Genomic DNA, 55,425 nt, shown 5'->3' with positions numbered 1-55,425 from the left:
GCGAGAGAACAACCTGAGAGCGCTGAAAATGTCGGCAGCGCAGGCGAGACAAGGGTTGTGGGGTCAAAGCGGGTTTGTCACTGTGAGATGTGACAGTGGTGGTCAAAAGGTATTCAGGAGATACTCTTTTGCGTCCGTTTTTGCATGGGGTGGAAACGGGCTATAGCGAGAACTTTTAATCCCGGGTCTTACCCCGGGATTTTTTTGCGTCACCCTTATTCGGTGACCAGCTCGCGGGCTTCGTCATAGGCCCCCTGCAGGGGCTGACCGACGGCACGGGCGAAACGCTCGTCCAGATGGAAGCGGATCCCCACCCCGCGCACGGCGCCCAGATCCACCGCCTGGCGGTGACCGAGCCGCTCGATGGGCAGGCCGAGGCGGCGGAAGATGCGTTCCACCGGCAGGCTGACCACGGCGACCAGCTCACGGATCCCCTTCGCCCTGGCGAAGGCATAGACCTCGCGGAAGATGACGCAGGTCAGCTCGCTGACCCCGTTGCCCAGGCGCGGTGCCCGTTCGGCATCGATGGCGAGGCGGGTCAGTTCCCACACGTCGTTGCTGCGCGGCGGGGCTTCGCCGGCGAGGGCGGTGGGGAAGATGCTGGGCAGCATGTAATCCTGGGCACAACTGAGCAGACGGATGCAGCCGCACAGGCCTGAGTCGTCTTCAATCAGAACCCAATGGGTGTCAGGGGTATCGAAACTGTCCTGCTCCAGACCACGGTGAGATTCCACATCCCAGCCGAGGCGATCGGAGAAGACGCGATTGCGAAAGCGATAAAGCTCGTTTTCTACCTCCCATCTGGGGTGTTCTTTTAATTTTCCTTTGAAAACAAGCATTCAGATGTCTCCATTTCAGTGTTCGGCGCTATAATCGAGGCCCTGGCCAGGGGGGCTAGCCTATGAAACAAGACCAACTGCTTGAGTACCTCGAACATTTCACTTCGGTAACGGACGGGGATCGTCTGGCCGAGTTGATCGGTCGGTTCACGCTCGGTATGGGTTACGACTACTACCGGTTTGCGCTGATCATCCCCATGTCGATGCAAAGACCCAAGGTGGTGCTGTTCAATCAGTGCCCCGACTCCTGGGTGCAGGCCTATACGGCAAACCATATGCTGGCCTGTGATCCCATCATTCAATTGGCCCGCAAGCAGACCTTGCCCATTTACTGGAACCGGCTGGATGAGCGAGCACGTTTTCTGCAAGAGGGCAGTCTGGACGTGATGGGGTTGGCGGCGGAGTTCGGGCTGCGCAACGGCATCTCGTTTCCGTTGCACGGGGCGGCGGGGGAAAACGGCATACTGTCGTTCATCACCGCCGAGCGGGCATCGAGCGATCTGCTGCTGGAGTCCTCGCCCGTCCTCTCCTGGATGTCCAACTACATCTTCGAGGCGGCGATCCGGATTGTGCGGGTCAGTCTGCGGGACGATGACCCTCAGGAGGCCCTGACTGACCGGGAGACCGAATGCCTGTTCTGGGCCAGTGAAGGGAAAACGTCGAGTGAAATCGCCTGCATCCTGGGGATCACGGAGCGAACCGTGAACTACCACCTCAATCAGGTCACCCGTAAAACGGGGTCGATGAATCGCTACCAGGCCATCGCCAAGGGGGTGAGCAGTGGCATCTTGCTGCCCAATCTCGAGCAGGTCATGGTCACCAACTTCCCCAAGCTGATGCAATAAAACCCGATGATTCTCGGGGCAGAGTGACTGGCTAACAATTGTCAGATCCTGCAATTGACAGCCATGAACGGGTCTAGCCCCTTCTACCTCGAAGGGGTTGGGTCGAGCCCTCTGTCATTAGCAAAACAAATTGCTCAGCAGATTAATGAATTTCTCTAAACGTCTGGCCGCCCCTTATAGTGCCGTCCAATCACTCTGCTGGACGGTTCATCCATGTTTGCAACCACCCTGCAAGGCTTCACCCTCGGCCTTGCCATGATCATCCCCATCGGTGCCCAGAATGCCTTCGTGCTGAGCCGGGGCATCCACCGCAACCACCATCTGCTGACGGCGACCCTCTGTTGCCTGTGCGATCTCGTGCTGATCGGCATCGGGGTGTTCGGCGGCGCCAACCTGCTGGCGGCCAGCCCGATCGGCCTGGCCCTGCTGACTTGGGGCGGCGTGCTGTTTCTCGGCTGGTTCGGTATCCGTTCCCTGCGCAGTGCCTGGCGCGGGCAGGGGGCAGCACTTGCTGACTCGCCCCAGCTGATGGGAGTCAAGAGCGTGCTGGCCATGACCCTCGGGGTGACCCTGCTCAACCCCCACGTCTACCTGGACACCCTGATGCTGCTCGGCTCCTTCGGCAGCCAGTTTGCCGAAGAGTTGCGGCCCGCCTTCGCGGCGGGGGCCATGCTGGCCTCGCTGGTCTGGTTCTACAGCCTGGCGTTCGGGGCGGCCGCCCTCTCGCCCTGGCTCGCGCGCGGCAGGGTACAGCAAGCTATTGATACTATTGTTGGTTTCATCATGCTGGGGTTGGCGTTGCAGCTGGCGAGCGGGGCTTTGCTGGCGTCATAAGGCTATTTTTGTGCCGCACCTCATAAAAATTCACCCCGGCTTCATCCGCTGACATATTCGTCTGTTAAATTCCCGTCGCTGGTAAAGCGACACTCTAATAAAAGGGACAAGACAGTGAATAAATCCATGAAGCTGGGTGCTATTGCAGCCATCGTGCTGTTGTCTGCCTGTAGCAATGAAAACGACAGCAAGGCGCAACCGGGCGAGGTTGCCCTGCGTCTGATCCAGACCTCCGATATCCACTCCAACGTGCTGGGGTATGACTACTACCAGAACAAGGAGGATCGTAAGTTCGGCCTCTCCCGCACCGCGTTGCTGATCCGCGCGGCCCGTGCCGAAAACCCCAACAACCTGCTGCTCGACAACGGCGACCTGATCCAGGGCACGCCGCTGGCTGACTACATCTTCGAGCAGTCCGGTGCCGGCTACCTCGACAAGCAGGCCCACCCGGTGTTCAAGGCGATGAACGAGCTCGGCTACGACGCCGGCAACCTGGGCAACCACGAGTTCAACTACGGGCTGGATTACCTCACCAAGACCCTGCAGGGAGCCAAGTTCCCCTATGTGAACGCCAACGTGTTCGAGGCGGGCGCCTTCAAGCGCGATGCCAAGGGGCAGATTGACTGGAGTGGCAACAAGTTCACCCCCTACCTGCTGCTGGAGCGCAAGGTGAAGGATGACAAGGGTCAGCTGCAGACCGTCAAGGTCGGCATCCTGGGGCTGACCCCGCCGCAGGTGCTGCAGTGGGACAAGCGTCATCTGGAAGGCAAGGTGGTGGTGGCCGACATGGTCGAGACCGCCAACCACTATGTGCCCGAGCTGCGCGCCAAGGGCGCCGACGTGGTCGTCGTTGTTGCCCACACCGGCATCAACGCCAGCAGCTACGAGGCCATGATGGAGAACTCCGCCTGGCACCTGGCCAAGGTGAAGGGGGTGGATGCCCTGATGCTGGGCCACGCCCACAAGAACTTCCCGGGTGATTTCCCGGATCTGCCGGAGGTGGACAATAAGGCCGGCACCCTGAGCGGCATTCCGACCGTGATGCCGGGTTACTGGGGCAACCACCTCGGCATCATCGACCTCAAGCTGGAGCAGGTGGACGGCAAGTGGCAGGTGAAACAGAGCCAGGCCAGCCTGCGCAAGATCGACTCCAGCGAGGGTAGTGCGGTGGATCAGCGGGTGGTGGACCTGGTACAGGCCGACCACGACGCCACCAACCAGTGGCTGGACGAGCCGCTCGGCAAGATCACCTCCTCCATCCACAGCTTCTTCGCCCTGGTGCAGGATGATCCCTCGGTACAGCTGGTGAGCGATGCCCAGCGCCGCTACGCCGAGCAGCTGCAAAAAGATGGTCTGCTCAAGGAGTCCTACCCCATCCTGTCGGTGGCGGCGCCGTTCCGTGGCGGTCGCAACGGCATCAACGACTTCACCTACGTGGCCCAGGGCGACATCTCCCTGCGCAACGTCTCCGACCTCTACATCTATCCGAACACCCTGCAGGTGGTCGAGGTGAACGGGGCCACCGTCAAGGAGTGGCTGGAGATGAGTGCCGGCCAGTTCAACCAGATCGACACCGGCAAGACCGAGGTGCAGTGGCTGGTGAACGAGAAGTTCCCCACCTACAACTTCGACGTGATCGACGGGGTCAACTACGAGGTGGATATCACCCAGCCGGCCCGTTACAACAAGGAAGGGGCCAAGGTCAGCGACGGCCAGCGCATCAGCAGCCTCACCTTCAACGGCCAGCCCATCGATCCGGCCCAGAAGTTCTACGTGGTGACCAACAACTACCGCGCCAGCGGCGGCGGCCACTTCCCGGGCATCGACGGCAGCAACATCGTCCATGAAGATCCCTTCGAGACGCGCGAGATCATCGCCCAGTACCTGAAGGCCCAGTCTGCCGACAACCCGGCCGGCTTCAGCCCGGCGGCCAACAACAACTGGCACATGAAGGCTCTGCCGGCCAACGTGGACGTGCGGCTCTACTCCTCGCCCCGCGAGGAGGCCAAACAGCTGGCCGGTGCGGATCTGGAGTACAAGTCCACCCTGCCGATGGATGACGCCCAGCACCCTGGCTACGCTATCTTCCGGCTGATCCGTCAGTAATTCCCGGCCGACATGGCAATAAAAAAAGCCCTCGCATTGCGAGGGCTTTTTCATGGGCGGAGGGTTCCGAGGGCTTAGTTGACCACGGCCACGTTGATGGTGCCGTTGCCCTGGGTCATGCGTACCCGGGCGCCCGGTACGAAGGTGGGGCTGGCCTTTTGCACCACCACGATGGATTCGCCGTTCTCTTTCTTGATCTCGAGCTCGACGCCATCCACCTGGTTGAGCTTGTCACCGGCTGCCTTGCCCGCCGCTGCACCCGCGATGGCGCCACCGGCCGCAGCGATGTCGCTGCCGCGCCCGCCGCCGATGGTGCTGCCGAGCAGGCCGCCGACCACGGCGCCGCCTATGGTGCCGATCAGCGAGTTCTCATCGGCCTGGATCTTGACCGGGCGGGTGGAGAGGATGGTGCCGTAGCTGACGGTCTGTACCTGCTTGGCGCGATCCTTGGTGTAGACGTCGCCGGAGTAGACGTCGCTGTTGGCACAGCCGCTGAGGGTGGTGGCGGTGGTGGTGGCCAACAGGGCGATGAGGGTAATGCGTTTCAACATGATGGGCCTCCTGGGCTGGCATCTAATCTGGTTTGTTCGGTCAGTGATTCAACTCTACGCCAACCGGATTGAGCATGAAACCAGCAAAGTGTAACCAATTATAAGGCCCGGGCCCGGCAAACCCCGTCACCGCCGGCTCAGCCGAGCCGTTTCTCCAGCAGCAGGCGATCCTCGCCCTGGCCGAAATAGTCGCGCTCCTCGGCCAGTTGCTGATAACCGAGTCGAAAGTAGAGGCGCTGGGCCGGATTGGCCGGATCCACCGTCAGTCTGACCCGCTCGATCCCCAGCTTTTCCAGTGACTGCTCCACCTGCAGCATCATGCGTTCGGCCAGACCGAAGCCGCGCGCCTCCGGCAGCACCGCCAGCGACAGCAGCCAGCCCTGCGACCGATCCTGTCCCAGCCCACCCAGGGCATAGCCCAGCAGCCTGCCGTCCAGTTCGGCCACCAGCAGCAGTTCGGGCCACAGATCCATGGCCTGGCGGAAGAAGAAGCCGGGATAGACATCCTCCCCGAACACATTGACGTCGATCTGCCAGATGGCGTGCATGTCGGTGTGAGTGGCGGTGCGCAGCAGGGGCGGGGTGTGGTGCATCAAGACTCCTTCGGTCAATATTGGCGAAAGGTGATGCCCTGGGTCTGTACCTTGCGGTCGCTGCCGCCTCGCCATTGGGCAGGGCGCGCCAGCTCGCGGACATCCAGAGCGGTATAGGCGATATCGTGGTGAAACAGGCTCTCGGCGAGCGACTGGCGCAGTGCGAGCAGGCGCTGATCGTCGAGTTGCCAGCCACTGGCAAGCTCGGGCGCGCTCTCGTGGCGGTAGAGCGCGAAGTAGTAATGGAGCCAGCGGGGCGGCAGTTTATGGATCCTGGCCTGGGTCAGCAACTGCCCCGCACTGTATTGCTCGCGGGCACCATACTCTTTGGCCAGGATAGCCGACATCGCCAGATAGCGACGCAGGGCCCGACGCTCACGAAAACGGGTAAACCAGCCCATCTTATCTCCACTTCTCCACTGTCAGATGCAGACCGCAAGAGGCGGTCTGGACGGGGTGGAGTTTACCGGCTGATTCCTGAATCCAGCATGAGTGATCAGGGGGGAAGCGGGCGGCTGTGGGGGCGTCTGGGGGCCTTGCGGCGGCTGTCCAGCAGGTGGCGCAGGGCCAGCCAGGGGTGATGCCACAGCATGCGCGGGCCGCTCCACTTCATCACCAGCTGGATCTGCTTGCGCATGGCCGGGGCATAGCAGTGGATGTGGCAGTTGGCACAGGTGGGCTTGTGGCCGTGACCATAGCGGCAGCGGCGCAGCCGCTGGTGGGCGAACTCCTGCAACTGCTGGCAGTGCCGGCAGGCGGGATCCTGATGATGGTGGTCGCAGTAGAGGCGGATCATGGCGCTGACCGTCTGCTGCTCACGCTTGAGCCTGGGATGCACGGGCGCCTTGTCGGCACGGGCCGGGCGTGCGGGGTGGGTGTGATGGGTCGTCATGCAAGGCATTGTCCGGACCTGGGGCGACGGGGTCTTGATACAGGTCAAACCGGCGGGCAAAAAAACAGGGCCCGTGGGCCCTGTTTCATCAGACAACTTCGATTGTCTGCGCTTAGATGAGGCTGGTTGCCTGCTCCAGCCAGGCGAGATCCTCGCCCTCAAGCAGCGGGCTCAGGCGGCGGTAGACCTCGGCGTGGTACTCGTTGATCCAGCGGAACTCGGCCGGGCTCAGCAGGCTGCGATCGATGAGGCGGGTATCGAACGGTACATAGGTCAGCCGCTCGAAGCCCAGCATCGGCAGCTCGCCGATCTGCTCCTGTTCGGTAACCACCACCAGGTTCTCGCAGCGGATGCCGAAGGCATCTTCCCGGTAGTAGCCAGGTTCGTTGGAGAGCACCATGCCCGGCTGCAGGGCCACCAGGCTGCCCTTGGGGGCGATGCGCTGCGGGCCTTCGTGCACGCTCAGGAAATGGCCGACGCCGTGGCCGGTGCCGTGGTCGTAGTTGTAACCGGCCTGCCACAGCGGCATGCGGGCCAGAACGTCGAGCTGGATGCCGGCGGTGCCGCGCGGGAAGCGGGCCTGATCCAGCGCGATGTGACCCTGCAACACCCGGGTGAACATCGCCTTGTGCTCGTCGGTCAGCTCACCCACCTTGATGGTGCGCGTGATGTCGGTGGTGCCGTCCAGATACTGGGCGCCGGAGTCCACCAGATAGATGCTGTCCTGGCCGAAGGTACGCGGGGTGCCGTTGGTGTGGCGGTAGTGGCACATGGCGGCGTTGGGGCCGAGCGCCGAGATGGTGTCGAAGCTCGGCTCCACATAGTGATCCTGCTCGCGGCGGAAGGCTTCCAGCTGGTCGGCCAGGGTGCCTTCATCCACGCCGTCGAATTCGCCGCTGGCGATCAGCCGATCCAGCCAGGCCAGGAAGCGGGTGACGGCGACACCGTCGCGCAGATGGGCGGCGCGCATGCCGGCCAGCTCCACTTCGTTCTTGCACGCCTTCGGCAGCATGGTCGGATCCTGACCGGCTACCAGGATGGCGCCCGCCTCTTCCATGACCAGCTGGGTCCAGGCGTTGGCGGTGTTGGGATCGGCCAGCACCTTCTGCTGATCCTCGCCGATGCGTTTGAGCACGTCACCCAGCTTGTCGATGGGGTAGACGGAGACATCTTGCCCCACGTGCTGGCTGAAGGCGAAGCAGTCGATCTTGTCGGTGTCGACGAAGAAATCCATGGTGGCGTTGGCGTAGAGCACCGCAAAGCCCAACACCACCGGCAGCCGCTCCACGTCGCGACCACGCAGGTTGAGCAGCCAGTTGATGGGCTCGGCCTGAGTCAGCAGCACCGCATCCAGCCCGCGCTTGCGCAGATCGCTGGCCAGCAGCTCGCGCTTGGCCTGGCTGGACTGGCCCGCCAGCGCCTCGCTGTAGAGGATGGCCGGATTCTTGGTGGGAGCGGGGCGATCGCTCCAGTGCAGATCGATGGGGTTCTGATCAACACGCACCAGCTCGATGCCGCGCTCGGTCAGGATCTCTTTGGCGTGTCGATACCAGGCCAGGCTGTGCAGGCGGGCATCGAAGCCGACCCGTGAACCGGCAGGCAGCTGCTCGGCCAGCCACTGCACGTGGGGATCTTCGTTCAGATGGAGAAACTCGAAGAGCTCGGCCGGTGCCTGCATGCGGGCCTGCACCGTGTAACGACCGTCGATGAACAGGGCCGCCCGCTGCGCCAGTATGATGGCGAGGCCGGCGGAGCCGTTGAAACCCGTGATCCAGTCCAGTCGCTCGGCGTAGGCGGGAATGTACTCCCCCAGGTGCTCGTCGTCATGGGGGACGATGAAGGCGTCCAGCTCCATCATGGCCAGTTCGGCCCTGACCTGGGCGACGCGGGTTTCAATAATCTCGAAATGATTCATGTCGTTAATGCCAGATTGTAGTGATGTGAGTGTTCAGTGGTTGTGGCCGCTGTCCAGGATCCGCTTGATGGATTGGCCAGCCGCCTCGATATGTTGCTTGAGCAGTACCACCGCCTCGTGCTTGCGGCGGGCGCGGCACAGCTCCAGCAGCTGGGCGTGCTCCCGCTCCGCCTTGTCGACGCCATCGCTGGCGAACAGCAGCTCGAAGCGCACATAGCGGTCACAGCTCAGATTGATCTGGGCGATCAGCTCCAGTGCCTGGGGGCGGCCGGCGGCCTGATAGAGGGTGGCGTGAAAACTGTGGTTCAGTTCGGCCCAGTGTTCGATCTGGGTGCCCGACTCGAGGGCCTGGTCGAACTGGGCGAGGATCGCCTGCGCCTTGGCGAAGGTCTCCTCCGTCATCAGGTCGACGGCGTGGAACAGGGTATCGGCTTCCAGCAGGGCTCGCAAATAAAAGAGCTCCTCGATGGCCGCGGCGTCCAGCATGGTGACCACGGCGCCGCGGTGGGCCTCGAACTTCACCAACCCCTGGGCCTCCAGCTGCATCAGGGCCTCCCGCACCGGAATGCGGCTCACCGCCAGCTCCTTGGCGATGGCGTCCTGGCGCAGGGGGGCGCCGGCGGGAAACTCACCGCGCAGGATCCGGCCACGGAGGTTTTCCATCACCATTTGGGTACGGGTCTTGTAGGGTGGGGTCATGATCGGGTCACAGGGGAATCGTTACAAAATTGTATATTGTATAAAGTTGGGCTGAATCTAACGCGCAAGGGCCCACAAGGCAAGGTTTGGCGGGAGTCAAACGCCGCGCTCTGCTCAAAAAAATACCGGTCAGCTGGGCTGACCGGTATGAGATTGGTTGTGAACGGGGTCGCTGTTACAGCTGCGGACCCGCCGCGACCAGACGCTTGCCTTCGTCGTTGTCGGTGAAGCGCTCGAAGTTCTTGATGAAACGCTGGGCCAGATCCTGCGCCTTGGCATCCCACTCGGCCTTGTTGGCGTAAGTGTCGCGCGGGTCGAGGATCGCCGGATTCACGTCGTGCAGGGCGGTCGGCACTTCCAGATTGAAGATCGGCAGCACCTTGGTCTCGGCCTTCTCGATGGATCCATCCAGGATGGCGTCGATGATGGCGCGGGTATCCTTGATGGAGATGCGCTTGCCGGTGCCGTTCCAGCCGGTGTTGACCAGGTAGGCCTCTGCACCGGCCGCTTCCATCCGCTTCACCAGCTCCTGACCGTACTTGGTCGGGTGCAGGGAGAGGAAGGCCGCGCCGAAGCAGGAGGAGAAGGTCGGGGTCGGCTCTGTGATGCCGCGCTCGGTACCGGCCAGCTTGGCGGTGAAGCCAGACAGGAAGTGGTACTTGGTCTGCTCCTTGGTCAGCTTGGAGACAGGGGGCAGCACGCCGAAGGCGTCGGCGGTCAGGAAGATCACCTTGGTGGCGTGACCCGCCTTGGAGACCGGCTTGACGATGTTCTCGATGTGATAGATGGGGTAGGAGACCCGGGTGTTCTCGGTCTTGGAGCCATCGTCGAAGTCGATGGTGCCGTCGGCCGCCACGGTCACGTTTTCCAGCAGCGCATCGCGACGGATGGCGTTGTAGATGTCCGGCTCGGCTTCCTTGGAGAGCTTGATGGTCTTGGCGTAGCAGCCCCCTTCGAAGTTGAACACGCCGTCGTCGTCCCAGCCGTGCTCGTCATCGCCGATCAACTGACGCTTGGGATCGGTGGAGAGGGTGGTCTTGCCGGTGCCGGAGAGGCCGAAGAAGATGGCCACGTCGCCGTCCTGGCCCACGTTGGCGGAGCAGTGCATGGAGGCGATGCCGCGCAGGGGCAGGAAGTAGTTCATCATGGAGAACATCCCCTTCTTCATCTCGCCACCGTACCAGGTGCCGCCGATGAGCTGGATCTTCTCGGTCAGGTTGAAGGCGACGAAGTTCTCGGAGTTGAGACCCTGCTCCTTCCAGTTCGGGTTGGTGCACTTGGCACCGTTCATCACCACGAAGTCCGGTTTGAAGGTTTTCAGCTCTTCATCGCTCGGGCGAATGAACATGTTTTTCACGAAGTGAGCCTGCCAGGCTACCTCGGTGATGATGCGCACGGCCAGGCGGGTGTCCGGGTTGGCACCGCAGAAGCCGTCCACCACGAACAGGCGCTTGCCGGAGAGCTGCTTGGTCACCAGGGATTTCAGATGTGACCACACTTCCGGGCTGATGGCTTTGTTATCGTTTTTACCCTGGTCAGACCACCACACAGTATTCTGGGTAGTGGCGTCTTTGACGATATATTTATCTTTCGGGGAGCGGCCGGTGAAGATGCCGGTATTGACATTGACGGCCCCCAATTCGGTCACCACGCCGCGCTCGAACCCTTCCAGGTCGGCACGAGTCTCTTCCGCGAACAGCTGGTCGTAGGAAGGGTTGCGCAGGATTTCAGTGGAGTTCTTGATACCGTACTGGTCCAGTCCTAATTGTTGGGCCAGGGTGGGTTCTGCCACGATTGTCATTGTATTCTCCTGGGTTCAGAGGTTGGTAGGGTTCTATCTGGCGTTCATCCTATCACTTAGGTGGTAGAGTTTAGCGATCGCCATCAAACTTTATAAAATAGGGTATTTTTTTGTTATTTAAGTTAAAGGCGGGTTTTGCCCGCCTTCAATTAGTGTAACTTGTTTGCATCATTACCGGGAGCCCCGCTGAACAGGGTTTCGACATCGATCCTGTCAAATTCGTACTGGGCGCCACAATAATCACAGTGCATGCCGATCTTGCCGAGCTCCTGCACCATCTCCATTACCTCTTCCTTCTCGATCTGCAACAGGGCCCCTTCGCAACGCTCGCGGGAGCAGGTGCAGCGGAACTCGACCGCCTGCGGATCGAACACCCGCACCTTGTCCTGGTGGTAGAGACGGTAGAGGATCTCTTCCGCTTCCAGGCCGAACAGCTCTTCATCCTTGATGGTGCTGGTGAGCTGGGTCAGGTGCTCGAAGTCGTCGCCGTGATCCTCGCTCTGGGCGGGCAGCTCCTGTAGCAGGATGCCGGCAGCGCGCGGCGCGCCTTCGTGGTAGCCGGTGCGGATCCAGAGCTTGGTCGCCAGCTGTTCGGACTGGGTAAAGTACTGCTCCAGGCAGCCGGCTAGGGTGTCGGCGTCCAGCGCTATGATGCCCTGATAGCGTTCACCCTGCTCCGGGGTGATGGTGATGACCAGCTGGCCTTCCCCGATCAGGCTCTGCAGCTTGCCGTCGCTCGGCAGTTCACCCTCGTAGCGGGCCACGCCGCGCAGCTGCTGGTTGTTGTCGCCGTTGATGACGGCCAGCCGTACCGGGCCGTTGCCCTGCAGCTGTACCGTGATGGAGCCTTCGAACTTGAGGGTGGCGGTCAGCAGGCTGGTGGCGACCAGCAGTTCACCCAGCAGTTTTTGCACCTGTACCGGGTAGTTCTGAGCCTCCACCACGTGGCGGTAGGTGTGGTCCAGCTGGACCAGCTCGCCCCGGACTTCGTACTCTTCGAACAGATAGCGATACAGGAGATCTTGGTTACTCATCATGCATTCCTGGGTTCTTCGGTGGGGTAAATAGATAAAAACATTAATAAACAGGTGGTTAGGAACTTATTCCGCCATCTGTCGTCATAAAAGGGCCATCTTGGCGGGTCAATATTGCTTGACCTTGATCAGCTGGCGCCGCTCCTGCTTGTCGGGACGACGCTCGGGGCTCGGGGCAAACTGGCTGTTGAAGCGGCGTGCCTCGCTGTTTTCCGCCCGTCGTTTCAGGCTGGCCTCGGTCTCTTCATAGAGCTGCTGGGCCAGCGGGGCGGATTTGCGCTGCTCGCTCACCTCGACCACCCGCACTTCCCGCTCGTCCTGGCCCTGCCAGAAACGAATGAGGGCGCCAACCTCGACATGCTTGCCCGGTTTGCTGCGCTGGCCGTTGTAGTGCACCTTGCCCCCTTCAATCTGGTCGCGGGCCAGGCTGCGGGTCTTGTAAAAACGTGCCGCCCACAACCACTTGTCGAGACGGACCTGGGTTGGGATTTCTGCGGGGTTCGGCATGAATCGACTCCGGAATGGCTGAAAGGGGTGCCTGATTATACCAGAGGCAGGCCCCGGGATAGAAACAGGGGGCCCAAGGGTGTGACGGAATGTCAATTTTCGCAGCTTACTCCCATCCGGTCGGTTGTCTCTGGGTCCATTGCCGTACACAATAGCCAACCGATTTGGATGCCAGAAAATATTGATAAACATGACGCTACCGTTCAGGGATGACTTGTTGAGCTCCCTTCTGGCCCGTTGTAAAACCGTGCCACTCTCCCGTTTCAGCCAGCCTCTGTTCTGGCTTCTGCTGCTGTTGCTGGCCCACCAGTGTGCTGGTCTCACCTGGCGTCTGCTGGATCTCGGCAGCCGCCCCGTCAGTCAGCCCTGGCAGCCGTCGGTGGTAGCCAGTCAGGGCCAGGGTTCAAACCGGCTCGATCTGAGCGGCGTCAGCCGGCTGGCGCTGTTCGGCAAGGCCAAGCAGCAGGCCCAGGCGGCCGATGTTGTCGCAGCCGATGCTCCCAAGACCCAGCTCAACGCCCAGCTCAACGGCGTGCTGGCGAGCTCGGATCCCGCCAAGTCCATCGCCATCATTGCCCACAACGGGCTGCAGAACTCCTATGGCATCGGTGACCTCATCGACGGCACCCAGGCCAAGATCCGCCAGGTATTTGCCGACCGTGTCATCATCGAGCGGGACGGGCGCGACGAGACCCTGATGCTGGACGGCGAGGAGTACGGCAAGCCGCTGCCCCAGCAGGGCAAGCAGGACGACAAGCTCTCCTCGGTGCGCAACGAACTGATGGGCAACCCCGGCAAGATCACCGATTACCTCAATATTTCACCGGTCCGGGTCGATGGTCGCATGGTCGGCTATCGTCTCAATCCGGGTCGCAATCCGGAACTGTTCAATCAACTCGGGCTGGTCGCCAACGACATGGCGGTCAGCATCAACGGGCTGGATCTGCGGGATAACGCTCAGGCCATGCAGGCGATGCAGCAGGTGGCTGGCGCAACGGAAATGACCGTCACCGTCGAGCGGCAAGGACAGCTCTACGACGTTTATGTCGGCTTGTCAGAATAATGAATTGGAGTAGCACCAAGAATGACAAATAAAGGGAAGGGCTGGCGTCTGGCCACCGTGGCCGCGGCGTTGATGATGGCAGGCTCAGCCTGGGCCACCGAATACTCCGCCAGCTTCAAGAATGCCGACATCGAAGAGTTCATCAACACGGTCGGCAAGAACCTGAACAAGACCATCATCATAGAGCCGTCGGTACGGGGCAAGATCAACGTCCGCAGCTATGACCTGCTCAACGAAGACCAGTACTACCAGTTCTTCCTGAGCGTGCTCGACGTCTATGGCTTCGCCGTGGTCCCGATGGACAACGGCGTGCTCAAGGTAGTGCGCTCCAAGGATGCCAAGACCTCCGCCATCCCGGTGGTGGACGAGAGCAACCCCGGCAGCGGCGACGAGATGGTGACCCGGGTCGTGCCGGTGCGCAACGTCTCGGTGCGCGAGCTGGCGCCGCTGCTGCGCCAGCTCAACGACAACGCCGGCGGCGGCAACGTGGTCCACTACGATCCCTCCAACGTGCTGCTGATCACCGGCCGCGCCGCCGTGGTCAACCGGCTGGTGGAAGTGGTACGCCGGGTCGACAAGGCGGGCGACCAGGAAGTGGACATCGTCAAGCTGAAGTACGCCTCCGCCGGTGAAATGGTGCGGCTGGTGACCAACCTCAACAAGGACGGCAACAACCAGGGGGCCAATACCTCCCTGCTGCTGGCCCCCAAGGTGGTGGCCGACGAGCGCACCAACTCCGTGGTGGTGAGCGGCGAGCCCAAGGCGCGCGCCCGCATCATCCAGATGGTGCACCAGCTCGACCGTGACCTGCAGAGTCAGGGCAACACCCGGGTTTTCTATCTGAAATACGGCAAGGCCAAGGATCTGGTGGAGGTGCTCAAGGGCGTCAGCTCCAGCATCGAAGCGGACAAGAAGGGCGGCGCGGCTACCACCACAGGCGGTGGCGGTGCCAGCATCGGCGGCGGCAAGCTGGCCATCTCCGCCGACGAGACCACCAATGCGCTGGTGATCACCGCCCAGCCGGACGTGATGTCCGAGCTGGAGCAGGTGGTGGCCAAGCTCGACATCCGCCGTGCCCAGGTGCTGGTGGAGGCGATCATCGTCGAGATCGCCGATGGCGACGGCCTCAACCTCGGGGTGCAGTGGGCCAACACCAATGGCGGCGGCACCCAGTTCACCAATACCGGTTTGCCGATAGGTTCGGTGGCCATTGCCGCCAAGGATTACAAGGATAACGGGACCACCACCGGCCTGGCCTCGCTGGCCAAAGAGTTCAACGGTATGGCGGCCGGTTTCTATCACGGCAACTGGGCCGCGCTGGTGACGGCCCTGTCGACCAACTCCAAGAGCGATATTCTCTCCACCCCGAGTATCGTCACCATGGACAACAAGGAAGCCTCCTTCAACGTCGGCCAGGAAGTGCCGGTGCAGAGCGGCTCCCAGAGCTCCACCACCAGCGATCAGGTGTTCAACACCATAGAGCGCAAGACGGTGGGCACTAAGCTGGTGGTGACGCCGCAGATCAACGAGGGGGATTCCGTGCTGCTCAATATCGAGCAGGAGGTCTCCAGCGTAGCGAACAAACCTGCCGAGGGAACGGCAACACTTGGCCCGACCTTCGATACCCGCACCATCAAGAATGCGGTGCTGGTGAAGAGCGGCGAGACAGTAGTGCTGGGCGGCTTGATGGATGAGAAAACCAGCGAAACCGTCTCCAAGGTGCCGCTGCTCGGCGATATCCCGGTGCTGGGCTATCTGTTCCGTTCGACCAATAACAGCACCTCCAAGCGCAACCTGATGGTCTTTATCCGGCCCACCATTTTGCGGGATGCCAACATCTACACAGGTGTTTCCAGCAACAAGTACACCGAGTTCCGCTCCGAGCAGCAGGAGGCGGCGGCGCAGGAGGGCTACCTCACCTCGCCCAAGCGCCAGGTGCTGCCCGAGTACAGCCAGGGTGTGACAACATCGCCCGAGGCACAAAAGCAGATTGAACAGATGAAGCAGCACCAGCAGACGACAATCGACTCGGTGCAGCCATTCGTGGGTAACAAGTAATGGCAGCATACCAGCTGGATGGCGTCGACATGCCGGCAGCCCTACCCGAGCTGCCGTTTGCCTTCGCCCGCAACTTCGGCGTGATCCTGACCGAGCGGCAGGGGGCCCCGGTGCTGCTCTGCCGCCAGGGCGTGACGCCGCAAACCCTACTGGAAGTGCGGCGAGTGGCGGGCTGCGCCTTCACGGTGGAGCAGATGGACGGCGAGGCCTTCGAAGAGCTGCTGATGGCCCACTACCAGCGCGACTCCTCCGAGGCGCGCCAGCTGATGGAGGACCTCGGCAACGAGATGGACTTCTTCGCGCTGGCCGAAGAGTTGCCCCAGAGTGAAGACCTGCTGGACGCCGACGACGATGCCCCCATCATTCGCCTCATCAACGCCATGTTGAGTGAGGCGATAAAAGAAGAGGCGTCCGACATCCACATCGAGACCTTCGAGCGGGCCCTGGTGATCCGGTTTCGCATCGATGGGGTGCTGCGGGAGATCCTGCGCCCCCATCGCAAGCTCGCCTCCCTGCTGGTGTCGCGCATCAAGGTGATGTCGCGCATGGACATCGCCGAGAAGCGGGTGCCGCAGGATGGTCGCATCTCGTTGCGTATCGGCGGCCGGGCGGTGGACGTGCGGGTCTCCACCATGCCGTCCAGCTACGGTGAGCGGGTGGTGCTGCGTCTGCTCGACAAGAACAACGTGCGGCTCGAGCTCAAGCAGCTCGGCATGACGCTGGCCAACCGCAACATCATCAGCGAACTCATTCGCAAGCCCCACGGCATCATTCTGGTGACGGGCCCGACCGGTTCGGGCAAGTCGACCACCCTCTACGCGGCCCTCTCCGAGATCAACTCGCGGGATCGCAACATCCTGACCGTCGAAGACCCCATCGAATATGACCTCGAAGGGGTAGGCCAGACCCAGGTCAACAGCAAGGTGGACATGACCTTCGCCCGCGGCCTGCGCGCCATTCTGCGCCAAGACCCGGACGTGGTGATGGTGGGGGAGATCCGTGACCTCGAGACCGCCCAGATCGCGGTGCAGGCGTCGCTGACCGGTCACCTGGTGATGTCGACCCTGCACACCAACACCGCCATCGGCGCCATCACCCGGATGCGGGACATGGGCATCGAGCCCTTCCTGCTTTCCTCATCCTTGCTGGCGGTACTGGCCCAGCGGCTGGTGCGCACCCTCTGCCCGGATTGCCGCGCGCCGCGCCCCATCACCGAGCAGGAGCGCATTGCCATGGGCATTGAACTGGCGCCGGATCAGCAGGTGTGGCGGCCGGTGGGCTGCGAGCAGTGCAACCACACCGGCTATCGCGGCCGGACCGGCATCCACGAGCTGGTGGTGGTGGACGAGGCGGTACGCGAGGCGATCCACAGCGCCAGCGGCGAGCTGGCCATCGAGCGACTGATCCGGGGCCATACCCCCAGCATCCGCCGCGACGGCATCGACAAGGTGCTCAAGGGGCAGACCAGCCTCGAAGAGGTGCTGCGCGTGACCCGGGAAGACTGAGATGGCGGCATTCGAATACAAGGCCCTCGATGGCAAGGGACGCAACAAGAGCGGCGTACTGGAAGGGGATTCCGCCCGTCAGGTACGCCAGCTGTTGCGCGAGCAGGGGCTGACCCCGCTCGAGGTGAACGAGACCACCGAGAAGGCCAAGCGCGAGGCGAACCGCTTCGTGTTGTTCCGCCGTGGTGCCAGCACCGCTGAGCTGGCGATGATCACCCGCCAGCTGGCGACCCTGGTGGGTGCCGGCCTCACCATCGAAGAGGCGCTCAAGGCCGTCGCCGAGCAGTGCGAGAAGGCCCACCTGCGCAGCATGGTGGCCACGGTGCGCAGCAAGGTGGTGGAGGGCTATTCGCTGGCCGATTCGCTGGGGGCTTTCCCCCATGTGTTCGATCAGCTGTTCCGCTCCATGGTGGCGGCCGGCGAGAAGTCCGGTCACCTGGAGAAGGTGCTCAACCGCCTCGCCGACTATACCGAGCAGCGTCAGCACATGCGCACCAAGCTGCTGCAGGCGATGATCTACCCCATCGTCCTCACCTGCGTCGCCATCGGCGTCATCTCCATCCTGCTCACCGCCGTGGTGCCCAAGGTGGTGGCCCAGTTCGAGCACATGGGCCAGCAACTGCCGGCCACCACCCGCTTCCTCATCGGTACCAGCGAGCTGATGCAGCACTACGGCCTCTGGTTCCTGTTGCTGCTGCTGGTGGGCGGCTTTGTCTGGCGCTGGTGGCTGACCGACGACAAGCGTCGCCGTCACTGGCACCAGGTGATCCTGCGCCTGCCGGTGATCGGTCGGGTCAGCCGCGGTCTCAACACTGCCCGTTTCGCCCGCACCTTAAGCATCCTCAACGCCAGCGCCGTGCCGCTGCTGGAGGGGATGAAGATCTCCGGCGAAGTGCTCTCCAACGACTTTGCCCGCATGCGTATCGGTGAGGCCACCGAGCGGGTGCGGGAGGGGACCAGCCTGCGCAAGTCGCTGGCGGAAACCAACATTTTCCCGCCCATGATGCTGCACATGATCGCCTCCGGCGAGCAGAGCGGCGAGCTCGACAACATGCTGGAGCGGGCGGCGGACAACCAGGATCGGGAGTTCGAAACCCAGGTGAACATCGCCCTCGGGGTGTTCGAACCCATGCTGGTGGTCTCCATGGCCGGGGTGGTGCTGTTTATCGTGATGTCGATCCTGCAGCCGATCCTGGAGCTCAACAATATGGTGAATTTGTAAGGTTCGGACGTTCGAATATGCTTCGCTATTCGAACCTACCAGTCCAATCAACTCCGTAGGTTCGATTAGCCGACAGGCGTCATCGAACGATCGTGGTTTAACAGTTAATCGTTGATGGTTCATGCCATCTCATTTCGTGAGGGAGTAAGTCATGCAAAAGCGTCGTCAATCGGGTTTTACCCTGCTGGAAGTGATGGTGGTCATCGTGATCCTGGGGATCCTGGCCAGCCTGGTGGTGCCCAACCTGATGGGCAACAAGGAGAAGGCGGATCAGCAGAAGGCCGTCTCCGACATAGTGGCGCTGGAAAACGCCCTCGACATGTACAAGCTGGACAACAACCGCTACCCGACCACCGAGCAGGGGCTGGACGCACTGGTCAACAAGCCGACCGCCGCCCCTGAGCCGCGCAGCTACCGGGAAGGGGGCTACATCAAGCGCCTGCCGCAGGATCCCTGGGGCAACCCGTACCAGATGCTGAGCCCGGGTCAGTTCGGCAAGATCGACATCTTCTCCATGGGGCTGGATGGCGAAGCCGGTACCGATGACGACATCGGCAACTGGAACCTGAAGGATTTCCAATAAGTGATCTCGCCGCGTCGCGCTCACCGAGTCATCCCGGGGCTGCCTGAATGAAGGTGGCCTCTTCTGCCCGTCGCCAGGCCGGTTTTACCCTGCTGGAAGTGTTGCTGGTGGCCATGCTGATGGGTCTGGTTGCCACTGCCGTCACCCTCAGCATGGGCGGCGCCAGGGGGGATCGGGAGCTCGACAAGCAGGCGCGCCGCTTCATGGCCGTGCTGCAGCAGGCGCAGGAGTACTCGGTGATGGATGGCCGGCTGGTGGGCCTGCGTGTCGAGGACAACGGCTGGCAGTTCATGCAGCGCGCGGCCAAGGATCGCAAGTGGCAGGTGATGAGCGGCGACAAGCTGCTGGATCGGGTCGAGCTGCCCGACAACATGCAGCTGGCCATCGAGCTCGAGGGCTTCAGCTGGCGGACCGACTCCGACGAAAAGTACGAGAAGGGGCGCGACGAGAAGGAGCGCACGCCTCAGGTGTTCATCTTTCCCGGTGGCGAGCTGACCCCCTTCGTGCTGACCCTGACCCAGCAGGACGACGATCAGCGCTATGTGCGCACCGTCAAGGCGGACGAGTTCGGTCGCCTGCGCCTGCTGCAGGACGAGGAGGAAGAGGAATGAACGCCCGCGGCATGACCCTGCTGGAAGTCATGGTGGCGTTGGCGGTGTTCGCCATCGCCGGGCTGGCGGTGATGAAGACCGCCAGCGAGCACCTCTCCGGCCTCAACTATCTGGAACAGAAGACCCTGGCGACCTGGGTGGTGGAGAACCAGCTGGTGCAGCAGAAGCTCGAAGCCAAGTGGCCCGGTGACAGCTGGGTGGAGGGGGACGAGCAGATGGCGGGCCAGACCTGGTACTGGCGCTATCGCGGCGTCGCCACCGCCGACAGCAACTTCAAGGCGCTGGACATGGAAGTGCGTACCGCACCCAAGGCCGACAGCCCGGTGGCCATGATCCGGACCTATATCAGCCGATGAACCTGCATCAAGGTGTCTCCATGATCCGGAGCCGGCATCAGCCGATGAACATTCACCAACGTCTATCCATTAGCCGGCGTCAGGCGGGGTTTACCCTGCTGGAGATGCTGGTGGCCATCGCCATCTTCGCCGGCCTGAGCCTGGGTGCCTATCAGGTGCTGCAAGGAGTGCTCACCAGCGACGAGGTGGCCAAGCGCAAGGAGGCGCGTCTTTCCGAGCTGCAGCTGGCCTTCTCCGTGCTGGAGCGGGACGCCACCCAGATGGTACCGCGCAGCGGCCGCATCGACGGCGAGAGCAACAAGGTGCTGCTGGCGGCCTCCCGCTTCGGCCAGCAGAGCGACGACTGGGGCATGGCCTTCATGCGCGGCGGCTGGCTCAACCCCGATGGCATGCTGCCGCGCTCCGGCCTGCAGCGGGTCGGCTGGCGGCTCAAGGATCACAAGCTGGAGCGGCTGAGCTACCTCTACCCGGATCCGGTGATCGGCACCGAGCCGCGCATCCAGCCGATGCTGGATCGGGTGACGGCGCTGCGACTCTACTTCTACGACAAGGGCAACTGGAAAGAGGAGTGGACCCAGCGCAACGTGCTGCCCTACGGGCTGGCGGTAGAGCTGGATCTTGAAGACTATGGAACCATTCGCCGCCAGTTCCTGATCGGTGCCGGTGGTCAGAGGGCAGATAATGGTAACTGAGCGTCAGTTTCCCCTGTCCGTCATGGAAGATGACGGCACTATTCGACGCCGCCAGTTCCTGATCGGTGCCGGCGGCCAGCGAGCGGACAATGGCAATTAAGCGCGGCCGGGGCCGATCCCGCACCACACCGGGCCGCCAGGGGGGCATGGCTCTGCTGGTGGTGCTGCTCATCCTGTCGGTGATGGTGATCATCGCCAGCAACATGAGCGGTCGCCTGCAGCTGGAGCTGCGCCGCACCGCCAACCTCACCGCCGGCAAGCAGGCCTGGTGGTATGCCATGTCGGCGGAGGCGCTGGTGAGCAAGGTGCTGGCCCAGGATTTCAAGGACGACCCCAACGTGGTCAGCCTGGGGCAGAACTGGGCGCGCCAGGATGCGGTCTTCCCGGTGGATGACGGCAAGCTCACCGGCCGGGTGCGGGACCTGCAATCCTGCTTCAACCTCAACAGCCTGAGCGTGCCGTTGAAGGACGGGATCAGCGGCGACGATCTGGAGAAGCAGCCCTATCCGGTCAAGGTGTTCAAGGCGCTGCTCAAGCAGCTCGAGGTGGAAGATTACGAGGCGGTGCAGTTGACCGATGCCATCCGCGACTGGACCGACAAGGATACCGTGCTGGTGTCGAGCTACGGCGCCGAGGATGCCTATTACGAAGGGCTTACCCCCCCTTATCTGACCGCCAACCAGTGGATGCTCGGCACCGACGAGCTGCGGGCGGTGCGCGGGGTGAGCGCCAAACTTTATGCCCGGCTGGCGCCCTATGTGTGCGCCCTGCCCAACGACAAGATGGTGGTGAACGTCAACACCATCCGGCCGGAGCAGTCGGCCCTGCTGGTGGCGCTCTATCTGGACAAGGTGGGGCTGGACGATGCCAAGCGGGTGCTGACCAGCCGCCCCCAGAAGGGGTGGAAGAACAAGAAGGAGATGACGGACCAGATGCCGGTGCAGGTGGGCAACATCCAGGGACTGGATGCGGCGCTGGACGTCAAGAGCAGCTATTTCGAAGCCAGGCTGCTTGCCGAGGTGGGTGACACCCGGGCCAGGCTGGAGAGCGTCTTCGTGCGCGGCAAGGACAACAAGCTGGTGATGCTGCGCCGTCTGAACGGCGGCGCCGAATAACAAGGGAGGCGGGTGACGGTCGTTGGCCGGCCCGCGCCATCCCCCGATTGGACTGCAGCCCATGGCTGCGCGCCCGCCCATCCCGAGGGATGTGAGCGAGCATGGCAGGAGAGACATTAGTGAGCGAGAGTCTGGTCATCCGTCTGGGGACCAATGCGCAGCAGCCGGTCGAGTGGCTGGTGTGGTCGGGCGGGGAGGAGGAGGTGATCGCCTCCGGTACCCTGGCCTCGGCCCATGCCCTTGGCGAGCTGCAGGAGCGGGCCGGTGGCCGCCCGGCGGTGGTGCTGGTGCCCGGCAGCGATCTTATCTTCCGGCGGGTGAGCCTGCCGGGCAAATACAGCCGCCAGAGTGCGGCCGCCTTGCCCTATCTGCTGGAGGAGCAAATCGCCTCCGACGTGGATGAGCTGCACCTGGTGGTGCTGGGTCATCAGGGTCACGAGGTGGACCTGATGGCGGTCGACAAGGAGAAGATGCAGACCTGGCTCGGCTGGCTGGAGCAGGCCGGTCTCAAGAGCCGGCAGCTGCTGCCGGACGTGCTGGCGCTGCCGCAGGCGAGCGAGGGCTGGTCGGCGCTGCAACTGGGCAAGGAGTGGCTGCTGCGCCAGGGGCCCTGTCAGGGCATCGTCGCCGACGAGCCGCTGCTGGCCATGCTGCTGGCGGCGGAGCCGGCGCCGGTGACCATTCACAGCCATACCCCGCCGCCGGCCATTGCGGCGGCCAGCTGGCAGGCGGCCGATCCCGAGCTGCCCATGCTGCTGCTGGCCCGGGGCGCACTCGCCAGTCAGGCCAACCTGCTGCAGGGCCCCTACCGACCGCAGACCGAATACTCCCGCTACTGGCAGCAGTGGCGCAAGGTGGCGGTGGTGGCCGGGGCGCTGCTGGTGGTGGCGTTCGCCCAGCGTGGCGTGCAGCTCTATCAGTTGGCGGAGCAGGACAAGGCGCTCAAGGCGGAGATCCGGCAGGTCTACACCCGGATCTTCCCGGGGGAGAGCCGCATCGTCAACGTGCGCAGCCAGATGACCCAGCACCTCCAGCAGCTGGGGCAGACGCCCCAGGACGGGGTGTTGATGGTGCTGACCGAGCTGGCCCCCACCTTTGCCGAAGTGCCCGGCCTCAAGCCCGAGGTGCTGCGTTTTGACGCGGCTCGCGGCGAGCTCAGGCTGCAGGTGACGGCCCCCGGTTTTGCCGAGATCGAGCGTTTTCGCGAGCTGGCCGGCAAGCGCTTCGAGGTGCAGCAGGGAGAGGTGCGCAGCACCGAAGGCAAGGTCGAAGGGGCACTGGTGCTGAAGGGTAAATCATCATGATGGACAAACTACAAGGCTGGTGGCGGAGCATCAGCGCCCGCGAGCAGCGGCTGGTGGCGGTGGGTGGCAGCGTACTGTTGATCGGCTTCTGCTACTGGGTCATCTGGCAGCCCATCGGCAACCGCATCGACGAGCGCGAGCGGCAGGTATTGAGCCAGCAGCAGACTCTCGCCTGGCTGAAAGAGAAGGGTGAAGAGGTGCTGGCGCTGCAGGGTGGCCAGGGCCGCCAGCTCGATACCAGTGGCACCCTGGAAGGGGTGGTCAACCGCACCGCCTTCAACCAGAAGATCAAGATTGCCCGGCTGCAGCCCCAGGGCCAGGAGCTGCAGGTGTGGATCGACACGGTGGCGTTCGATGATCTGCTGATCTGGCTGGCGACCCTGGCGGATCGCCATGGCGTGCAGGTACAGGTGATCGAGCTGGCCAGCGAGAATCTGGCGCCCGGTCTGGTCAAGGTTCGCCGCTTGCAGCTGAGCCGTCCCCAATGAAACAACGCGTCCCGAGCAGGGCCTCGCGCCTGATCGGGCGTTTGCAGTCGAGTCGTTTTCTATGAAGCAAAGAGTGCTGATTGCCGTGCTGTTTCTGGCGGCCTATCTGGTTTTCCTGCTGGCCAAGCTGCCGGCCTCTCTGGTGGTGCGCTACCTGCCGCTGCCGCCCCTGGTGCAGCTGGAAGGGGTGAGCGGCACCCTCTGGAGCGGCCAGGTTTCTCGCCTGCAATACGCCAGCGAGTCGCTGACCCAGCTGCGCTGGGAGCTCAACGGCTGGTCGCTGCTGCGCTTTGCCCCTGAGGTCTCCCTGCGCTTTGGTGAGCGCAGCGGCCTCAACGGGCAGGGGGTGGTTGGCTGGAGCGGCGCCGCCTTTGGCCGCGACATCACCCTCAACGTGCCGGCGCCCTGGCTGCTGGCGCGGGTGCCGATGCAACTGCCCGTGCCGGTGACCGTGGCTGGCCAGCTGCAGCTCAAGCTGGATCAGTTTGCCCAGGGCAACCCCTGGTGCGACAACCTCTACGGCAACCTCTACTGGTACGGGGCCGATGCCGATACCCCGGCCGGCAAGCTGGTGCTGGGGGATCCCGAGATCAAGCTGACCTGTATCGACTCCCGGCTGGTGGCCGAGCTCAAGCAGGGCTCGGAGGCGGTACAGGTGCAGGGCAAGCTGGAGCTGCAGGCCAATCGCCAGTACCTGTTCCAGGGCACCCTGAAACCCGGGCCCGAGCTGCCGGAGCAGATGAAGCAGGGGCTCCCCTTCCTCGGCCAGCCCGACGGTCAGGGGCGCTTCCCGCTGCGCTACCAGGGCCGCATCTGACGGCGTTGCCGTCTGAGCTGGCAAGCATCGACACCACCCCGCCCCGGCGGGGTGGTGTCGTTATGGGGCCGCGGCGGCTGGCGCCGTGATGAGGTGATTGAGGAAGAAGCGGAACAGCTCGGCCCGCGAATGCAGGTGCAGCTTGGCGTAGAGGTGCTTGCGATGATTCTTCACCGTGCCGCTGCCGATGCCAAGCGTACCGGCAATGGCCTCGGTGTCGAGCCCCTGCAACAACAATCCCGCCACCTGGCGCTCGCGGCGGGTGAGGCTTGCGCCCCCTACGCTGGCGATGGCCTGCTCCACCGTCGCCTTGAGATCGGCGCCACCCGGCAGTGCCGGGCTCTGGGCCAGCAACGCGGCTCCCTCCCGCCAGTGCTGGCGGCACAGCGAATGCATCAGAGGAAACAGCGCATCCAGTCGGGCCAGTTCGTCACGACTGAGGGAGCTGCGCTTGTCGAGGCGGCCCAGAAACAGCATCAGGGTGAGGCCGCCGCGCACCGGCAGGATCAGCCCCACCTCCTCCTGCCAGCCGGTGGCCTGATAGAAGTGGTGGCGATACTCGGGGTCGAGCCGCCCCCGCGACACCTGCGCCAGGGTCCAGACCCCGGCCCCCAGCCCCTGTTCCAGCGCCTGCATAAAGGGATCCTGGCTGAAGTGGCGGGTGAGGTAGTGGTCGAACAGCAGCGCCCGCTGGTGGTGCAGGTTGTCGTAGAGGTAGACGGGGCGCTGCCCCACCCCGAGCAGCAGGGCACAGTCGAACGCCACCTGCTGCTGGATCAGGCGCACCAGGGCTGCCGGGAAGCCGCTGCCATGCAGGGCATCGACCACCTCGGTCATGCTGCGGGTCAGGGCTTCTGTGGCGAGTGGCTGGATCATGGGCATTGGGTCATGGCGATAAGTTCCGGATGGCGGGCAGGCTCCCCGCAATGGTCGTGCGATGGTCACACTATGGCCGGATGCTAGCACGGAGTGGCAAAACTGTCCCCTGGGGGACATATTCGGCGCGAGCCAGAGCGGCGAGGATGTGGCCTTTTCCCCCTGCTGTTGGAGAACCCATGATCAACCCCCACCTGCTCGATGAGCTGACCCGACGCGGCCTGGTGGCCCAGAATTCCGACCCGGCGGCGCTGCGCGATCATCTAGCCACCCCGCGCACCATCTACTGCGGGTTCGATCCCACCGCCGGCAGCCTGCACATCGGCCATCTGGTGCCACTGCTGATGCTGCGTCGCTTCCAGCTGGCGGGTCACACCCCGGTGGCGCTGGTGGGCGGTGCCACTGGCCTGATCGGCGATCCCAGCTTCAAGGCGACCGAGCGCAACCTCAACAGCGCCGAGACGGTGCAGGGCTGGGTAGCCAGCCTGTCGGCCCAGATAAAAGCGCTGCTGCCGGCCAGCGACGGGCTGGCGGCGCCGCTGCTGGTCAACAACGTCGACTGGATGGGGCAGATGTCGGCCCTCGATTTTCTGCGGGATATCGGCAAGCACTTCTCGGTCAACGCCATGCTGGCCCGCGAGTCGGTGCGCCAGCGCCTCGCCCGACCGGATCAGGGGATCTCGTTTACCGAGTTCTCCTACGCCCTGCTGCAATCCCAGGACTTCGCGGTGCTCAACCAGCGCCTCGGTTGCACCCTGCAGATCGGCGGCAACGACCAGTGGGGCAACATCACCAGCGGCATGGATCTCACCCGCCGGCTCAATCAGGCCCAGGTCTATGGCATGACGTTGCCGCTCATCACCAAGGCGGACGGCACCAAGTTCGGCAAGACCGAGGGGGGCGCAATCTGGCTCGATCCGGCGCTCACCTCGCCCTACGCCTTCTACCAGTTCTGGCTCGGCACCGCGGACGAGGATGTCTACCGCTTCCTGCGCTACTACAGCTTTATGCCGCTGGCCGGGATTGAGGCGCTGGAGGCGGAGGATGCCAAGCGGCAGGGGCGCAAGCTGGCCCAGCAGGTGCTGGCCGACGAGCTGACCGAGCTGGTGCACGGCAAGGGGGCGCTGGCGGCGGCGCGGCGCATCAGCGAGCTCTTGTTCAGCGGCGACGTGGCTCGCCTTGGCGAGAGCGATCTGGCCCAGCTGGCCCAGGATGGCCTGCCGAGCAGCCCCATCGAGGGGGAAACGGATCTGGTGACCCTGTTGGTGCAGTGCGGCCTGGCGAACTCCAGGCGCATCGCTCGCGAGCTGCTGGCGGCGGGGGCGGTCAGCCTCAACGGTGCGATCCGCCAGGATGGGCCAGTGACCGACGGCGACTGGTTGTTCGGCCGCTATCTGCTGCTGCGCCGGGGCAAGAAGCAGTACCACCTGGTGATCCGCTCATGAGGGGGTGAGCGCCTCGATGACGTAGTCGAGGAAGTGGCCGACTAGGGCCGACTCGGCCCGGCGCTGGGTGTAGAGGGCATAGAAGCCGGTCCCCTTGGGACGGTAGTCGGGCAGCACCTCGCGCACCACCCCCTCGGCCAGCTCGGCCGCCACCAGGTAGCGCGGCAGGCGGGCGATCCCCAGCCCCTGGCGCATCGCCTGGTGAATCGCCTTCTTGCTGCTGAAGGCCAGCTCGCCTGCCACTTCCAGCGGGATCTCGCGCCCCTGGGCAAGCAGGGTCCAGCGCTCGTGGCGGCTGTACTCCTGGCAGCGGGTGATGAGGGGGTGCTGCTGCAGATCCTGCGGCTCGCGCAAGGGCGGGTGGTGGTCCAGGTAGTCGGCGCTGGCGCAGAGCACCAGATCGTCCACCGCGATGGGGCGCGCCAGATAGGGCTGGCTGCCAAGCTCGGTGCTGCGAAACGCCACGTGCAGGTTGTCGCGCAGCAGGTCGGCCGGGGTATTGCTGAAGTCGGCGATGATCCGCACCTCGGGGTGGTCGGCGCGAAAGCGCAGCAGCACCGGGGTCAGCACCACCTCGCCCCACAGATCCGGCGCCGTGATGCGCAGCTCCCCGCACAGGGCCGAGCGGCGGCGCTGCAGGCCGTCCAGCAACTGCTCGTGCAGGGCGATCATCTGGTCAGCCTGGCGGTAGGCGAGCTCCCCCGCGTCGGTCAGCTGCACCCGGCGGGTGGTGCGGCTCAGGAGCGTGTTGCCGAGGCTCTGCTCCAGGTGGCGCAGATCCTTTGAGGCCTTGCTCGGGGTGATGCCGAGCTGGGCCGCCGCCGCGGCGAAGGATCCGCAGCGGACGATGGCGACCAGCAGGCGCATCAGGTAGAGGGTGTCGAGCTTGTGGTGACTCATGTGTGGCGGCCTATTGCGTCCTGGTGGGAATGAATGCCTTGCTTGTGCACCTGATTATATCCTGAATGCCCGGGATTATAGTGGCGACATTCCATTGCGATCCCGGGAGAGGGTGATGAACAAGGCACTTGGCGACAGCTTCCACTTCGAACGGGCCGGATTGCGGCTCAAGAACCGGGCCGTGCTGGCCCCTTTGACCCACAACATGAGCGGCGCCGGCGGCGATCCCGCTCAGGCCGAGCTCGACTGGCTGGCGCGCTGCGCCCGGGGTGGTTTCGGCCTGCTCATCGCCGCCGCTACCCAGGTACAGCCCGGCGGACGCTGCTGGGCGGGGCAGCCGGCCCTGATGACCGACGCCCAGCAGCAGGCCTTCACGGCCCTGGCCGACAGTGCGCGGCAGGCCGGGGCGCTGGCGGTGGTGCAGCTGCATCACGGCGGGATGCGGGCCCTGCCCGAACTGAACGACGGGGCGCCGGTCGGCCCGTGCGCGCTGGCGCCGGGTGGACGCTACCCGCTCGGGGTCAAGGGGCTGAGTGAGGAGGGAATTCTTACGCTGATCGAGGCCTTCGTGGGCGCCGCCGAGCGGGCCCATGGCGCCGGCCTGCACGGGGTCGAGCTGCACGGGGCCCACAACTTCCTGCTCTGCAACTTCCTCAACCCCCTGCACAACCGGCGTACCGACCGCTGGGGTGGCAGCATCGCCAACCGGGCGCGGATCCTGGTGGAGATAGTGCGCGGCATCCGCGCCCGCCTGCCCCAGGGCTTCCTGATCGGGGTGCGCCTCTCCCCCGAGAGCTATGCCCATATCCAGGGCATCGAACTGCCCCATCAGCTGGCGGTGGCGCTCCTGCTGGCGGACGAGGGGATCGACTACCTGCACTTCTCCATGGGGGACAGCTTCAAGGCGGTGGCGGGGGATCCCGACGGCGGCGCCCTGCTGGAGGCGGTGCGGGTCGGGCTGGCCGGGCGGGTACCGCTCATGGTGGCGGGCAAGATCCACGATGCCGCCTCGGCCGAGCTGGCCCTGGCCGGCGGCGCCGACCTGGTGGCGGTGGGCACGGCGGCTATCGGCAATCCGGACTGGATGGAACGGGTGAGCCACGGCCTGCCCCTGCAGCGCGCGCCCTTCACGGCGGCGCACCTCGCGGAGATCGGCTTCACCCCAAACGCCCTCGACTACCTGGCCGGCATGGGGGTGCTGGCCCCGCGCGATGCGGCCTGAGGGCTTTAATAAGCAGATTGGCCGCTGAGCCGATATGACAAGGCCCTCGCGATGAGGGCCTTGAGCGTGTCAGGTGCCGAGGGGCAACAGCTCGGCGTAGTCGCGGATCGCCGGGAAGGCGGTGATGCGCTGCTCGGGCTGCCGGCTGTCCGGGTTCTGGATGGCGAGCTGGTAGCCGATGCCGTAATCGGCGGCGGCGCGCAGGATCCGCTCGCTGTCATCCACGAACAGGGTGCGGGCCGGGTCGAACGCCAGCCGCTCGGCCAGTGCCTGCCAGCAGTGCTGGCTCTCCTTCGACCAGCCCAGCTCGTGGGTGCTCACCATCAGATCGAGGTGCTCGGCGAGGCCGAGGTGCGCATCCTTGACCGACAGGCTGGCGGGGTGGGCATTGGTGAAGAGCACCAGTTGCTTGCCGGCGGCCTTGAGCGTGGCCAGGAAGGGGATGACGTTGGGGCGCCACTGGATCTTGGCCAGGATCTCCTGCTTGAAGGCGCGGATGTCGAGCCCGAGCGTCTCGCTCCAGTAATCCACGCAGTACCAGTCGAGGGTGCCGCTGACGGCCTGGTAGTGCGCCTCGATCTGCACTCTGGCCTCGGCCAGCGGCAGGCCGAGTCGCTCGGCATAGCGCTCGGGGACCAGCTGTTGCCAGAGGTGGTTGTCAAAATGGAGGTCGATCAGGGTGCCATCCATATCGAGCAGGACAGTGTCTATCTGGTGCCAGGGCAGTGGGGTCGGCATGGGGCCTCGGTGGTCGGGTCGAAACGGGCGGGCATTATAACGGATTTTTCCCGCCGCTTTCCCACCCTTGCCCCGTGGTGTTCGAGAGGGGAGTCGTTTACTCTTGAAACACGATTTTTTAACGAGCAGCCAGCCCCGATGAGTGATCACCACCAACGCAAACCCGTCCACCTCAGCGTCGACACCATGGCGCACGACAAGAGCAAGCCGGAGATCCTCAAGGCCGAGATCGTGGCCGAGAGCCGGCTGTTCAAGGTGGAGTCGCTCCACCTCAAGTTTTCCAACGGCGAGGAGCGGGTCTACGAGCGGATGCGTGGCGGCAACCGGGGCGCCGTCATGGTGGTGCCGCTGTTTGATGCCCACACCCTGCTGCTGGTGCGCGAGTACGCGGCGGGCACCCACTCCTACGAGCTGGGCTTTCCCAAGGGACTGATCGACCCGGGCGAAGATGCCTTCGAGGCGGGCAACCGGGAGCTGATGGAGGAGGCGGGCTTCGGGGCCAACAGCCTGACCCTGCTCAAGCAGGTGTCGCTGGCGCCGGGCTACTTCTCCAGCCGGATGGACATCTTGCTGGCGCGGGATCTCTTCCCCGAGCAGCGGGTGGGGGACGAGCCCGAGCCCCTCGAGGTGATCCCCTGGCCGCTGAACCGGATCGACGAATTGCTGGCGCGACCCGACTTCACGGAGTCGCGCAGCATCAGTGCGCTGCTGCTGGCCCAACGCTGGCTGGCGGAGCAGGCAGAGTAGCCCGCAGGGGCAGTTTGAATACAGAGGATAACAAGATGCAGGAGTTGTTGGCCTGGGTGCCGGGGGTCAAGGAGATCGCGCGCGAAGCGGGCAGGATCCTTCACGAAATCTATCACGGCGGTCAGTTCGAGCGTCAGCTGAAGGAGGATGCGACCCCGGTCACCAGTGCCGATCTTGCTGCCGATGCCTACCTCAAACAGGCGCTGTCGGCGCTCACTCCCCATGTTCCCGTGCTGACCGAAGAGGCGGCCGACATCCCCTTCAGTCAGCGCGCCAACTGGCGTCAGTACTGGCTGGTGGATCCCCTCGACGGCACCGGCGAGTTCATCGCCGGCAGCGGTGACTTCGCCACCCTGATCGCCCTGGTACAGGACAATGTGCCGGTACTCGGTGTCATCTATGCCCCCGAGTCGGACGTGCTCTACTGGGCGGTGCGCGGCCATGGCGCCTTCAAGGAGGCGAACGGCGAGGTGCACCCCATCAGCGCTATGCACCACGAACACGATCAGCCCGATTCGCTGGTGGTGGCCATCAGCCGCCGCCAGAAGCTGGAGAACCTGACCCGCCGCCTCAACCCGGCCATCAACTACGAGCTGATCCCGCTCGGCTCCAGCTCGCTCAAGTCCTGTCTGGTGGCGGAAGGTGCGGCCGACTGCTACGTGCGGCTCGGCCCTACCGGCGAGTGGGACACTGCCGCCGCCCAGTGCATCGTCGAGGCGGCCGGTGGCCGCATCCTCAGCCTGGCGCTGCAGCCGCTGCGTTACAACGAGACGGAGTCGCTGGAGAACCCGGACTTCATCGTGATGGGAGATCCGGATCTCGCCTGGGGCAGCATCCTGGCTCACTGAGCGGGTGAATATCTTATCGTTGACGGCAATCAGGCGGCCCCATGGCCGCCTGATTGCATGGTGTGATCCGCTGGTTTTATCGGGGATGAACAGGAATATCCGCTGGCAAAGCGCGGGAATGACAGTGAATCATCACAATAGAGGGCGGTGGAACGGCACGATTTTTCAGGTAATTCTGTAAACGATCATTTGGCCAAAATAAAAAATTGACCATTAATGAAAATTTGGTTTTAAATTTCACTAGATTTACTGAATTTAGTTTTACTCATTTATGTGATCCCGATTCCATTCCCAATCTCACTGGCTGAAGCCCGTAATGGTAGTGATATGTTTCAGGGTAGATTTTTGAGAATTAAATCCCGATAAACCACAATGAACTCAGATTAAAACACTGACAAAAAGTGAATTAGTAATGAGTTTATCTGTAGACGTCACAGGGGAGCTGTCCGGTTCCCGCTCCACCACCGTCAGCGCCACCCCCTGGCGCCGCCACGACACCCACTGGGTCATCAGCCTGTTTGGTACCGCCGTCGGTGCCGGCATCCTGTTCCTGCCCATCAACCTGGGTCTGGGCGGGATCTGGCCCCTCATCATAGTCGCCGTGCTGGCCGGCCCCATGACCTTCCTGGCCCACCGCGGGCTGGCGCGCTTCGTGCTTTCCTCTTCGCGCCCCCACGCCGACTTCACCGAGGTGGCCCAGGAGCACTTCGGCAAGATGGCCGGCCGCCTCATCTCGGCGCTCTACTTCCTCTCCATCTTCCCGATCCTGCTCATCTACGGGGTCGGGCTGACCAACACGGTGGAGAGCTTCATGATCAATCAGCTCGGCATGGCGACCCCGAACCGGGTGATGCTCTCCGGCATGCTGGTGTTCGCCATGATCGCCGTGATGCTGGCCGGTGAGAAGGCGATGCTGCGCGCCTTTGCCGTCATGGTCTATCCGCTGGCGGCCATCCTGGCGGCGCTCTCCTGCTACCTCATTCCCCAGTGGCAGTGGCCACAGCTGGGCAGCCTGGAGGGCGGCAGCTTCCTCAACACCGTCTGGCTGGCGCTGCCGGTCACCGTGTTCGCCTTCAGCCACGCCGCCGCCATCTCCGGCTTTGCCAACGTGCAGCGCCGGGAGTACGGCGAGCAGGCGGAAGCCAAGAGCAGTCTGATCCTGCGCAACACCACCGTCATGCTGGTGGGCTTCGTGCTGTTCTTCGTCTTCTCCTGCGTGCTGAGCCTCTCGCCGGCCCAGCTGGCCGAGGCCAAGGCCCAGAACGTCTCGGTACTCTCCTATCTTGCCAACATCACCGACAACCCGGTGATCGTGACCCTGGGGCCGCTCATCGCCTTCATCGCCATCAGCTCCTCCTTCCTCGGTCACTTCCTCGGTGCCCGCGAGAGCCTGAAAAGCCTGATCGCCAAGCCCACCGGCCTGTCGCTGGCCAAGGCGGACAAGCTCGGCATCGCCCTGATGTTCTTCTCCATCTGGGGCGCCGCCATCATCAACCCGGGGATCCTGGGGCTGATGGAGACCCTCTCCGGTCCGGTGATCGCCATGATCCTGTTCATCATGCCGGTGGTGGCCATCTACAAGGTGGAGGCGCTAGCGCGCTTCCGCCACCGCTGGGCCAACGGCTTCATCCTGCTGACCGGCTCGCTGGCGGTGTCGGCGCTGATCTTCAGCCTGCTGAAGTAACGGCGAGCAACCCGCCGCAAAAGAGAGAGGCGACCCTTGGGTCGCCTCTCTTGTATCCGTCCGGTGGTGGCTTCAGCCGAGCTTGGCACCGTTTTGCACCGCCTGCTCGGGGATGGCGATCACCACGGCGCCATCCGGCCGGTAGAAGCCGGTCAGCAGAAACTCCGACTGGATCGGGCCTATCTGCTTGGGGGGGAAGTTCACCACGGCGACAATCTGGCGACCTACCAGCGCCTCCGGTCGATAGAGGTCGGTGATCTGGGCGCTGCTCTTGCGCACCCCGAGCTCGGGGCCGAAATCCGCCCACACCTTGTAGGCCGGGCGGCGCGCCTCGGGGAAGGGCTCGACCCGCACCAGGGTGCCCACCCTGAGCTCCACCATCTCGAAATCCTGCCAGCTTATGGTCTGCATCTTGGCTCCTCGTTACCCATACCTTGCATGAGCCTCAGCATGCCTCGAAACCACCTGCGCCGTCTTCGGCAAACGGCCGCCCGGTTACGGCAAGCGGCCGTTTTGTTGGCGCCAGAGGGAAGGGGTTACTCCGGTTTCGGCCAGGAAGCGCTCGCCGAAGGCCCCCTGATTCTGGTAACCGCAGCGGCTGGCCACGTCGCCGACGGGCAGGGCGGTGTGGGCGAGCAGGGTACGCGCCAGTGCCATGCGCCGCGCCCGGATGTAGTGGGAGACGCTCATCCCCACCTGCTGCTGGAAGGCGTGCTTGAACTGGCTCTGGCCGAGGCAGGCGATGGCGGCCAGCCGCTCGTTGCTGAGGGGCTCGGCGAGATGCGCCTCGATATGGCGCTGCACCTTGCCGATGCGCGGGGCGAGGCGGGCACGGCCGCGCGAGCCTGCCTGCTGCGCCTCTGCCAGCAGACCCAGCCACACCTGCTCCATGCCGGCCACGTGGCGCCCCTCGGCCACCATGCGGTGCAGGAAGGCGAGGTAGTGGCGCTGGGCCTCGTCCAGCTCGATGAAGGGGCGTTCGCCCAGCTCGCCGGGCAGCCAGTGACTCTCCTGCACCAGAAACGAGAGCGCCGGATCGGCGGCGTAGTCGTGCCGCTCACCGGGGGCGATGATGCAGGCAAAACCGGGTGCGAGCCGCCGCCCCTGGCCCTGCACCTCGATCTCGATGGGACCGTCGAGGGGGATCACCAGCTGGGCATGGTCGTGGCTGTGGCTGCAGACGTCGCTCTGGTAGCGACGCAGGCTGAAAGGGGCGGATAGCGATGACGCGGCCTGGGGCCGCGTCATCGAAGGGGGTTTGCTGTCTGGCATCTGCTGCTGGATTACTCGGCGTCGAAATCTTCGATCTCTTTGCCCAGCGCTTCCATGATGGCACGCGCCTCGGCAGGGACGCTGTCCGGATGATCCTTGCGCAGATCTTCGTCGCAGGGCAGCGGCTGACCGGTGAAGGCGTGCAGGAAGGCTTCGCAGAGCAGCTCGCTGTTGGTCGCATGACGCAGGTTGTTCACCTGACGGCGGGTGCGCTCATCGGTCAACACCTTCAGCACCTTGAGCGGGATCGAGACGGTAATCTTCTTGACCTGTTCGCTCTTCTTGCCGTGCTCCGCGTAGGGGCTGACGTAGTCGCCGTTCCACTCTGTACCCATGATCCACCTGTTCTCGTTTAGCCGTGAGCGCGGATTTTAACCCTTAAGGAAATCAATGGCAATCCAACAGCAAAGCCATTTAGACGTCTAGAAGTGTTGACGGCCTTTTTAAGCTGGCGTAGTGTGGTTCACCATGAGCCTGCAATGGCGGGATGGCGCGTGGCAGAAACAGCATGCCAGCGTGTGAAGAGACATCAAGGAGAGTGACATGACCCACAAGGCCACCCAGGCAGTGCGCACCGGGATTGAGACTGACCAGCAACACGGTGCCGTGGTGCCGCCCATCTACCTCTCCAGCAACTACACCTTTGCCGACTTTGGCGAGCCCCGTCAATACGATTATGCCCGCTCCGGCAACCCGACCCGCACCAATCTGGCGGACGCCCTGGCGGCCCTGGAAGGGGGCGCCGGCGCCGTGGTGACCGGCACCGGCATGGGGGCTGTCCATCTGGTCACCACCGCCCTGCTCAAGGCGGGGGATCTGCTGATCGCTCCCCACGACTGCTACGGCGGCACCTGGCGCCTGTTCGAGTACCTGGCGGCCAAGGGCCACTACCGGGTGCAGTTCGTCGATCAGGGGGATGCGGCGGCACTGGCCGAAGCGCTGGCCCAGCAGCCCGCGCTGGTATGGGTGGAGACCCCCTCCAACCCGCTGCTGCGAGTGGTGGACATCGCCGCCATCGCCGAGGCGTCCCACGCGGCGGGCGCCAAGGTAGCGGTGGACAACACCTTCCTCTCGCCACTGCTGCAACAGCCGCTGGCGCTGGGGGCCGATCTGGTGGTGCATTCCACCACCAAGTACATCAACGGCCACTCCGACGTGGTGGGCGGGGTGGCGATCGCCAAGGAACCCGAGCTGGCCGACTCCCTGGTGTGGTGGGCCAACTGTCTGGGGCTCACCTCCGGGGCGTTCGACTCCTACCTCACCCTGCGCGGCTTGCGCACCCTGGCTCCCAGATTGCGCGCCCATCAGGAGAACACCGACCGCATCCTTGCCTTCCTGCAGCAGCAACCGCTGGTCAAACGCATCTATCACCCCAGCCTGCCGAGCCATCCGGGCCACGATATTGCGCGCCGTCAACAGTCCGGTTTCGGCGCCATGCTAAGTTTTGAGCTCGATTGTAGCGAGGCGGGCATTCGCGCCTTCCTGGCGGCCCTCACCCTCTTCTCGGTGGCCGAATCCCTCGGCGGGGTGGAGAGTCTGGTGGCCCATCCGGCCAGCATGACCCACAGGGCCATGACCCCGGCCGCCCAGCAGGCGGCAGGCATCAGCAGCCAGCTGCTGCGCCTGTCGGTCGGTATCGAACACGGTGAGGATCTGGTGGCCGATCTGGCCCAGGCGTTTGCACAAGCACAGCAGGTGGCGAAGTAATGGAACAGCAGCAACAAGGAGAGATCGCGGTGGCAACAGAAGCAGGCTTGAAGCGACGTCACGTCCACAAATTCGGTGGCAGCAGCCTGGCGGATCCGGTCTGTTACCGCCGGGTCGCCAGCATTCTCGAACAACAAGCCGAGCAGCAGGGGGGCGGGCGAGAGCTGGTGGTGGTCTCCGCCGCCGGCAAGACCACCAACCGGCTGATCCAGCTGGTGGAGCTGGCCGAAGCCGGGGATGAAGCCGCCGGCGAGGCCATCTCGGCCCTGCAGGCCTATCAGCAGAGCCTGATCGACGGTCTGCTGGAAGGAGGGCTTCACCTCGAACTGAGCCAGCAGCTGGCCGACGACATGCAGCTCATCGCCAAGACCCTGGAGGGGCAGTTTGACCGCTTCGAGCGCAACGGCCTGCTCGCCTTTGGCGAGGTGTGGTCGGCGCGCCTGCTGGCGGCCCTGCTCACCAGTCGCGGCGACAAGGCCATCTGGCTCGATGCCCGCAGCTTCCTGCGCGCTGAGGATGGCGCCCTGGTCAAGGTGGATACCGCGCTCTCCAGCGAACTGCTCAAGGCGCGACTGGCGGAACACGCCGGGCGCATCGTGGTGACCGGCTTTATCGCCGCCGACATGGAGGGACGCTCCCTGCTGCTCGGCCGTAACGGCTCCGACTACAGCGCCAGCCTGTTGGCCCTGCTGGCGGACGGCGAATCCACCACCATCTGGAGCGACGTGGCCGGGGTCTACAGCGCCGACCCGCGCCGGGTCAAGGAGGCGCGCCTGCTGGAGCGCCTGAGCCTCGCCGAGGCCAACGAGCTGGCCCGCCTCGGCTCCTCGGTGCTGCACTCGCGCACCCTGCAGCCGGTGGCCGACAGCCGCCAGCACCTCACTTTGCGCTGCAGCTACAACCCGGACGAGGGCTGCACCCACATTCTGCGCCGCGCTCCCCGCTCCGGCGGCGCCCGCATCGTCTCCTCGGTGGATCAGATCGCCCTCATCGAGCTCAAGGTGCTGCCGCAGACTGATTTTGAGCAGACAGTGGCAACCATCGAGGCCCATCTGGCCCGCCATCGCCTCAATCCGCTCACCCTGCAGCGCCAGCCTGATCGCCGGATCCTGCGCCTCGCCTACACCCTCGAGGTGGCACAGGGGGCGTTCGAGCTGCTGCGCGACTTCCAGCTGCAGGGCAGCTTCACCGCTCTTATCCAGCGCGAAGGCTACAGCCTGGTGGCGCTGGTGGGGGCCGGCGTCACCGACAACGCCGAGCAGTGTCACCGCTTCTACCAGCTGCTGGCGGATCAGCCGCTGGAGTTCGTGCAGGTGGCCAAAGATGGCCTGAGCCTGGTGGCCGTGCTGCGCCAGGTGGTGCTGGAGCCGCTGCTGATCGCCCTGCACAGCGCCCTGTTCAGCCGCCCGAACCGGGTCGGGCTGGTGGTGTTCGGCAAGGGCAACATCGGCGGTCACTGGCTCAACCTCTATGCCCGCGAGAAGGCGCGGCTCGAGCATGAACTGAACCTGGCGCTCACCCTCTACGGGGTGTTCAGCTCGGAAGGGGGCCTGCTGGATGAAGAGGGGCTGGATCCCCTCAAGGTACAGGACAACTTCGCTCCCAAGCCTCTGATCTGGCCCGAGCTGCTGGCCCAGCTGGAGCAACACGGCTTCGATACCCTGATCGCGCTGGACATGACCGCCAGCGAGACGGTGAGCCGCTACTACCCGGACTTCGCCCAGCTCGGCATTCACATCATCGCCGCCAACAAGTTTGCCGGCGCCGCCGACAGCGAGTTCTACCAGCGCATCAAGCAGACCTGCCGCGACCATCAGGTGCAGTGGCGCTACAACGCCACCGTCGGCGCCGGGCTGCCGATCCAGTCCAGCATCCAGATGCTGCGCCAGAGCGGCGACCGCATCCAGGGGGTCTCCGGCATCTTCTCCGGCACCCTCTCCTGGCTGTTCCAGCAGTACGACGGCAGCCGCCTCTTCTCCGAACTGGTGGACGAGGCGTGGCAGCACGGCCTGACCGAGCCGGATCCCCGCGAGGATCTCTCCGGCCAGGATGTGCGCCGCAAGCTGCTCATTCTGGCACGGGAGGCGGGTTTCGAGCTCGACTCTGCCGACATCGAGCTGGAGAACCTGGTGCCCGTCTCCTTGCGCAAGGTGAGCACGGATCAGTTCATGGACAGGCTGAAAGAGCTGGATGACCCGATCCAGACCGCCTTCGAGGGGGCGCGCCGGGTCGGCAAGGTGCTGCGTTACGTCGCCCGCTTCGAGCACGACGGCAAGGCGCGGGTCGGGCTGGAGGCATTGGAGCCGCACCACCCGTTCGCCAACCTGCTGCCGTGCGACAACGTGTTTGCCATCGAGAGCGACAGCTATCGCACCAACCCGCTGGTCATTCAGGGCCCGGGTGCCGGCCGGGAAGTGACGGCCGCCGCCATCCAGTACGACCTCTGGCAGATCTGTGCCAGCCTGTAACAGCGGACAAGCCGTTCAGTCAAAGAGGCGCCAGTGGCGCCTCTTTTTATTGTTTAGCGGCAGGTTTTTAGGTCTACGGGCTGATTTCCCTATCCCGTAAGCGGCCCGTTTTTGAGCGTCTTCAACAGGTTGTTGGCAGGAGTCAGGTAATAACCGGACTTGCACAGGTAGCATGAACGGGCACTACTCCCGCACAGACTGGCCAAGAACGGGCACGGTATTGGTTCCCCCTCTTATTCGCTGAGGCGAGCCCGCTTGTTCAGGCTGCGAGACAGGATGTCGAGCGAGCAGCGCCGGGCCATGGACGGCCCGTCGGTGCGTGCCGTCGGACAAGCGGGTGAGACGAAGGAACCCGACGTAGTCGGGCGAAGAAGCGGGGGAGAAGACCTTTGGTGACTTTGGGTCTTTCCAAAGTCACTCGCCCCAGCCCGAAGGGCGGGCGAAACCCCTTCAAGACCGGCAGGCTTGCATCCACCATCCTCTAAAGCTGTAAAGTGGGCGATTGCCCCTGATAGCTAATCGACCCTGCGATTCCATGGCAACGCCTAACGACCAAGGATTCTCCGGCAGCATGGCTCCAGCGGGCCCTGTCGATATGACAAAGGGCGCCGAGGCGCCCTTTGTTATTGAGGGGAGCTTGATAGCCCCGACTATCAACCCGTGTTGCGCATACCTGCGGCGATGCCGGCGATGGTGACCATCAGCGCCTGATCCAGCTCGGGATGCAGGGTCTCCGGGTGGTTGCGCGAGCGGCCCAGCAGCTCGACCTGCAGCACGTTGAGCGGGTCTGTGTAGGGGTTGCGCAGCTTGATGGACTCCTTGATCCAAGGCTGGTCGTCGAGCAAGTCGCCCTGCGGACGCAGCTCCAGCACCACCTGGATGGAGTCGGCAAGCTCCTGACGCAGCTGTTTGCCGAGGCCCCACAGCTCTTTGGGCACCAGCCGGGTGTCGTAGTACTCGGCCAGCCAGACGTCAGCCTTGAGGAACACCATCTCCAGCATCTCGAGGCGGGTACGGAAGAAGGGCCATTGGCGGCTCATCTCTTCCAGCACGCCCTTCTGGCCGTCGGCGATGGCTTGCTGCAGTCCCTTGTGGGCACCGAGCCAGGCCGGCAGCATCAGCCGGTTCTGGGTCCAGGCGAAGATCCAGGGGATGGCGCGCAGGCTCTCGACCCCGCCGTTGGGTTTGCGCTTGGAGGGGCGTGAGCCGAGCGGCAGCTTGCCGAGCTCCATCTCCGGGGTGGCGGCGCGGAAGTAGGGCACGAAGTCCGGATGACCGCGCACGATACTGCGGTAGTGATCGCAGGAGACAGAGGCCAGCTGCTCCATCACGGCGCGCCAGCACTCCTTGGGCTTGGGCGGCGGCAGCAGGTTCCCCTCCAGCACGGCGCTGGTGTAGAGGTTGAGGCTCTGGATGGCCACCTTCGGCAGGCCGAACTTGAAGCGGATCATCTCGCCCTGTTCAGTCACCCGCAGGCCACCGCGCAGGGATCCCGGCGGTTGCGACAGAATGGCCTGATGGGCAGGTGCACCACCGCGGCCGACGGTACCGCCACGGCCATGGAACAGGGTGAGACGCAGATTGTTGGCCTCGGCCAGTGCCACCAGGGATTCCATGGCGGCGTACTGGGCCCAGCCGGCGGCCATCATGCCCGCGTCCTTGGCGGAGTCGGAGTAGCCGATCATCACGTACTGACGGCCCTGGATGTAGCCACGATACCAGTCCACCGACAGCAGGCGCTCCATCACGGCGGTGCCCGCCATCAGGTCTTCCTGGGTCTCGAACAGCGGGGCGACCGGCATGCGGAACTTGCAGCCGGCCTCTTTGAGCAACAGCTGCACCGCCAGCACGTCGGACGGTGCGCCAGCCATGGAGATGATGTAGATGCCGAACGCATCGGGGTCGTGCTGGGCGATGACCTTGCAGGTGTCCAGGGTCTCGCGGGTCTCGTCGCTCGGCGCCCAGTCGCTCGGGATGAGCGGGCGGCGGGAGTTGAGTTCGTTGAGCAGGAAGGCCTGCTTGTCATCCTCGCTCCACTCGGCGTAGTCGCCCATGCCGAGGTAGCGGGTCAGCTCGGAGAAGACCTGGCCATGGCGCTCGCCATCCTGGCGGATGTCCAGCTTGACCAGATGGATGCCGAAGCAGGCCAGCTTGCGCAGCACGTCAAGCAGCATGCCGTCGGCGATGTTGCCCATGCCGCAGGCGTGCAGAGAGTGGTAGCAGAGCTCCAGCGGCTCGCGCAGCTGGGCGGTGGTCTTGACCAGATCCCGGCTCTCGCTCGCCTGGCCCTGCACCTTGGCGGTCAGGAACTCCTGGGTCTCGCGCAGCTGTTCGCGCAGCTCGCGGACCAGGGCGCGGTAAGGCTCGGGGTGATCGCCGACCCGTTCGCGCACGGCGTCGGTGCAGTCGGACATGGAGAGCTCGGAGGTGAGCTCTTTGATGTCCTTGTAGAACAGGCTCACCGCCATCCAGCGGCCCAGCTCCAGCACTTCGGCGGTCACCTTGGCGGTGACGAAGGGGTTGCCGTCGCGGTCACCGCCCATCCAGGAGGTGAACTTGACCGGCGCGGCATCCAGCGGCAGCCGCACACCCAGGTGGTGTTGCAGCCGCTCGTCCAGATTGCGCATGAATTCGGGGATGGCCGGCCACAGGCTGTTTTCCACCACGGCGAAGCCCCACTTGGCCTCGTCCACCGGGGTCGGGCGCTGTTCGCGGATCTCGTTGGTGTGCCAGGCCTGGTTGACCAGCTGTTCGATGCGATTGAGGATCTTGTCCCGCTCGCGGGGCAGCAGATCGGAGAGTTCCAGCGCCTCGAGGCAGTCGTTGAGCTGCACGTGCTTGTGGATCAGGGTGCGACGGGTCACCTCGGTGGGGTGGGCGGTCAGCACCAGATCGATGTCCAGCTCGCGCACGGCCTGGATGATGGCCTCCTGCGACAGGTTGGAGGCTTTCAGCTTGTCGAACATCTGCTCGAGCGGATCCGGTGTGCAGACCTGCTCTTCGCAGCGACGGGAGATGGTGTGGAACTGTTCGGCCACGTTGGCCAGGTTGAGGAACTGGCTGAAGGCGCGGGCCACCGGCAGCAGCTCGTCGTCGCTCAGGTTGCGCAGGGTGTCGAGCAGACGTTCCCGGTCCGTCTCATTGCCTTTGCGGGAGGATTTGGCCAGCTGGCGAATGGTTTCGATCTTGTCGAGGAAGGCCTGTCCCTGATGATCCTTGATGGACTTGCCCAGCAGTTGACCCAGCATGCCTACATTGGCGCGTAGTGCGGCGTACTTTTCGTTCATTCCACATCCTTATCTTGTTGGTGCCTGACACCCATCCGGGGTGCGAGACGACCTCACTTATTGTTGTGCGATTACAACATATGCTCCGTCATCTTAGGGTGACAATCTACCCAGATTGTCTGCGCAAGGTCAAATAACAGGCCGATTCAGAACATGTATTTCCATCACCTGTCCCGAGGTGTGATGTCATGTAACTTACTTACATTCCCGTCAGTTCAGAGGCAGAAACGGCGGATCAGGTGCTGCAATACGCTGGTGGTCGGTTTGACGAACGACAGATCGAGATATTCGTCCGGCTGGTGGGCCTGAGCGATGTGGCCGGGGCCCAGCACTATGGTTTCACAACCGAGCTGCTGGATGAAGGGGGCCTCGGTGCAATAGTTCACGGATTCGGCGGCCCGACCGCTGGCCCGCTCGGCCTCGCGCACCAGCTCCGAGTCATCGGCGCAGGCATAGGCCGGGATCGGCTCGTGCAGGTGTTGCAGGTGCAGGCAGCCAGGCTGGTGAATCTCGATGGGGGAGAGCGCTTCTTTGAGCATGCCCATCAGCTCGTCGGGGCCGACCTGCGGGGTGGGACGCATGTCGATGTGCAGTTCGCAGCAGCCGCAGATGCGGTTCGGGCTGTCGCCCCCCTGGATGTAGCCGAGGTTCAGGGTCGGCTGCGGCACGGCGAATCTGTGATCGGCGTACTTCTCCTTCAGGCTGTGCTGCAGCTTGAGCACCTGGCCCATGGCCTGGTGCATGATCTCCAACGCGTTGACGCCGTTGGCGGGATCCGAGCTGTGACCGCTCTTGCCGGTGATTCGGATGGCTTCCGACATGTGGCCCTTGTGGGCCACTACCGGCACCAGCCCGGTCGGCTCGCCAATCACCGCGTAGTCGGGTTTCAGCTCAGCAGCGGCGGCGATGGCGCGGGCCCCCGCCATGGTGGTCTCTTCATCGGCGGTAGCCAGGATGCGCAGCGGCTTGCTGAGGGTCTTGAGGTCGATCTCCTTGAGCGCCTCGACGATAAAGGCGAAGAAGCCCTTCATATCGATGGTGCCGAGCCCGTACAAGCGGTTGCCCTCTTCGGTCACCTTGAAGGGATCCTTGCGCCAGGCGCCCTCGTCGAACGGCACCGTATCTGTGTGGCCCGCCAGCAGCAGCCCCCCTTCGCCTTGACCTATCGTCGCCACCAGATTGAACTTGCCCGGCAGATCGGGCAGGGCGGTCACCTCGCATTGAAAGCCGAGCTGACCGAACCAGTCGGCCAGCAGCCGGATCACCGCCTCATTGCTCTGATCCCAGCGGGGATCCGTGCTGCTGATGGACGGAATCGCAATAATATTCTTGTAGAGTGAAAAAAAATCCAGATTGGCCACCTGCTCCTCCTTGCTTCCCCGGAATGTTTCTGTTAGAAAATACAAATGCAAAGTGAGTGCATGAATATTCTGTAAGTTTGCCTGAATACGTGGCTCATCGACAAGGCTTCTAGTTGTAAGGGAAAGTTAATGTTCTGTCACCTGATCTATAACCGACGACACACACCCGCCTGAATTGCCCCTCCGCACTTGTGCATGGGGCATCGAACCCCCTTGTGCACCGCAGCACCATGCTGTGAATCTCGAACTCTGACTTGGAATACTCAACATGCTTAACACCGTTATCGTCGGTGCCAGTGGCTACGCGGGAGCCGAGCTGGCCGCCCTGGTCCAGAACCATCCACAACTCAAGCTGTTCGGCCTCTATGTTTCCGCCGGCAGCCAGGACGCCCACAAGCGTTTCTCTTCTCTGCATCCCCAGTGGGTCGGCGCGCTCGATCAGCCGCTGCTGCCGCTGGACGAGGATGGCATGACCCGGATCCTGACCCAGGCCGACCTGGTGCTGCTGGCCACCGCCCACGAGGTGAGTGCGGAACTTGCGCCCAAGTTCCTGGCCAAGGGGCTGCCGGTGTTCGATCTCTCCGGTGCTTTCCGGGTCAGGGATCAGCAGTTCTACGCCTCCTACTACGGCTTCACCCATGAGAGCGAGCAGTGGCTGGATCAGGCCGCCTACGGCCTGGCCGAGTGGAATGCCGAAGCGGTCAAGGCGGCCCAGCTGATTGCCGTGCCAGGTTGCTACCCGACCGCCTCCCTGTGCGCCCTCAAGCCGCTGCAGCAGGCCGGTCTCATCGCCAAGGGGTGGCAGCCCATCATCAACGCCGTCTCCGGGGTCTCCGGTGCCGGTCGCAAGGCGGCCATCAACACCAGCTTCTGCGAGGTGAGCCTCAACCCCTACGGCACCTTCAATCACAGGCATCAGCCGGAGATCAGCCACCACCTGGGCAAGGAGGTGCTTTTCCAGCCTCACCTTGGCAACTACGTGCGCGGCATCCTGGCCACCATCTATGTGCAGCTGGCGGATGGCGTGACGCCGACCCAGGTGGATCAGGCCTACCTCAAGGCCTACGAGGGCAAGCCCCTGGTGCGCCTCACTGGCCAGATGCCCTCCATCCGTGGCGTCGCGGGCACCCCTTATTGCGACCTCGCCTGGCAACAGCAGGGCAACATGCTGGTGGTGGTATCCGCCATCGACAACCTGCTCAAGGGCGCCGCCTCCCAGGCCATGCAGTGCATAAATATCAAATTCGGATTTGAACCGGCCACCGGCCTGATTTAAGGACTCAAGGAAGGATCGCAACGATGAACAAGCAGACTCTGGTAATCAAGCTGGGTGGCGCACTGATCGAAAACGACGAGGCGCTGACTGCCCTGTTCGCCACCCTCAAAAGCTTTCTGGACGAGCAGCACAGACCCCTGGTGCTGGTGCACGGCGGCGGCTGCCTAGTGGATGACCTGCTCAAGGGGCTGGGTCTCACCTCCACCAAGAAGAACGGTCTGCGGGTGACCCCGTTCGAGCAGATCCCGTTTATCGCCGGCGCGCTGGCCGGTACCGCCAACAAGCAGATGATGGCCAAGGCCATCGCCACCGGCATCCCGGCGGTGGGGCTCTGTCTGGCGGATGGCGGTCTGTGCCAGGTGACCCAGCTCGATCCGGCACTCGGCGCGGTCGGTGACTGCCAGCCGGGCAACCCGGCACTGGTGGCGGGGATCCTCGCTCAGGGCTTCCTGCCGGTGGTGAGCTCCATCGGCATCACCGCCGACGGCCAGCTGATGAACGTCAACGCGGATCAGGCGGCTACCGCCATTGCCGAGGCGATCGGCGCCGATCTGGTGATGCTCTCCGATGTGAGCGGCATCCTGGATGGCAAGGGCAAGCTGGTGCCCCAGCTCGACAAAGTGACCGCGCTGGATCTGATGGAGAAGGGGGTGATCAGTGACGGCATGGCGGTCAAGGTGAAAGCCGCCCTGCATGCCGCCGAGACCCTGGGCAAACCGGTCTGTGTCGCCAGCTGGCGCTACCCGGATCAGCTGCTCAAGCTGCTGGCTGGCGGTGCGGTCGGCACCCAGGTTGCGATTTGAGATCAATGAAAAAGGACACTGCCATGAAACATCTTCTGAAAGACAGCGACCTGAACAAATCGCAAATCGAGGCGCTGATCGCGCTGGGCAAATCGGTCAAGGCCGATCCGAAAAAGTACGGCCAGGCACTGGCGGGCAAGAGCGTGGTCACCCTGTTCGAGAAGCCCTCCCTGCGCACCCGGGTCACCTTCGACATCGGCATCGCCAAGCTGGGCGGCCACAGCGTCTATCTGGACCAGCAGAACGGTGCGCTCGGCAAGCGCGAATCGGTGAAGGATTTCGCCGCCAACCTGTCGCGCTGGTGCGACGCCATCGTCGCCCGGGTGTTCGATCACCAGACCCTGGTCGAACTGGCGGAGCACGGCACTGTGCCGGTGGTGAACAGCCTGTGCAACCTCTACCACCCCTGTCAGGGGCTGGCGGACTTCATGACCATCAGCGAGCACTACGCCGATCTGTCCAAGGTGAAGCTGGCCTATCTCGGCGATGGCAACAACGTCAGCCACTCATTGCTGCTGCTGGGGGCGACCCTCGGCACCGACGTGACCCTGGTCTGCCCGAAAGGCCACGGCCCGGATACCCAGATCTTCCTGCAGGCTCAGGCGCTGGCGGCCCAGTCCGGTGCGACCATCCACATCAGCGACGACGTGGCGGCCATCGAAGGGTTTGACGTGGCCTACACGGATACCTGGGTCTCCATGGGTGACAACACGCCAATGGAGCAGGTAAAAGATATCTTTATGCCTTATCAGATCAACCAGGCCCTGCTCGACCGCACCGGCATCCAGCACGTGCTGCACTGCCAGCCGGCGCACCGGGAGCTGGAGATCACCTCTCAGGTCATGGACGGGCCTGGCTCCCTCATCATGGACGAGGCAGAAAACCGGATGCATATCCAGAACGCCGTGCTGTTGACCCTGCTTGGGCACAAATAGCGGCAACCGACCCCAAATCACACCCTTTTATCGAATCATCATGGAGAGAAGTAAATGAGCGGAATCAACAAGATCGTACTGGCTTATTCGGGCGGACTGGATACCTCGGCCATCATTCCCTGGCTGAAGGAAAACTATGATGCGGAGATCATCGCCTTCGTTGCCGACGTCGGTCAGGAGCGTGACGATCTGGAAGGGATCGAGCAAAAAGCCATCGCCTCCGGCGCCACCAAGTGCATCATCAAGGATCTGCGGGAAGAGTTCGTCAAAGAGTACGTCTACCCGACCCTGAAGACCGGCGCCGTCTATGAGGGCACCTACCTGCTGGGTACCTCCATGGCCCGTCCGGTAATCGCCAAGGCGATGGTCGAGGCCGCACTGGCGGAAGGGGCCGACGCCATCTCCCACGGCTGCACCGGCAAGGGCAACGATCAGGTGCGTTTCGAAGGTGCGGTGGCCGCGCTGGCGCCCCAGCTGAAAGTGATCGCCCCCTGGCGTCTGTGGGACATGCGCTCCCGGGAAGATCTGCTGGCCTATCTGGAAGCCCGTCAGATCCCCTGCAAGGCGACCCTGAAGAAGATCTACAGCCGCGACGCCAACGCCTGGCACATCTCCACCGAGGGTGGCGAGCTGGAGAGCACCTGGAACGAGCCGTCCGAAGCGGTCTGGCAGTGGACCGTTTCCGCCGAACAGGCACCGGATCAGCCGGAGTACGTCAAGCTGACCGTGGCCCAGGGTGAAGTGGTGGCCGTTGACGACCAGCCGCTGAGCCCGCACCAGATCCTGATGACCCTGAACGAGCGTGCCGGCAAGCACGGCGTGGGCCGCATCGACATCACCGAAAACCGGATGGTGGGCATGAAGTCCCGCGGCTGCTACGAGACCCCGGGCGGTACCGTGATGGTCGCTGCTCTGCGCGCGGTAGAGGAGCTGGTCTTGGATCGCCCGACCCGCGCCTGGCGGGAAAAGCTGGGTGCCGAGTTCTCCCACCTGGTCTATGACGGTCGCTGGTTCACCCCGCTGTGCAAGGCCATCGTTGCCTCTGCCAACGCCATCGCCGAAGATCTCGATGGCGAAGTGGTGCTGAAGATGTACAAGGGCCAGGTCACCGCGGTGCAGAAGAAGTCGCCGAACAGCCTCTACTCCGAAGACTTCGCCACCTTCGGCGCCGACGAAGTGTACGACCAGAGCCATGCCGAAGGCTTTATCCGTCTCTACACCCTGGCCAGCCGGATCCGCGCCATGAAGGAGCAGCATCAGGCTATCGGTGGTGATCACACCCACGGCTAAGCAAGCGCGATAACCCGTTGATTCCGTTGAGGGGGCATGGCCCCCTCTTCTACAGGTCGAGGGCATGGCCCCTGATCCATCATCGGCGGTGTGACAAGAGCGGCAGCTTCTGTGAGATAACAGGGGCGGCTTTCAATGAGGGGTGTGCTTTGCCCCCTTCTCCCCTTGCGGGAGAAGGGTTGGGGATGAGGGGGAGGTCATTGGCCATTCCCCTCACCCTAGCCCTCTCCCAGAGGGAGAGGGGATCGGTTCGTAGTTGCTGGATGTGACGTGTTCAACGGCAACAGCGTCGCTCACCAGCGCACTGTTATGCAGGAAAATACAGGGCAAGATTTCTGCGCGCAGGCCAAGGGGCCGCGCGAGTACGGCAGGCGCAAGGCGCCACCGACAACGCATTCAAGGAGAGCAGTATGGCACTTTGGGGTGGACGCTTCAGTCAGGGAGCCGATAGCCGGTTCAAGCAGTTCAACGATTCGCTGCGGTTCGATTACCGGCTGGCGGAGCAGGATATTCAGGGCTCCATGGCCTGGGCCAAAGCGCTGGTCAAGGTGGGCGTGTTGACCGAGGGTGAACAGGGCAAGTTGCAGCAGGCGATGGAAGTGCTGCTCGCCTCGGTGCAGCAGGATCCCCAGCAGATCCTGAGTTCGGACGCCGAAGATATCCACTCCTGGGTCGAAAGCCAGCTTATCGCCGCCGTCGGCGATCTCGGCAAGAAGCTGCACACCGGCCGCTCGCGCAACGATCAGGTCGCCACCGATCTCAAACTCTGGTGCAAGGCCCAGGGTGAGCTGCTGCTCGGCTCCATTACCGCCCTGCAACAGGGGCTGGTCGACTCGGCGCGCGCCAATCAGGCCGCAGTACTGCCCGGTTACACCCACCTGCAGCGGGCCCAACCGGTCACTTACGCCCACTGGGCGCTGGCCTATGTGGAGATGCTGGAGCGGGATTACTCCCGGCTGCAGGATGCCCTCAAGCGCCTCGACACCAGCCCGCTCGGCTGCGGCGCGCTGGCGGGTACAGCCTACGCCATCGACCGTGAAGCGCTGGCGCTCGACATGGGTTTTGCCGGCGCCACCCGCAACAGTCTGGATTCAGTCTCAGATCGGGATCACGTGGTGGAGCTGATGCACGTGGCGTCGCTGTCCATGACCCACCTGTCGCGCTTTGCCGAAGACCTCATCTTCTACAACACCGGCGAGGCGGGCTTTGTGGAGCTTTCCGATGCGGTCACTTCCGGCTCGTCGCTGATGCCGCAGAAGAAGAACCCGGATGCGCTGGAGCTGATCCGTGGCAAGACCGGCCGGGTGGTCGGTGCCCAGCTGGGCATGCTGATGAGCCTGAAGGCGCTGCCGCTGGCCTACAACAAGGACATGCAGGAAGACAAGGAGGGGCTGTTCGATGCCCTCGACACCTGGCACGACTGCCTCGACATGGCGGCGCTGGTGCTGATCGATCTGAATGTCAATGGCGATCGCACCAAGGCGGCGGCCCAGGGCGGCTACGCCAACGCCACCGAGCTGGCGGACTATCTGGTGGCCAAGGGCATCCCGTTCCGCGAGGCGCACCATATCGTCGGCGAGACCGTGGTCTACGCGATCCAGATGAAGAAGCCGCTGGAAGAGCTCTCCCTCCCTGAGTTCCAGCGCTTCAGCCCGGTGGTGGGGGAGGATGTCTACCCGAACCTGGAGCTGGAGGCGACCCTGGCCAAGCGGGTCGCCAAGGGCGGCGTCGCCCGCGAGCAGATCGAATCGGCCCTCACCGCCGCCGAACAGTGGCTGGCCAAACGCGCCTAAGCGCACAGGAACATCAAGAGAGGGCGTCAGCCCTCTTTTTTATGTCGGCTTATCAGCCTGTTTCGCTTGCCCCGAGGGCGGCAAAGCGGGCATAAATCCCTGACCAGGCTGAATGGAACTCAGCGCCAACCAGAAGGAACCTGCATGTACCTGCCACCCCATTTCGCCGTCACCGAGCCCGCTGCGCTGCATCAGCTGATGCGGGCCTATCCGCTGGGGGCCCTGATCACCCATGGTGAAGGGGGACTAGATGCCAACCATCTGCCGTTCGAGCTGGATGCTGGAGAAGGGGAACATGGCGTCCTGCGTGCCCACGTTGCCCGCAACAATCCGCTCTGGCAGGAGGTGAAAGACGGTGACGAGGTGCTGGTGATCTTCAAGGCTGCAGATGGCTACATCTCTCCCAGCTGGTATCCGGGCAAGCAGGAGCATCACAAGCTGGTGCCGACCTGGAACTACAGCGTGGTGCATGCTCACGGTCGCATCCAGATCCGCGACGATGCCCGCTTCGTGCGCCGGCTGCTGGCAAATCTGACTCGTCATCATGAGGTCGGAGAACCAACTCCATGGAAGATGGCTGATGCGCCGCGAGACTATCTCGAGGCCATGGTGCAGGCGGTCATCGGCATCGAAATCGAGATAACCGGGCTGGTCGGCAAGTTCAAGCTGGGTCAGAACAAGGAGGCGGCGGATCGCCTGGGAGCGGCCAATACCTTGCAGGATCGCGGGCAGACCGCGCTGGCTCAGGCAATGCTGAGTCCACCTTGCTCACTACCCTAGCGTGACAGCATGGGATCCGGCCCGACAAAAACGGCAACCTTCAGGTTGCCGTTTTTCATGGTTCCACACCCGCTCACGCGCTGGCATTGAGCAGCTTGCCGACGCCTTCCCCCTTGCCATTGGGCAGGGTCTGCTTGAAGGCGAAGAGCAGCTGATCGAGGCTGAGGTCGCTGTTGCCAAGGGAGCCCTTGAGGGTGTCGAGCTCGCCCTGCAGGGCGTCGAGGCGGGTGCTCTGGGTGCCGTTTGCCAGCTGGGTGCGGGCGGCGTCGATGGCCTGGGGCAGCGACTGGCCCGAGTACTCCTGGCCCAGGGTCTGCATCAGCGCCCCCATGAAGTGGTTGATGGCGGGACGGTTTTGCTCGCTGTTTGCCTCTTTGACGCCGAGGCGCTGGAACAGGCTCTGCACCGTGGGGGCTAGCCGCTCTTCCTGCACGGGGGGCTCGGTCTGGGCCGGCGGCGTGCTGTCCCCAAGCAGCTTGCTGCCGAGCTTGAGGGCGAGGGAGGCGAGGGGAAGCAGGGTGCCGATGGCGATCATGATGTCACTCTCCGTACTACTGATGTCATGACGGAGCAGGGAACGGGCCAGTTTGGCGAAAATTTAGCCTAGGAGTGGCAGAGGACTGATCCTGCGGTGAATTTAGTTTTTGCCAGGCAGAGGGTGGGCGAGTGCGAGAGAGGGCGGCGGCAAACCCTTGCAGCCCGGGGGCTGGCGGTTTGCCGCCCGGCTTGCCGGATCAGAGCTCCTTGAACGGGCGGCGCTTCTCCTCCTCGATGACGATGGCCTCCAGATTGGCGATGCGCTCCTGCAGCTCGTTGATGAGCATGTCCTGCTTGCCGAGACGATCGGTGATGCGGGCATCCCCCAACTGGTAGCGGGCCCGCTTGCTGAGAAAGCCGAACAGAGCGCTGATGAAGACGATCAGCACGATACCGGTCCACATGGTCATGAATGACTCCTTGCCGATGAACAAACGAGAAAACAGCCTTGTTGCCATCTGTTGTCTCATACCCGGTTGCCGGCTGCAATGGCCGGCAAGGGGGTGGACGGGAATGTCGAGAGGCTGCCTTGCCCGCGTCAGACCGTCTGCCAGAGCGGACGGCCGAGCCAGAGCCCCCACAGGGTCAGGTGCAGCAGCACGATGAACCAGAATACCCTGCGATAACTCCCCTTCTGGGTCTTGTGGCGCAGCCAGTGGCGGGCCAGCAGGGCGCCGGGCCAGCCGCCGAACAGCTCGAGCAGGTGGAGCCGGGACTCGGGAATGCGCCAGCCGCCGCGCACCGCCTGGCGCTTGTCGTGGGCGTAGGCCAGCATCGTCAGCAGACTCATGGCGGTGATGATGGCCAGCGGCCACCAGTTGGCGTCGGCCAGGCCGAGCCAGGCCGTCCACAGCAGGGGGAGCAGGGCGAGCCAGATCACAGGGCCAGCTCCCAGCCGCGGGGGGCGTCCGGGCTCAGGCTACGGATCACGTGCGCCGGGTTGCCCACCGCCACCGAGTCGGCCGGAATGTCGCGGGTGACCACGGCGCCGGCCCCTATGATGGAACGGGGTCCTATGGTGACGCCGGGGCAGATGATGGCGCCGCCGCCGATCCAGCAGTCATCGCCGATCCTCACCGGCTTGTTGTAGGCGGTCCAGTTGCGTCGCTCCAGATAGTCCATGGTGTGGGTGGCGGTGTAGATCTGCACGTTGGGGGCCAGCAGCACATGGCTGCCGATGTGCACCTCGCCCACGTCGAGAATGGTGATGTTGAAGTTGAAGAAGGTCTTCTCGCCGATGTGGATGTTGCGGCCGAATTCGCAGGTGAAGGGAGTGCTGATCCAGCAGGAGTCGGGGCAGTGACCGAACAGCTCACCGCACAGGCGCTGGCGCAGGGCTTGGTCACCGGCCGGGGAGGCGTTGAGTTGTGCCAGCAGCGCCTGACCGCGGATCCGGTCGTTCGCTATCTCCTCGCTCTGGCTGTCCAGGGCGCCGCCCGCCAGAACCTTGTCCCAATCGCTTGCCATGCTACCGCTCCTCTCATGTGCCAAGAGGAGCCAGTATACGCGAGCACTTTGGCGGCGTCAGGCTGTCACTTGCTGCAAGATCAGGCGCCGGGCCAGATCAGCGGCAGGATCAGCAGGGCCGAGACGAAGTAGGGCAACAGCACCCGCAGCCCCAGCCGACGGCCGCCGATCCCCAGGGCCAGCAGCCCCTTCACCAGCGAGTTGACCAGCCCTGCCAGCAGGATGCCGCGGGCCGCCACCTCCAGCGCCAGCTCCTTGTGGGAGAGCTGGGAGAGCGACAAGGTGATGGCGTCCACGTCGGTGATGCCGGAGATCAGCGACAGCAGATAGACCCCGGAGTTGCCCACCTTGTTCTGCAACAGGGTAGCCATGAAGCCGATCAGCGCCAGCAGCAGGCCGAACTTGATGGCGGTGGCGAGATCGAGCGGGTTGCTGGTCTGGGGTTGCACCGGGCCGTCGGTCAGCTCCTCGCGCTGGCGCCAGAACCAGAAGGCGAAGCCGTAGACGGTGGCCGCCAGCAGCAGCAGGGGCGCCGCCAGGCGCATCGCCAGCTCGTTGTGGATGAGCAGCACCAGCACCAGCAGTCGCAGCCACATGGTGGCTCCCGCCAGCAGGATGCCGGTGGCCAGCAGCCGCTCCAGCCCCCCCTGCTCCTTGTTGAGGCGGGCAAACTGCAGGGTAAGGGCGGTGGAGGAGGCGAGCCCGGCCAGCATGCTGGTGAGCACCAGCCCGGCGCGGGTGCCGAGCAGGCGCACCGCGAAGTGACCGCAGAACGAGATGCCGGCGATCACCACCACCATCAGCCAGATCTTGAAGGGGTTGAAGGCATCGAGCGGGCCCATCTCCTCGTTGGGCAGCACTGGCAGCAGCACCAGGGAGATGAGCAAAAAGCGCAGGGTGGCGTGAAACTCGGTCTCGCTCAGAAACAGCATCCCCTGCTGGATCTTGCCCTTGAGCCCCATCAGCAGCGCCGCCAGCACGGCGCAGGCCACTGCCTCGCTCGGGCTCAGCAGCACCGACATCAGCCCCAGCAGATAGGTGAGCAGCATGGCCACCGAGCTGGTGAGGCCGAACTCCCCCTGCCAGCGCTGGGCCAGCCAGACCGAGAGGCCGCAACCAATCACCACCGCCAGCAGGCCGAGCAGCGGCAGCCAGGGGCCCAGGGTGGGCAGCAGCAGGGCGCAGACCCCGCCGAGCAGGCCGATGAGACCGTAGGTCCGCATCCCGGCGATGCGCTGGTTGTCCCCCAGCTGGCGCACCTGCCAGCCGCGCTCCAGCCCTATGATGAGGCCGATGGCCAGCGACACCAGGGCGCCATTGACGGGTTCTGCATTGATCCACATAACGACTTCCTGTTCGTCATCTGCCTGCCTTGTTTCCATGATGGCACAGCCGGCACCGGGCCAGCGCGGCCTGGCTCACAGAGTGCGCGCATGACGCCTGCGCCCTCCTGATATGAGCAAATGAGATAAGCAAAGCGTTATTTCTTGGTTCTCGGCATAACAAGCCCGCGGCATGCTGAACTCAACCCAACGAGATATGGAGTATCCCCATGAAACTGCGAACGACCGCCCTGACCCTGCTCTCCCTGCTGGCCCTCGGTCAGGCCAATGCCGCCGAGATCCGCTTGCTCAACGTCTCCTACGATCCGACCCGCGAACTGTTCCAGGAGTACAACGGCGCCTTCGCCAGGGAGTGGAAGGCGAAGACCGGCGACGATGTTGTGGTCAGCCAGTCCCATGGTGGCTCCGGCAAGCAGGCGCGCGCCGTGGTGGACGGGCTGGAGGCGGACGTGGTGTCGCTGGCGCTGGCCTACGACGTCGATGCCGTGGCTAGGCAGGGGCTGATCGCCGCCGACTGGCAGAGCCGGCTGGCCAACAATGCGGCGCCCTACACCTCCACCATCGTGTTCCTGGTGCGCAAGGACAATCCCAAGCAGATCAAGGACTGGGATGATCTGGTGCGCAAGGACGTGGCCATCGTCACCCCCAACCCCAAGACCTCCGGCGGGGCGCGCTGGAACTACCTGGCTGCCTGGGGCTACGCCCTGAAGAAGAGCGGCAGCGAGGAGGGGGCCAAACAGTTCGTCGGCGATCTCTACAAGAACGTGAAGGTGCTGGACTCCGGCGCCCGCGGTGCCACCACCAGCTTCATCGAGCGCGGCCTCGGCGACGTGCTGCTGGCCTGGGAGAACGAAGCCCTGCTGGTGCTGGGTCAGCCCGGCAATCGCGACAAGTTCGAGCTGGTGGTGCCGTCGGTCTCCATCCTGGCCGAGCCGCCGGTGGCGGTGGTGGACAAGGTGGCCAGGAAGCACGGCACCGAGGCGGTGGCCAAGGCTTACCTCGACTACCTCTACTCCGACGAGGGGCAGCGCATCGTCGCCAAATATCACTATCGCCCCAGCAACCCGGCGATCCTGAAGGAGACCGCAGCCCAGTTCCCGCAGCTGACCCTGTTCACCGTCAAGGATCTGGAAGGGGACTGGGACAAGGCGCAGAAGAAGCACTTCGCCCAGGGCGCCCTGTTTGACCAGATCTACCAGCCGGGTCGCTGAGCGGCCGGCCATCGTCAACTGAACTGGCCCCTGTGCCAGCTGATAGGAGCACCAAGATGAACAAGATCCTCCTGGTTCCCGGTCTGCACAACAGCGGGCCGGATCACTGGCAGAGCCGCTGGCACCAACAATTCCCCCACTGGCAGCGGATGGTGGGGCTGCCGTGGGATCGGCCCGACCTCACGGTCTGGAGCGCCAAGCTGGCGAGCAAGCTCAAAAGCCGGCGCGGGCGGGCTCACCTGGTGGCCCACTCCTTCGGCGCGCTGGCGGCCATCACGGCGGCGCGCCGGCAGCCCGACAAGGTGGCCTCGCTGTTTATCGTGGCGCCGGCGGATCCGGCCCGCTTCGGCTTGCCAGACGAGCTGCTGGCAGGCTCGCTCAAGGTGTCGGCCCAGCTGGTGGCCAGCCGCAACGATCCCTGGATGAGCTTCGAGCGGGCCGAGTACTGGAGCCGGCAGTGGCAGGTGCCGCTGTTCGATGCCGGCGAGGTGGGCCACCTCAATGCCCAGTCCGGCCACGGCGAGTGGCACCAGGGGCTCAACCTGCTCGGCACCCTCTATCGGCGGGCCGAGATGGTGGTGGCGCCGACGCCGGCGGTGTGGGAGCGGCGGGCGGCCTTGAGTTTTCGCTAAGCGGCGAGGGTTGATTACACAGATTTGGAACAGAGAAGGAGGGCAGGCACTCGACACCACCACAGTCTGATTTGGATAGCTTGGTACATTGCACGACGCTCCATTTTTAGGTCTTTTATTTATATAAAAGACCTTTTTTTCATTTTGTGGCTCTAAAAGCCTTGTATGTCGTTGTTAGATAAAAAAGTGCTTAGCAAAGGCGTTATTGGTGTTTGTTGCCTCTGACAGGAGTGCGCAGAATCGCTGTATCTAATGTTTTTCATAACAAACGGATGCGTTATGCGATTTGGTTCTTACTCCGTGCTGCCGGGCTTTGGCCCGACCCTCGGCTTCAGCCTGCTCTATCTGGGCGTGCTGGTGCTGCTGCCGCTCT

General features: G+C 63.8%; 54 protein-coding genes (1 of these 54 running past the window's edge). 31 read left to right on the top strand and 23 right to left on the bottom strand.

Going from position 1 to position 55,425, the window contains the following annotated elements:
- Positions 1-215: 215 nt before the first annotated feature.
- The gene (locus tag I6L38_RS16545) at positions 216-839 is read right to left on the bottom strand and encodes an acyl-homoserine-lactone synthase (RefSeq protein WP_005308454.1); all 624 of its coding nucleotides are present in this window, start codon (positions 837-839) and stop codon (positions 216-218) included.
- A gap of 62 nt (positions 840-901) precedes the next feature.
- On the opposite strand from I6L38_RS16545, the gene I6L38_RS16540 reads away from it, so the two are divergent.
- From I6L38_RS16540 to I6L38_RS16530, 3 genes are all read left to right on the top strand, one after another.
- Positions 902-1,684, top strand: a complete 783-nt coding sequence (locus I6L38_RS16540; RefSeq protein WP_043169399.1) for a LuxR family transcriptional regulator — start codon at positions 902-904, stop codon at positions 1,682-1,684.
- Positions 1,685-1,897: 213 nt separating this feature from the next.
- Positions 1,898-2,518: an L-lysine exporter gene (lysE, locus tag I6L38_RS16535; protein ID WP_005308459.1), complete on the top strand. Its 621-nt coding sequence runs from the start codon at positions 1,898-1,900 to the stop codon at positions 2,516-2,518.
- Between the two features lie 126 nt (positions 2,519-2,644).
- The gene (locus I6L38_RS16530; RefSeq protein WP_043169397.1) at positions 2,645-4,624 is read left to right on the top strand and encodes a bifunctional 2',3'-cyclic-nucleotide 2'-phosphodiesterase/3'-nucleotidase; all 1,980 of its coding nucleotides are present in this window, start codon (positions 2,645-2,647) and stop codon (positions 4,622-4,624) included.
- A 74-nt stretch (positions 4,625-4,698) separates the two neighbouring features.
- On the opposite strand, the gene I6L38_RS16525 is transcribed toward I6L38_RS16530, so the two are convergent.
- The 9 genes from I6L38_RS16525 to hslR all read right to left on the bottom strand — a co-directional run bounded on the left by I6L38_RS16525 (position 4,699) and on the right by hslR (position 12,616).
- Positions 4,699-5,175 (bottom strand): glycine zipper 2TM domain-containing protein, encoded by a 477-nt coding sequence (locus tag I6L38_RS16525; RefSeq protein WP_005308463.1) that lies wholly within the window; start codon positions 5,173-5,175, stop codon positions 4,699-4,701.
- Positions 5,176-5,312: 137 nt separating this feature from the next.
- Positions 5,313-5,768, bottom strand: a complete 456-nt coding sequence (locus I6L38_RS16520) for an N-acetyltransferase (protein WP_043169395.1) — start codon at positions 5,766-5,768, stop codon at positions 5,313-5,315.
- A gap of 14 nt (positions 5,769-5,782) precedes the next feature.
- Positions 5,783-6,169, bottom strand: coding sequence for a DUF6559 family protein (locus I6L38_RS16515; protein WP_052248732.1), 387 nt, complete (start codon positions 6,167-6,169; stop codon positions 5,783-5,785).
- Between the two features lie 95 nt (positions 6,170-6,264).
- A complete protein-coding gene (locus I6L38_RS16510) occupies positions 6,265-6,660 on the bottom strand; it encodes a nitrous oxide-stimulated promoter family protein (protein ID WP_052248731.1) in 396 nt (131 codons plus the stop codon).
- A gap of 112 nt (positions 6,661-6,772) precedes the next feature.
- Entirely contained in the window at positions 6,773-8,575 is a 1,803-nt protein-coding gene (locus I6L38_RS16505; protein WP_043169382.1) for an aminopeptidase P family protein, read from the bottom strand.
- 33 nt (positions 8,576-8,608) lie between these two features.
- A complete protein-coding gene (locus I6L38_RS16500) occupies positions 8,609-9,274 on the bottom strand; it encodes a GntR family transcriptional regulator (protein ID WP_017783592.1) in 666 nt (221 codons plus the stop codon).
- 175 nt (positions 9,275-9,449) lie between these two features.
- Entirely contained in the window at positions 9,450-11,075 is a 1,626-nt protein-coding gene (pckA, locus tag I6L38_RS16495; protein ID WP_017765220.1) for a phosphoenolpyruvate carboxykinase (ATP), read from the bottom strand.
- Positions 11,076-11,224: 149 nt separating this feature from the next.
- A complete protein-coding gene (gene hslO, locus I6L38_RS16490; RefSeq protein ID WP_206219370.1) occupies positions 11,225-12,109 on the bottom strand; it encodes an Hsp33 family molecular chaperone HslO in 885 nt (294 codons plus the stop codon).
- A gap of 108 nt (positions 12,110-12,217) precedes the next feature.
- Positions 12,218-12,616, bottom strand: coding sequence for a ribosome-associated heat shock protein Hsp15 (gene hslR / locus I6L38_RS16485; protein ID WP_017783591.1), 399 nt, complete (start codon positions 12,614-12,616; stop codon positions 12,218-12,220).
- Between the two features lie 214 nt (positions 12,617-12,830).
- Here hslR and exeC point away from each other — a divergent pair, with 214 nt between their 5' ends.
- The 12 genes from exeC (at position 12,831) to exeN (ending at position 24,430) form a co-directional block, all read left to right on the top strand.
- The gene (gene exeC / locus I6L38_RS16480) at positions 12,831-13,679 is read left to right on the top strand and encodes a GspC family type II secretion system variant ExeC (protein WP_005308474.1); all 849 of its coding nucleotides are present in this window, start codon (positions 12,831-12,833) and stop codon (positions 13,677-13,679) included.
- Between the two features lie 21 nt (positions 13,680-13,700).
- A complete protein-coding gene (exeD, locus tag I6L38_RS16475; RefSeq protein WP_216988742.1) occupies positions 13,701-15,737 on the top strand; it encodes a GspD family T2SS secretin variant ExeD in 2,037 nt (678 codons plus the stop codon).
- Entirely contained in the window at positions 15,737-17,242 is a 1,506-nt protein-coding gene (exeE, locus tag I6L38_RS16470) for a GspE family T2SS ATPase variant ExeE (protein WP_017787449.1), read from the top strand. Before exeD ends, exeE begins: the two co-directional genes overlap by 1 nt.
- 1 nt (position 17,243) lies before the next feature.
- Positions 17,244-18,464 carry a GspF family T2SS innner membrane protein variant ExeF gene (gene exeF, locus I6L38_RS16465; protein ID WP_216988741.1) on the top strand — a complete coding sequence of 407 codons (1,221 nt, stop codon included), beginning with the start codon at positions 17,244-17,246 and terminating at the stop codon, positions 18,462-18,464.
- A 151-nt stretch (positions 18,465-18,615) separates the two neighbouring features.
- Positions 18,616-19,047, top strand: coding sequence for a GspG family T2SS major pseudopilin variant ExeG (gene exeG, locus I6L38_RS16460; protein ID WP_005308483.1), 432 nt, complete (start codon positions 18,616-18,618; stop codon positions 19,045-19,047).
- 47 nt (positions 19,048-19,094) lie between these two features.
- Entirely contained in the window at positions 19,095-19,658 is a 564-nt protein-coding gene (gene exeH, locus I6L38_RS16455) for a GspH family T2SS minor pseudopilin variant ExeH (RefSeq protein ID WP_017765227.1), read from the top strand.
- Entirely contained in the window at positions 19,655-20,014 is a 360-nt protein-coding gene (exeI, locus tag I6L38_RS16450; RefSeq protein WP_005308487.1) for a GspI family T2SS minor pseudopilin variant ExeI, read from the top strand. The genes exeH and exeI overlap by 4 nt, the downstream gene beginning before the upstream one ends.
- 44 nt (positions 20,015-20,058) lie before the next feature.
- Entirely contained in the window at positions 20,059-20,706 is a 648-nt protein-coding gene (gene exeJ, locus I6L38_RS16445; protein WP_216989599.1) for a GspJ family T2SS minor pseudopilin variant ExeJ, read from the top strand.
- A gap of 89 nt (positions 20,707-20,795) precedes the next feature.
- Positions 20,796-21,821, top strand: a complete 1,026-nt coding sequence (gene exeK / locus I6L38_RS16440) for a GspK family T2SS minor pseudopilin variant ExeK (RefSeq protein ID WP_216988740.1) — start codon at positions 20,796-20,798, stop codon at positions 21,819-21,821.
- Between the two features lie 119 nt (positions 21,822-21,940).
- Complete coding sequence (gene exeL / locus I6L38_RS16435; protein ID WP_005308494.1) at positions 21,941-23,125, top strand: GspL family type II secretion system protein ExeL; 1,185 nt, start codon at positions 21,941-21,943, stop codon at positions 23,123-23,125.
- A complete protein-coding gene (exeM, locus tag I6L38_RS16430) occupies positions 23,122-23,613 on the top strand; it encodes a GspM family type II secretion system protein ExeM (protein WP_005308496.1) in 492 nt (163 codons plus the stop codon). The genes exeL and exeM overlap by 4 nt, the downstream gene beginning before the upstream one ends.
- Positions 23,614-23,674: 61 nt before the next feature.
- The gene (gene exeN / locus I6L38_RS16425; RefSeq protein WP_216988739.1) at positions 23,675-24,430 is read left to right on the top strand and encodes a GspN family type II secretion system protein ExeN; all 756 of its coding nucleotides are present in this window, start codon (positions 23,675-23,677) and stop codon (positions 24,428-24,430) included.
- 60 nt (positions 24,431-24,490) lie between these two features.
- Here the strand turns inward: exeN and I6L38_RS16420 are convergent, their stop codons facing one another.
- Positions 24,491-25,306, bottom strand: coding sequence for a helix-turn-helix transcriptional regulator (locus I6L38_RS16420; RefSeq protein ID WP_216988738.1), 816 nt, complete (start codon positions 25,304-25,306; stop codon positions 24,491-24,493).
- 179 nt (positions 25,307-25,485) lie between these two features.
- Between I6L38_RS16420 and tyrS the strand changes: the two genes are divergently transcribed.
- Positions 25,486-26,751, top strand: a complete 1,266-nt coding sequence (gene tyrS, locus I6L38_RS16415) for a tyrosine--tRNA ligase (protein WP_216988737.1) — start codon at positions 25,486-25,488, stop codon at positions 26,749-26,751.
- Here the strand turns inward: tyrS and I6L38_RS16410 are convergent.
- Complete coding sequence (locus I6L38_RS16410; RefSeq protein ID WP_017787454.1) at positions 26,746-27,651, bottom strand: LysR family transcriptional regulator; 906 nt, start codon at positions 27,649-27,651, stop codon at positions 26,746-26,748. The genes tyrS and I6L38_RS16410 overlap by 6 nt on opposite strands.
- Before the next feature lie 115 nt (positions 27,652-27,766).
- On the opposite strand from I6L38_RS16410, the gene I6L38_RS16405 reads away from it, so the two are divergent.
- Positions 27,767-28,873 (top strand): NADH:flavin oxidoreductase, encoded by a 1,107-nt coding sequence (locus I6L38_RS16405; protein ID WP_043169365.1) that lies wholly within the window; start codon positions 27,767-27,769, stop codon positions 28,871-28,873.
- Between the two features lie 69 nt (positions 28,874-28,942).
- Here I6L38_RS16405 and yrfG read toward each other — a convergent pair whose 3' ends face one another.
- Complete coding sequence (gene yrfG / locus I6L38_RS16400; protein WP_043169364.1) at positions 28,943-29,611, bottom strand: GMP/IMP nucleotidase; 669 nt, start codon at positions 29,609-29,611, stop codon at positions 28,943-28,945.
- A gap of 138 nt (positions 29,612-29,749) precedes the next feature.
- Here yrfG and nudE point away from each other — a divergent pair, with 138 nt between their 5' ends.
- From nudE to I6L38_RS16385, 3 genes are all read left to right on the top strand, one after another.
- The gene (gene nudE / locus I6L38_RS16395; RefSeq protein ID WP_017765235.1) at positions 29,750-30,358 is read left to right on the top strand and encodes an ADP compounds hydrolase NudE; all 609 of its coding nucleotides are present in this window, start codon (positions 29,750-29,752) and stop codon (positions 30,356-30,358) included.
- 35 nt (positions 30,359-30,393) lie between these two features.
- Complete coding sequence (gene cysQ, locus I6L38_RS16390; RefSeq protein WP_005308514.1) at positions 30,394-31,206, top strand: 3'(2'),5'-bisphosphate nucleotidase CysQ; 813 nt, start codon at positions 30,394-30,396, stop codon at positions 31,204-31,206.
- Between the two features lie 412 nt (positions 31,207-31,618).
- Entirely contained in the window at positions 31,619-32,890 is a 1,272-nt protein-coding gene (locus I6L38_RS16385) for an aromatic amino acid transport family protein (RefSeq protein ID WP_201892505.1), read from the top strand.
- A 72-nt stretch (positions 32,891-32,962) separates the two neighbouring features.
- On the opposite strand, the gene I6L38_RS16380 is transcribed toward I6L38_RS16385, so the two are convergent.
- From I6L38_RS16380 to metJ, 3 genes are all read right to left on the bottom strand, one after another.
- A complete protein-coding gene (locus I6L38_RS16380; protein ID WP_043169363.1) occupies positions 32,963-33,301 on the bottom strand; it encodes a tRNA-binding protein in 339 nt (112 codons plus the stop codon).
- 84 nt (positions 33,302-33,385) lie between these two features.
- On the bottom strand, positions 33,386-34,138 hold the full coding sequence (locus tag I6L38_RS16375) for an AraC family transcriptional regulator (RefSeq protein WP_043169362.1): 753 nt from the start codon (positions 34,136-34,138) through the stop codon (positions 33,386-33,388).
- 35 nt (positions 34,139-34,173) lie between these two features.
- Positions 34,174-34,497: a met regulon transcriptional regulator MetJ gene (metJ, locus tag I6L38_RS16370; RefSeq protein WP_005308521.1), complete on the bottom strand. Its 324-nt coding sequence runs from the start codon at positions 34,495-34,497 to the stop codon at positions 34,174-34,176.
- A 208-nt stretch (positions 34,498-34,705) separates the two neighbouring features.
- Between metJ and metB the strand changes: the two genes are divergently transcribed.
- Positions 34,706-35,869 (top strand): cystathionine gamma-synthase, encoded by a 1,164-nt coding sequence (metB, locus tag I6L38_RS16365; RefSeq protein ID WP_017787459.1) that lies wholly within the window; start codon positions 34,706-34,708, stop codon positions 35,867-35,869.
- Positions 35,869-38,337, top strand: a complete 2,469-nt coding sequence (locus I6L38_RS16360) for a bifunctional aspartate kinase/homoserine dehydrogenase II (protein ID WP_216988736.1) — start codon at positions 35,869-35,871, stop codon at positions 38,335-38,337. Before metB ends, I6L38_RS16360 begins: the two co-directional genes overlap by 1 nt.
- Before the next feature lie 653 nt (positions 38,338-38,990).
- Here I6L38_RS16360 and ppc read toward each other — a convergent pair.
- Both ppc and argE read right to left on the bottom strand, forming a co-directional pair.
- Positions 38,991-41,624 carry a phosphoenolpyruvate carboxylase gene (ppc, locus tag I6L38_RS16355; protein WP_010635208.1) on the bottom strand — a complete coding sequence of 878 codons (2,634 nt, stop codon included), beginning with the start codon at positions 41,622-41,624 and terminating at the stop codon, positions 38,991-38,993.
- Positions 41,625-41,839: 215 nt separating this feature from the next.
- Complete coding sequence (gene argE, locus I6L38_RS16350) at positions 41,840-42,985, bottom strand: acetylornithine deacetylase (RefSeq protein WP_017784641.1); 1,146 nt, start codon at positions 42,983-42,985, stop codon at positions 41,840-41,842.
- Positions 42,986-43,253: 268 nt separating this feature from the next.
- On the opposite strand from argE, the gene argC reads away from it, so the two are divergent.
- From argC to I6L38_RS16320, 6 genes are all read left to right on the top strand, one after another.
- A complete protein-coding gene (argC, locus tag I6L38_RS16345) occupies positions 43,254-44,261 on the top strand; it encodes an N-acetyl-gamma-glutamyl-phosphate reductase (protein WP_024942337.1) in 1,008 nt (335 codons plus the stop codon).
- A gap of 23 nt (positions 44,262-44,284) precedes the next feature.
- Positions 44,285-45,064 carry an acetylglutamate kinase gene (gene argB / locus I6L38_RS16340; RefSeq protein WP_043169360.1) on the top strand — a complete coding sequence of 260 codons (780 nt, stop codon included), beginning with the start codon at positions 44,285-44,287 and terminating at the stop codon, positions 45,062-45,064.
- A gap of 23 nt (positions 45,065-45,087) precedes the next feature.
- Positions 45,088-45,999, top strand: coding sequence for an ornithine carbamoyltransferase (locus tag I6L38_RS16335; RefSeq protein ID WP_043169359.1), 912 nt, complete (start codon positions 45,088-45,090; stop codon positions 45,997-45,999).
- 54 nt (positions 46,000-46,053) lie between these two features.
- Positions 46,054-47,289 (top strand): argininosuccinate synthase, encoded by a 1,236-nt coding sequence (locus I6L38_RS16330; protein WP_043169356.1) that lies wholly within the window; start codon positions 46,054-46,056, stop codon positions 47,287-47,289.
- Positions 47,290-47,699: 410 nt separating this feature from the next.
- The gene (gene argH / locus I6L38_RS16325; protein WP_201881923.1) at positions 47,700-49,082 is read left to right on the top strand and encodes an argininosuccinate lyase; all 1,383 of its coding nucleotides are present in this window, start codon (positions 47,700-47,702) and stop codon (positions 49,080-49,082) included.
- Between the two features lie 144 nt (positions 49,083-49,226).
- On the top strand, positions 49,227-49,862 hold the full coding sequence (locus tag I6L38_RS16320) for an FMN-binding negative transcriptional regulator (RefSeq protein ID WP_043169352.1): 636 nt from the start codon (positions 49,227-49,229) through the stop codon (positions 49,860-49,862).
- A gap of 73 nt (positions 49,863-49,935) precedes the next feature.
- On the opposite strand, the gene I6L38_RS16315 is transcribed toward I6L38_RS16320, so the two are convergent.
- The 5 genes from I6L38_RS16315 to I6L38_RS16295 all read right to left on the bottom strand — a co-directional run bounded on the left by I6L38_RS16315 (position 49,936) and on the right by I6L38_RS16295 (position 53,209).
- Positions 49,936-50,397 carry a hypothetical protein gene (locus tag I6L38_RS16315; RefSeq protein WP_043169350.1) on the bottom strand — a complete coding sequence of 154 codons (462 nt, stop codon included), beginning with the start codon at positions 50,395-50,397 and terminating at the stop codon, positions 49,936-49,938.
- Positions 50,398-50,596: 199 nt separating this feature from the next.
- Positions 50,597-50,809, bottom strand: a complete 213-nt coding sequence (locus I6L38_RS16310) for a hypothetical protein (protein WP_005308557.1) — start codon at positions 50,807-50,809, stop codon at positions 50,597-50,599.
- A gap of 128 nt (positions 50,810-50,937) precedes the next feature.
- Positions 50,938-51,279 carry a DUF1294 domain-containing protein gene (locus tag I6L38_RS16305; RefSeq protein WP_043169348.1) on the bottom strand — a complete coding sequence of 114 codons (342 nt, stop codon included), beginning with the start codon at positions 51,277-51,279 and terminating at the stop codon, positions 50,938-50,940.
- Complete coding sequence (locus I6L38_RS16300) at positions 51,276-51,866, bottom strand: sugar O-acetyltransferase (RefSeq protein ID WP_216988735.1); 591 nt, start codon at positions 51,864-51,866, stop codon at positions 51,276-51,278. Before I6L38_RS16300 ends, I6L38_RS16305 begins: the two co-directional genes overlap by 4 nt.
- A gap of 80 nt (positions 51,867-51,946) precedes the next feature.
- Positions 51,947-53,209, bottom strand: coding sequence for an MgtC/SapB family protein (locus tag I6L38_RS16295; protein WP_043169346.1), 1,263 nt, complete (start codon positions 53,207-53,209; stop codon positions 51,947-51,949).
- A gap of 209 nt (positions 53,210-53,418) precedes the next feature.
- Here I6L38_RS16295 and I6L38_RS16290 point away from each other — a divergent pair, with 209 nt between their 5' ends.
- From I6L38_RS16290 to cysT, 3 genes are all read left to right on the top strand, one after another.
- Positions 53,419-54,420 (top strand): sulfate ABC transporter substrate-binding protein, encoded by a 1,002-nt coding sequence (locus tag I6L38_RS16290; protein WP_216988734.1) that lies wholly within the window; start codon positions 53,419-53,421, stop codon positions 54,418-54,420.
- A 56-nt stretch (positions 54,421-54,476) separates the two neighbouring features.
- Entirely contained in the window at positions 54,477-55,052 is a 576-nt protein-coding gene (locus tag I6L38_RS16285; RefSeq protein WP_010635195.1) for an alpha/beta hydrolase, read from the top strand.
- A gap of 279 nt (positions 55,053-55,331) precedes the next feature.
- A protein-coding gene (cysT, locus tag I6L38_RS16280) for a sulfate ABC transporter permease subunit CysT (RefSeq protein WP_216988733.1) crosses the window boundary here: on the top strand, positions 55,332-55,425 show its 5' portion. 746 nt of this gene lie beyond the right edge of the window; only the first 94 of its 840 coding nucleotides appear in the window; it begins with the start codon at positions 55,332-55,334; its stop codon lies beyond the right edge, outside the window.

The sequence above is a fragment of the Aeromonas sp. FDAARGOS 1408 genome, assembly GCF_019048665.1.
Taxonomy (GTDB): domain Bacteria; phylum Pseudomonadota; class Gammaproteobacteria; order Enterobacterales; family Aeromonadaceae; genus Aeromonas; species Aeromonas dhakensis.
Note: the sequence above shows the minus strand (reverse complement) of the source record. Positions and strands in the feature narration are given on the sequence as shown.

Bases quoted from the DNA above. Each gene is read 5' to 3' on its own strand.
- I6L38_RS16320 (WP_043169352.1), top strand. From the start codon at position 49,227: ATGTACCTGCCACCCCATTTCGCCGTCACCGAGCCCGCTGCGCTGCAT.
- exeN (WP_216988739.1), top strand. From the start codon at position 23,675: ATGAAGCAAAGAGTGCTGATTGCCGTGCTGTTTCTGGCGGCCTATCTG.
- I6L38_RS16300 (WP_216988735.1), bottom strand. From the start codon at position 51,866: ATGGCAAGCGATTGGGACAAGGTTCTGGCGGGCGGCGCCCTGGACAGC.
- exeG (WP_005308483.1), top strand. From the start codon at position 18,616: ATGCAAAAGCGTCGTCAATCGGGTTTTACCCTGCTGGAAGTGATGGTG.
- exeH (WP_017765227.1), top strand. From the start codon at position 19,095: ATGAAGGTGGCCTCTTCTGCCCGTCGCCAGGCCGGTTTTACCCTGCTG.
- I6L38_RS16540 (WP_043169399.1), top strand. From the start codon at position 902: ATGAAACAAGACCAACTGCTTGAGTACCTCGAACATTTCACTTCGGTA.
- argB (WP_043169360.1), top strand. From the start codon at position 44,285: ATGAACAAGCAGACTCTGGTAATCAAGCTGGGTGGCGCACTGATCGAA.
- exeE (WP_017787449.1), top strand. From the start codon at position 15,737: ATGGCAGCATACCAGCTGGATGGCGTCGACATGCCGGCAGCCCTACCC.
- I6L38_RS16335 (WP_043169359.1), top strand. From the start codon at position 45,088: ATGAAACATCTTCTGAAAGACAGCGACCTGAACAAATCGCAAATCGAG.
- I6L38_RS16515 (WP_052248732.1), bottom strand. From the start codon at position 6,169: ATGGGCTGGTTTACCCGTTTTCGTGAGCGTCGGGCCCTGCGTCGCTAT.
- exeF (WP_216988741.1), top strand. From the start codon at position 17,244: ATGGCGGCATTCGAATACAAGGCCCTCGATGGCAAGGGACGCAACAAG.
- metB (WP_017787459.1), top strand. From the start codon at position 34,706: ATGACCCACAAGGCCACCCAGGCAGTGCGCACCGGGATTGAGACTGAC.
- exeD (WP_216988742.1), top strand. From the start codon at position 13,701: ATGACAAATAAAGGGAAGGGCTGGCGTCTGGCCACCGTGGCCGCGGCG.
- ppc (WP_010635208.1), bottom strand. From the start codon at position 41,624: ATGAACGAAAAGTACGCCGCACTACGCGCCAATGTAGGCATGCTGGGT.
- argH (WP_201881923.1), top strand. From the start codon at position 47,700: ATGGCACTTTGGGGTGGACGCTTCAGTCAGGGAGCCGATAGCCGGTTC.
- nudE (WP_017765235.1), top strand. From the start codon at position 29,750: ATGAGTGATCACCACCAACGCAAACCCGTCCACCTCAGCGTCGACACC.
- lysE (WP_005308459.1), top strand. From the start codon at position 1,898: ATGTTTGCAACCACCCTGCAAGGCTTCACCCTCGGCCTTGCCATGATC.
- tyrS (WP_216988737.1), top strand. From the start codon at position 25,486: ATGATCAACCCCCACCTGCTCGATGAGCTGACCCGACGCGGCCTGGTG.
- I6L38_RS16505 (WP_043169382.1), bottom strand. From the start codon at position 8,575: ATGAATCATTTCGAGATTATTGAAACCCGCGTCGCCCAGGTCAGGGCC.
- I6L38_RS16285 (WP_010635195.1), top strand. From the start codon at position 54,477: ATGAACAAGATCCTCCTGGTTCCCGGTCTGCACAACAGCGGGCCGGAT.
- exeJ (WP_216989599.1), top strand. From the start codon at position 20,059: ATGAACATTCACCAACGTCTATCCATTAGCCGGCGTCAGGCGGGGTTT.
- I6L38_RS16520 (WP_043169395.1), bottom strand. From the start codon at position 5,768: ATGCACCACACCCCGCCCCTGCTGCGCACCGCCACTCACACCGACATG.
- I6L38_RS16530 (WP_043169397.1), top strand. From the start codon at position 2,645: ATGAAGCTGGGTGCTATTGCAGCCATCGTGCTGTTGTCTGCCTGTAGC.
- I6L38_RS16385 (WP_201892505.1), top strand. From the start codon at position 31,619: ATGAGTTTATCTGTAGACGTCACAGGGGAGCTGTCCGGTTCCCGCTCC.
- I6L38_RS16410 (WP_017787454.1), bottom strand. From the start codon at position 27,651: ATGAGTCACCACAAGCTCGACACCCTCTACCTGATGCGCCTGCTGGTC.
- argC (WP_024942337.1), top strand. From the start codon at position 43,254: ATGCTTAACACCGTTATCGTCGGTGCCAGTGGCTACGCGGGAGCCGAG.
- I6L38_RS16500 (WP_017783592.1), bottom strand. From the start codon at position 9,274: ATGACCCCACCCTACAAGACCCGTACCCAAATGGTGATGGAAAACCTC.
- I6L38_RS16545 (WP_005308454.1), bottom strand. From the start codon at position 839: ATGCTTGTTTTCAAAGGAAAATTAAAAGAACACCCCAGATGGGAGGTA.
- hslR (WP_017783591.1), bottom strand. From the start codon at position 12,616: ATGCCGAACCCCGCAGAAATCCCAACCCAGGTCCGTCTCGACAAGTGG.
- I6L38_RS16315 (WP_043169350.1), bottom strand. From the start codon at position 50,397: ATGATCGCCATCGGCACCCTGCTTCCCCTCGCCTCCCTCGCCCTCAAG.
- I6L38_RS16375 (WP_043169362.1), bottom strand. From the start codon at position 34,138: ATGACGCGGCCCCAGGCCGCGTCATCGCTATCCGCCCCTTTCAGCCTG.
- I6L38_RS16525 (WP_005308463.1), bottom strand. From the start codon at position 5,175: ATGTTGAAACGCATTACCCTCATCGCCCTGTTGGCCACCACCACCGCC.
- I6L38_RS16380 (WP_043169363.1), bottom strand. From the start codon at position 33,301: ATGCAGACCATAAGCTGGCAGGATTTCGAGATGGTGGAGCTCAGGGTG.
- pckA (WP_017765220.1), bottom strand. From the start codon at position 11,075: ATGACAATCGTGGCAGAACCCACCCTGGCCCAACAATTAGGACTGGAC.
- cysQ (WP_005308514.1), top strand. From the start codon at position 30,394: ATGCAGGAGTTGTTGGCCTGGGTGCCGGGGGTCAAGGAGATCGCGCGC.
- exeM (WP_005308496.1), top strand. From the start codon at position 23,122: ATGATGGACAAACTACAAGGCTGGTGGCGGAGCATCAGCGCCCGCGAG.
- hslO (WP_206219370.1), bottom strand. From the start codon at position 12,109: ATGAGTAACCAAGATCTCCTGTATCGCTATCTGTTCGAAGAGTACGAA.
- I6L38_RS16310 (WP_005308557.1), bottom strand. From the start codon at position 50,809: ATGACCATGTGGACCGGTATCGTGCTGATCGTCTTCATCAGCGCTCTG.
- metJ (WP_005308521.1), bottom strand. From the start codon at position 34,497: ATGGGTACAGAGTGGAACGGCGACTACGTCAGCCCCTACGCGGAGCAC.
- I6L38_RS16360 (WP_216988736.1), top strand. From the start codon at position 35,869: ATGGAACAGCAGCAACAAGGAGAGATCGCGGTGGCAACAGAAGCAGGC.
- I6L38_RS16330 (WP_043169356.1), top strand. From the start codon at position 46,054: ATGAGCGGAATCAACAAGATCGTACTGGCTTATTCGGGCGGACTGGAT.
- I6L38_RS16295 (WP_043169346.1), bottom strand. From the start codon at position 53,209: ATGTGGATCAATGCAGAACCCGTCAATGGCGCCCTGGTGTCGCTGGCC.
- I6L38_RS16420 (WP_216988738.1), bottom strand. From the start codon at position 25,306: ATGATCCAGCCACTCGCCACAGAAGCCCTGACCCGCAGCATGACCGAG.
- yrfG (WP_043169364.1), bottom strand. From the start codon at position 29,611: ATGCCGACCCCACTGCCCTGGCACCAGATAGACACTGTCCTGCTCGAT.
- exeI (WP_005308487.1), top strand. From the start codon at position 19,655: ATGAACGCCCGCGGCATGACCCTGCTGGAAGTCATGGTGGCGTTGGCG.
- exeK (WP_216988740.1), top strand. From the start codon at position 20,796: ATGGCAATTAAGCGCGGCCGGGGCCGATCCCGCACCACACCGGGCCGC.
- I6L38_RS16290 (WP_216988734.1), top strand. From the start codon at position 53,419: ATGAAACTGCGAACGACCGCCCTGACCCTGCTCTCCCTGCTGGCCCTC.
- I6L38_RS16405 (WP_043169365.1), top strand. From the start codon at position 27,767: ATGAACAAGGCACTTGGCGACAGCTTCCACTTCGAACGGGCCGGATTG.
- I6L38_RS16510 (WP_052248731.1), bottom strand. From the start codon at position 6,660: ATGACGACCCATCACACCCACCCCGCACGCCCGGCCCGTGCCGACAAG.